The organism is Rhizobium sp. C4 (assembly GCF_021026315.1).
In the GTDB taxonomy this organism is placed as follows: Bacteria; Pseudomonadota; Alphaproteobacteria; order Rhizobiales; family Rhizobiaceae; genus Ensifer_A.
Window position 1 is genome coordinate 169719 of the sequence record NZ_JAJNCX010000008.1, and the last position, 54293, is coordinate 224011.

Below are 54293 nucleotides of genomic sequence, written 5' to 3' on the forward strand. Positions count from 1 at the left end.
TTGCCGTCGTGCTGCCGGAAATTCTCCAGACATTTCAGGGCCGTCTGCGCGGCGGCGTGGTTCGGCGCGGACATGAGGACAAGCTGAAGGCGCGTTTCCATGTCGTCATCATGCCAAGCCTCGTCGTCACCCGCCGCAGCGATATCATGGGCATCATGCCGAAGGTGCGGGACTGGTCCGAATATATGGACAATATCGGCGGCTGGCTGGAGCCGGGTGCCGAACCGATGAAGACGCCCGCGCCGCAGCGCGTGGAAATTACCCATGCAGGCGTGAGGATTGACGCATGAAGGCCGGATTCTGGGTCGCCCCCGAAGGCGAAGATAGCGCAATGACCGTCATGCCGATCGGCACCGAGGTTCCGGTTGCCGCGCGCAAGCTGAGTTTTCTGGCCACCGCCACGGCGGAAGAAATGATCCATCGCTGTCGTGACACGGCAGCTATCCTGCCGAAGATCGCCGATGCGCTTGAGCGGCAGAAGGAAGGCGCGCCGGGGCAGCTATACGATATCACCGATTACTCGGAAGATGACCGCCTGCTGATCACCGAGACGCTGGGCGAAGGCGAGGTGTCGGGTGTAGCGGTGCTGGCCAATGGTATTACAGCGCAGATCCAGGAAGCGCTGATGGCTGGCGTCTGGCGCATCCGCTTTACCGACGCCGCCGACCGGCTGGTGGCGGATTATGTCGAGGTGGCCTCCATTCCGGCCGTTGTCGGCGAGGCCTGCGCAGCGCTTCCGTCAGAACTTGCTTACGGTCAACCGCCGGCGGGCGCCATGAATGTCATGCCGGTTCTGCATGAGATTTCCGGCAAGATGGCGTCGCATAAGCCCGGCGACGAGGCGCATACGATCACCTTCTCGCTGCTGCCGATGAGCCCGGAAGACATGGATTTCCTGCAGGAGACGCTGGGGGCAGGCCCGGTGCAGCTGACCTCGCGCGGCTATGGCACCTGTCGTGTGCTGGCGACCGGCGCGCGCAATGTCTGGTCCGTGCAGTTCTATAACGCCATGGACACGATCATTCTCGACACGCTGGAAATCTGCACCATTCCCGCCGTGGCGATTGCGGCGGAAGAAGACTTCAAGGACAGCGCCGTGCGCATCCGCGAAATCGAGGAGGCCTATTTCAAATGAGCGGCGGTTTCGAAAATTTCGGCAAGCGCGAAGAGGCCGGCATCGACGGCAAGATGGAATGCGGCATCTGCTGGCATGTCTATGATCCGGCGGAAGGCGATCCCATCTGGCAGATCGAGCCGGGCACGGCCTTTGCCGACCTGCCGGAAGACTGGCGCTGTCCGAACTGCGATGCGCTCCAGTCGAAATTCATGGCGCTGGGTGCGGAGAACGCGTGATGTCAGCGGTTCCGGCAACGCAGGACGATATGGCGGCGAATATCGCCGCAGCGCTTGAAGAGCGCTATCGGCACATCGCGGCAACCGCGATGGCCGACGTGCCGATCTGCAATCCGGCGCTGAGCGTTGCCGCCACCGGCTTTCGCCCATGGGGCGGCCGCGCGGTCGGCGTGGTGACGACGCCCTGGTTCATGAACCTCATCGCGATGCCGCTTCCCGGCACCGAGATGGAACCGGTTGCTGCCGGCAAGAGCGTCAGGCTGAACCTACCGGCGGGCGAAGTCGAATTCATTGTCGGCGAGCTGGATGGCGTCGGCCGCGTCGATTCCTGCTCGCTCTTCTCGCCCGTCTTCGAATTTGCCAGCATGGAAGAGGCAAACGAGGTCGCGGCCGAGATTGTCCGCACCTTCTTCGACGTCAAGGCACTGGAACCACCGCCACCACCGCCCGCAAGGCCCAGCCGTCGCGATCTCTTGCGCGGCAAGCTCGCCGCCCGACCCGAGGCGGTGGAGCCATGAACGCGCCGCTTGCCGCAGGTTCGGTCGCCATTTCCGTCAGCCTCGCGCGCGATGCCGTCTGCGCCGTCGAGGTGAAAAGCGCCCGCCCGCCAGCGCTGGCGCGTCTGTTCGAGGGGCGGGCCCCCTCGGAAGCGCCGCGACTGGCCGGGCAGATCTTCTCGCTCTGCGGCTTTGCCCAGACGACGGCCTCGCGGCTCGCGCTGGCGCAGGCGGAAGGCAAAAGCATGAGCCGTCAGGATCGCACCTTTGCTGCGGCGGGCTTGCTGGCGGAACGCATATTCGAGACGCTGCGCTCGCTGGTCATGCAATGGCCGGGCAAGCTCCCCGCCGCCGCCCAAGCCGCCGCCGGCACGCATCTGCGGGAAGCCTTGAAGGCCTCGCGCGCCATCGTCAGCATCGCTGAAAGCGGATGGGAGAGCCCCCGCGCGCTGGCCGATGCACGCGACGCCCTGCGTCAGGCTGCGTCGGCGATTGGTGTGCCGCCAACGGGTGCGGAGCCGGCAAAGGGCAGCCTGCTGGAGGCGATTGCCCTTGATCTGCCGCGCGACGATGTGTTTCCGCGCCGCGCGGGCGAAGCGCTTGAGGCGGAAGACGATGTCGACGTTGTCGACCTGCTTGTGAAAACCGAGACTTACGCCCAGCGCCCGTCGCTGCCCGGCCGGGTCGTGGAAACAGGGGCTTACAGCCGCTTTCATGACAGGCTGGCCGGCGACACCGCCAAGGCGCTGCTTGCGCGCTTCAAGGCACGCCTTGCCGACATGTCCGTCTCGCTCCTTGATCTCGACGCCATCACAGAAGGCCGCGCCGTTGCGCTTGAGGCGCTGATGCGCGACGGTGTTGCCAGTGGCAACGGTTATGGGGCGGTCGAATGCGCGCGCGGACGGCTCTATCATGCAGCAAGCCTCGACGCGGACGGGCGGATCGCGCAATATCGCATCCTTGCGCCGACCGAATGGAATTTTCACCCCGCCGGGCCTTTCGTCGAAACGCTGCTTTCGTCCAGAATAGGCGCGGGAGACATGGCCCGCCTGCGCATTGCCAAGCTGGCCGCGCTCTTCGACCCCTGCGTCGCATTCGACATCACGTTGAAGGAGATCGCCCATGCATGAAATGTCGCTGATGGAAAGCGTCGTGGAGATCGCCTGCGAAACCGCCGTGAGCCACGGCGCGAAGGGCATTCGCGTGATCCGGCTTGATGTCGGCCGTTTGAGCCATGTCGATCCGGACGCGCTGCTCTTCTGCTACGATGCGATCCGGCGCGGGAGCCTCGCCGAAGAGGCAGAGCTGGAAATCAACCGAATCGCCGGCGAGGGCTGGTGCCTCGATTGCGAAAAGACGGTGCCTTTGGAGGAGCGTTTCGGGGCCTGTCCCGAATGCGGTCGCTCGCGCGTCCAGATGACGGCGGGCGATGAATTGAAGATCAGGGATTTGGAGGTGATCTGATGTGTACGGTATGCGGATGCGGGACCAATCCCGTGATTGACGACGGAACGGAAAAGGGTGAGATCGGTCATTCGCATGACCATGACCACCATCATTACGACCATGATCATGACCACGCGCATGGCCATTCCCACAGCCACGCGCACGGGCACAGCCATTCCCATTCGCACGGGCATGGGGCGCATGATCACCATCACGACCATGGGCACGATCATGACCATCATCATGATCACCACGACCACGATCATGTTCAACACGAGGATGGCACATCTCACTATGGCAATGGCATTGCCGGCGTGCATGTGCCGGGCATGAGCCAGGAAAAGATCATCCAGGTCGAGCGCGACATTCTCTCCAAGAACGACCGGCTGGCCGCCGCCAATCGGTCTGTGCTGGAAGGGCGCGGCATTTTCACTCTCAATTTCGTCTCCAGTCCCGGTTCCGGCAAGACGACGCTGCTTGCCCGCATGATCCGCGAGCTGAAGGACCGCATCGAGATCACCGTGATCGAGGGCGACCAGCAGACCTCCAATGATGCCATGCGCATCCGCGAGGCCGGCGCGCGCGCCGTGCAGATCAATACCGGCAAGGGCTGTCACCTCGACGCCCATATGGTCGGCCACGCCATCGAAACGCTCGATCCGGCCGCAAATTCGGTGCTCTTCATAGAAAATGTCGGCAATCTCGTCTGTCCCGCCGCCTTCGATCTTGGCGAGGCGCACAAGATCGCGGTGCTCTCCGTCACCGAAGGTGAGGACAAGCCGCTGAAATATCCGGACATGTTCGCCGCCGCCGATATCATGGTGCTGAACAAGTCGGACCTCTTGCCGCATCTCGATTTCAACACCGGGCTCTGCATTGCCAATGCGATGCGGGTCAATCCGAGGCTGCAGACCTTCATCGTTTCGGCCCGCACGGGCGAGGGGATGGAAGCGCTCTACGCCTGGCTCGAAGCCTCCGCCGCACGGCGCGCGACAGCCGCAAAGGTAGCGTAAGCGATGCCGAACCGGGCCACCATTGCCGATGACACGGACGACCAGCGCCTGATCCGGCGCTTTCGTCTGCGTGTCAGGGGCGTGGTGCAGGGCGTGGGCTTCAGGCCGTTTGCCTTTGCGCTCGCCCGGCAGATGGGGCTTTCCGGCTTCGTGCTGAATGACAATGCCGGCGTGCTGATCGAGGTCGAGGGCAGGGGCGCGGATGGGTTCGCGCGCATGGTCGAGACCGCGCCGCCGCCGCTGGCACGCATCGATCTGATCGAGACGCAAGAGATCAATCCAAGCGGCATGGCCGGTTTCGAAATCCGCGAAAGCGTCGCCGGCAAGAGCGCCACCCGCATCGGTGCGGATGCCGCGACCTGCCGGCAGTGTCTTGACGAGCTTTTCGATCCGGAAAGCCGCTTCTTTCACTATCCCTTCGTCAATTGCACCCATTGCGGTCCGCGCCTCACCATCACGCGGAGCCTGCCTTATGATCGCGCACAGACCTCCATGGCGGGTTTCGCCCTGTGTGCTGCCTGTCGCGCCGACTATGAAAACCCGCTGAACCGCCGCTTTCATGCGGAGCCGGTTGCCTGTCCCGCCTGCGGACCGAAGCTCAGCCACGAGATCGATGACGTCGCGCGGGCGATCCGCGCCGGGAAAATTGTGGCGCTGAAGGGCATTGGCGGCTTTCATCTTCTCTGCGATGCGGAAAACCAGAGCGCGATTGCAAGGCTGAGGCAAAGCAAGGGGCGGGACGAAAAGCCATTCGCCGTCATGCTGCGGGATATTGCTGCGGCGCAGGTCTTTGCCGATCTGACCGAGGCCGAAATCGCCCTTCTGGAGAGCCCGGCCCATCCGATCGTGTTGGCGACAAGTCGTGATCGCCTACCCGAGGCTATTGCGCCGGGCCTGAAACGGCTTGGTGTCATGCTCGCCTACGCGCCCGTGCACCACCTGTTGCTGGCCGCGCTGGAGACGGCGGGCCGCGTCCCGGTTCTTGTCGCCACCAGCGCCAATCCCGGCGGCGAGCCGCTGGTTGCTTCCAACGAGGATGCGCTTCGCCGACTTGAGAAGATCGCCGATCTCATCGTCACGCATGATCGCGATATCGTGGTCCGCGCCGATGACAGCGTCATGCAGATGATCGACGGTGCGCCGGCCTATCTCCGCCGCGCCCGCGGCTTCGTGCCGGACCCAGTCGATCTCGGTTCGGACGGACCGTCGATCATCGCGCTTGGCAGCGATCTGAAGAACACCGTCTGCGTGACGCGCGGGCGCGAGGCCTTTCTCTCGCAGCATATCGGCGGGCTCGACAATGTCGAGGCGATCCGGTTCCAACGCGAGACGGTCGCCCATCTCTGTTCCATCCTCGATATCGCGCCGGACACTGCGGCCTGTGACCTGCATCCGGATTTCCGCTCTGTCCGGCTTGCCGAAACGCTCGGCCTGCCGCTGATCCGCGTGCAGCATCATGTCGCCCATATCGCCGCTGTGGTGGCCGAACATCGCTTAAACGGTCCGGTTCTGGGTCTGGCGCTCGACGGTCATGGCTATGGACCCGGCGGGGCGATCTGGGGCGGTGAGCGGATCGCGCTTGACGGCTGCGACTGGACCCATACCGGAGGCCTAAAGCCTCTGCCGCTAGCCGGCGGCGACAAGGCCGCGCGCGAGCCTTGGCGCATGGGTGTCGGCGCGCTGCATCAGGCGGGCCGGGACGATCTGGCGCGCGCGGTTTTTTCCGGAGACCCGATGGCTGAAAAGCTCGTCTCCCTGTTTGGCCTCGGCATGCGCGTCGGCCTCACCTCCAGCATGGGCAGGCTCTTCGACGCGGCGGCTGCGATTGCGGGCGTGCGCCGTGTTCAGCGTTACGAGGGGCAGGCGGCGATGGAATTTGAAGCGCTGGTGACCGCGCCGGAGGTGCTGGAAGGCGGTTACAGGCTTGACGGCGGCCAGCTCGATTTCACGCCGCTTCTGGTCCATCTGGCCGAGCAGCGTGTGGCGGGATCGGCTGCTGCGAATCTCTTTCACGGCACCCTCATTGCCGGCCTTGCAGCATGGATTGCTCAGGCGCGGGCGGCTGGTGGTGTCACCCGCGTGGCACTCTCCGGCGGCTGCATCATGAACCGCGTGCTGGCCGAAGGGCTTAGCGCGAGACTTCGCGCCGAGCAGTGCGAGGTCTTCCTGCCCCGTCAGGCGCCCGCCAATGATGGCGGCATCGCACTGGGACAAGTCGCCTTTGCCCGCCACGTCCTAGAAAACAACAAACAGCAGTCGGAGGAGATCGAGACATGTGCCTAGCCATTCCCGTCCAGGTGAAGGAAGTGCTGCCCGACAATATGGCGAAGGTGACGCTCGATGGTGTGTCGAAGATCGTCTCCACCGCGCTCGTCGATGACGTGCAGGTGGGCGACTATCTGGTGCTGCATGTCGGCTATGCGCTTGCCAAGATCGACCCGGAGGAGGCCGAGCGCACGCTGGAACTGATCCGTGAAGCCGCATTGGGAGAGGTGGCATGAAATATATCGACGAATATCGCGACGGTCGGCTCGCCAAGGACATCGCCCGGCAGATTGCGGCCGAAGTCCGCCCCGATCTGACCTATCATTTCATGGAATTCTGCGGCGGCCACACGCATGCCATTTCCCGTTACGGGCTGGAGGACCTGTTGCCGGCAAATGTGCGGATGATCCACGGGCCGGGCTGTCCCGTCTGCGTGCTGCCGATCGGCCGGCTGGATGCGGCGATTGCGCTCTCCATGCGCCCGGAAGTGACGCTCTGCACCTATGGCGACCTGATGCGCGTTCCGGGTTCCAACGGCTCGAGCCTGCTGAAGGCGAAGGCGGCAGGGGCCGATATCCGCATGGTCTATTCGACGCTCGATGCGCTGCGCATTGCCGAAGCCGAGCCGGAGCGCGAAGTGGTGTTCTTCGCCATCGGCTTCGAGACGACCACGCCGCCAACGGCGCTGGCGCTTCGCGCGGCGATCGACAAGGGCCTCCAGAACTTTTCCATCTATTGCAACCATGTGCTGACGCCGGCGGCGATCCAGACCATTCTGGCAAGCCCGGAAGTGGCGAAGCTCGGCACGGTGAAGGTGGACGGTTTTGTCGGCCCCGCCCATGTTTCGACCGTCATCGGCACGGAGCCTTATGACGAATTCGCCGAGAATTTCCGCAAGCCCGTCGTCGTCGCCGGTTTCGAACCGCTGGATGTCATCCAGGCGATCCTCATGCTGGTGCGCCAGATCAACGACGGCCGTTATGTGGTGGAGAACCAGTATATCCGCGCTGTGAAGCCGGGCGGGAACCAGAAGGCGCAGGCGGAAGTCGCTGAGTTCTTCGAACAATGCGAAAGCTTCGAGTGGCGCGGGCTGGGCGAAGTGCCGCAAGGCGCGCTTAGGCTTCGCGAAGAATATAGCCGGTTTGACGCCGAAAAGCGCTTCGGCATGGTGACGCCGGCGGCCAAGGACAATCCGGCCTGCGATTGCGGCGCGATCCTGCGCGGCGTCAAGCGGCCGACCGATTGCAAGCTCTTCGGCACGGCCTGCACGCCGGATACGCCCATGGGCTCCTGCATGGTGTCGTCGGAAGGGGCTTGCGCTGCGCACTGGACCTATGGCCGCTTCCGCGAGCACGCGAAAACCAAGGAAACCGAGAGGAGCGTGGCATGAATGTCGCCGTTCTGAAGCCGACACGACGCAAGCTCGATCTCCGCAACGGCCGCGTCGATCTCTCCCATGGCGCGGGCGGCCGGGCCATGGGCCAGCTGATCGAGGATATATTCCACACGGCCTTCGACAATGACTGGCTGCGCGCCGGCAATGACCAGTCGGCCTTTGCCGTGCCGGCGGGGCGCATGGTGATGACGACGGATGGCTATGTCGTCTCGCCGCTCTTCTTCCCCGGCGGCAATATCGGCTCGCTCGCCGTTCACGGCACGATCAACGATGTCGCCATGTCCGGTGCCAGGCCGCTCTATCTCTCGGCAAGCTTCATCATCGAAGAAGGCTTTCCGCTGGGCGATTTGGCGAAGATCGCCGACACGATGGGCGCGGCCTCGCGCGAGGCGGGCGTGCCAATCATCACCGGCGACACGAAGGTGGTCGAACGGGGCAAGGCCGATGGCGTCTTCATCTCGATGGCCGGGGTCGGCATCCTGCCTGATGGCATCGACATGCGCTCCAACGCCGCGCGGCCGGGCGATTGCGTCATCGTTTCGGGCTCGATCGGCGACCATGGCGTTGCCGTCATGTCGAAACGTGAGAACCTGGAGTTCGACACTGATATTCTCTCCGATTCCGCAGCGCTGCACACGCTGACGGCGGCGATGGTGGCCGTGGGCGGCGCATCGATCCGCCTGATGCGCGATCCAACGCGCGGCGGCATTGCCGCGACGCTGAACGAAATCGCCCATCAATCCTCCGTCGGCTTCCGGATCGACGAGGAAAAAATTCCTCTGAAGCCGGAAGTGGCGGCGGCCTGCGAGTTTCTGGGCCTCGATCCGCTCAATGTGGCCAACGAAGGCAAGCTTGTGGCGATCGTTTCGCCGGAGGCAGCCGACGCCGTGCTTACGGCAATGCTGGCCCATCCGCTGGGGCGGGAGGCGGCATTGATCGGTCATGTGGTCGAGGATCCCCATTGCTTCGTGCAGATGGAAACCTCCTTCGGTGGCGGGCGGATTGTCGATTGGCTGTCCGGCGAGCAATTGCCGCGCATATGCTGAAAGGCTTAAGGAAGCGCTTGCCGGAAGGGTCAAGAGTTTCTACGGTTTCGATCAGGGGATGAGGCCGGACGAGCGAGATCCGGCGGGGAGCAGAATGACGTGAGCAATGCCAGCACGACCGTTCTCGTGGTCGACGACGAGCCGCGTTCGCTCGAAGCGATCCGGCGCGTGCTTTCCGACGAGTTCGAGGTGATCTGTGCCAAGAATGCGGCGGAAGCCGAAGCCGTGCTGGAGGGCGAGCTGGTGCAGATCCTGCTCTGCGACCAGCGCATGCCGGGCGAATCCGGCGTGACGTTCCTGAAGCGCGCGCGTGAACGCTGGCCGGAAACCATCCGCCTGATCATCTCAGGCTATACCGACAGCGACGACATTATCGACGGCGTCAACAAGGCCGGCATCTACCGCTACATCACCAAGCCCTGGAACCCGGACGAGCTTGTCGCCTGTATGCATGAATGCGCTAGCCTCTGGCGGTTGCAGCATCAGGCCGGCGAGGTGAGTGTCGAGGCAAAGCCCGCGCGTGACCTGTTGCAGAAGGCCGTGTCCGACAAGCGGCGGGTCGAGCGCAGCAAATACGGCTTCGACCGCATCATCCATGTCGAGGGAAGCCCGGTTGCCGATGCGATTGCGCTGGCAAAACGCGCCGCCGATTATGACGTCTCGGTGCTGATCACCGGGGCTTCGGGCACGGGCAAGGAATTGCTCGCCCGCGCCATACACCACCAGTCCGCTCGCGCCGACAAGCCTTTCGTCATCGAGAATTGCGGCGCGCTGCCGGATGATCTTCTGGAAAGCGAGCTTTTCGGCTGCAAGAAGGGTGCGTTTACCGGCGCTTACCAGGATCGCATCGGCCTGTTCGAGCTGGCCGATAGCGGCACGATCTTCCTCGATGAAATCGGCGAGACGTCGCCGGCGTTTCAGGTAAAGTTGCTGCGCGTATTGCAGGAGGGCGAGATCCGGCCGCTCGGCGCGCAGCGCACCCGCAAGGTCAATGTCCGGGTGATTGCCGCGACCAACCGCGATCTTCTGGCCGAAGTGGCCGCCGGCCGTTTCCGCCGCGACCTCTATTATCGCGTCGCCGCGTTCCCCATCCACATGCCGGCGCTGAAGGATCGCTCACGCGACATCATGGCAATTGCCGGTCATACGCTGACCCAGATCAACCAGGCCTTTGGCCGGGAAATTTCCGGCTTCCATCCGCGCACGCTGGAACTGATGTCGGCCTATGGCTGGCCCGGCAATGTGCGCGAGCTGCATAATGAGATCCAGCGCATGGTCGTGCTGTCGCCGGATAACCAGCCGCTGCCGGACAGGTTGCTTTCGGCGGCGATCCGCAATGGCGCGCAGGCAGGCAGCTCCGGGGAGCCGGCGCAGGCTGGCCAGCAGTTGAAAGATATCGTTGCTGCCGTCGAAAAGGCCGCCATCGAGGCAAGTCTGGCCCGCAATGCCGGCAATATCAGCCATACGGCGGACGAATTGGGCTTGTCTCGTGTTGGGCTCAGGGCCAAGATGGATCGATACGATCTGCGGCGCGACACGGATGACGAGACTGATTGAAGGACATCCCGAGGACTTGGCGCTGATCAGCAAGATCAGTGTGCCGTCCATTCCGTCGCTGGATGATGCGGGGGAATCGCTATGGGTGGATGTCATCCACCGCATGGACGAGGTCTATGCCGAACTCCTGCGCAACGAAGCCGATCTCGAGCGGAAGAATGCCGACCTCGAAGAGGCGCAATCCTTCATTTCCAGCGTCTTCGCGTCCGTTTCGGATATTCTCATCGTCTGCTCCAGCAGCGGCATCATCAAGAAGGTGAACCCGGCTTTCCTGAGTCTCGTCGGGCTGCCCGAAAGCGCTGTCATCGGCTCCAGCGTCTTCGATTATGTGAAGGCGGACGACCGGCCGGAAGCAACCCGCATGGTAGGTGCCGGGCAGGGCGGGCGGCTTGTCGAGGCCGATATCTGCTTTTTGAGGCCGGACGGCAGCGAGGAATGCCTGGCGCTGCGCTGCACGAAACTCGCCGACGGCTCGTCCCGGCAATTCGGCGCCGTGTTGACAGGCCGGCCGATCAGCGAACTTCGGCGCGCCTATGAGGCGCTGCATGAGGCCCATCGCGAATTGCAGACGGCGCAACGCCGGCTGATCGAGCAGGAGAAGATGGCGAGCCTCGGCCGCCTCGTTGCCGGCGTCGCCCACGAGTTGAACAATCCGATCAGCTTCGTCTATGCCAATATCTACACGCTCGACCGCTACCGCAAAAACCTTGTGCGCTATCTCGATGCGCTGCATGGCGGCGCGGATGAGAGCGAGACGGGCAAGCTGCGGCGGGAGCTGAAGATCGACGCCATTCTCGCCGATATCGACCCGCTTCTCGACGGGACGATCGAAGGCGCCAGCCGCGTCAGCGATATCGTCAAGAACTTGCGGCGGCTTTCCTTCACCCGTGCCGGCGAGCGCCAGCCGGTCGATCTCGACCGCCTGCTGCGCAACTCGGTGCAGCTGGCAGCGAAAGCCAAGAACTCTTCCGCGGAAATCACCTTCGACACGGTTCCGGTCGTCCTCTCAAACGCAGACGAAGGGCAGTTGCACCAGGTCTTCGTCAACCTGATCGACAATGCGCTCGATGCGGTGTCCGGCCGTCCCGCGCCGCTGATCGAGATTGCACTGAAGAAGGACAAGGCCGGCGCGCATGTCACGATCCGCGATAACGGCCCGGGTATCGCGAAGGAAAATCTCGGCAAGATTTTCGAGCCCTTCTTCACCACCAAGACTATCGGAGAAGGGACCGGGCTCGGTCTCTGGATCAGCTTCACCATCATCGAGGACCATGGCGGGCGCATCGAGGCGGCGAACCGGCCCGAGGGTGGCGCGGAGCTGAGCGTCTTCGTTCCCGGCTGATCCGGCCGCTATTTCAGCAATTGCGGCAGTCTTTCCAGGACCAGGTTCAGGAACAGCCTTGCGGCGTTCGAGAGTGCGCGCGAGCTCGGATAGACCGCATAAAGCGTCACCGGATCGGGCGCCCAATCCTCCAGCAGCGGGATCAGTCGACCCTCCTCGAACGGGCGGCGGCAGAGCATCATCGGCAGGGATGCAGCCCCCAGGCCCTGGAGTGCCGCCTGCAGAAGCGCGCTTGGCAGCGTCGTCGTGAAGACCGGCGCGAAGCGGTGCGTCTGCACCTGACGTCCCTTGCGGAACCGCCACTTCCAGTCCGTCCCCCGGCTGCCGAGGCCGATACAGCGAATGTCGCGAAGCTCCTCCGGCGTCTGCGGAATGGGTCTGCCCTCCAGCACATCTGGCCGCGCGGCAAGCACATAAGGCGCCGACATGATTTTGCGGGCGACAAGCGTCGTGTCGGGCAGCGGCGTGAAGCTCGGATAGAGGGCGAAGTCGGCCAGCGTTTCGCGCGGATCGAAAATGCCCATCGTCTCTTCAAGATGCAGACGGACATCGGGCACCGAGGCCGCAAACTCCGCGGCCAGCGCATCAACGATCGCCGCCCCGATGACGGGCGGGCAGACGACATGGAGCACGCCCGTCGGATAGGCGCGGGCGCGTTCGGCCAGCGCCAGAACCTTATCCGCCTCGTTGGCGAGCCGAACGCAGTGCTGGTAGCATTCCGAACCGAAATTGGTCAGCCCGAAACGCCGGCTGTCTCGGTGATAGAGCGGCAGGCCGAGCCGCGTTTCCAGCTCGCCGACACGGCGGGCCAGTGTAGACTTGGCAATCCCCAAACGGCGTGCGGCTGCCGAAATCCCGCCGGATTCGACAACCTTTCGAAACAGATACATGTCGTCGAGGCCGTGCATGCATATCTCCTGATTGGGACGATAACGTCCCGAATATAGAACGCCATCTTGAAAATTCGCAGCTATTATTTTTCCAACGCTGTAACGAATGGACCACGGCCATGCTGATGACGAACGAAATCATTGTCGAAACGCCTTTTGGAGCGCTCAAGGGCGTGAAGCGTGAAGGAGTGTCCGCATTCCACCGGGTTCCCTATGCCCGGCCCGTCGCCGGAGAGCGCCGCTATCAGATGCCCGGCGAGCCGTTGCACTGGAGCGGCCTGCTGGAGGCAACCGAGACAGGCCATGTGGCTCCCCAACTGCCCTCGCGGCTCGATGCGGTCATGGGCGTCTACCCGATGACCCTGGACGAGGATTGCCTGCATCTCGACATCTGGTCGCCGGTGGCAGCTGGTGCCTCGGCACCGGTTCTCGTCTTCCTGCATGGCGGTGCCTTCATGACGGGTGGCGGCTCGCTGCCCTGCTATGATGGCGCGCTTCTGGCGAAGAACAGCGGCTGTGTCGTCGTCAACGTCACCTATCGCCTCGGGCCGTTCGGCTTCCTGTCGCAGCCGGGCTTTGCTCCCACCAATCTCGGCATTCACGACCAGATTGCAGCACTTCGCTGGATTGGCGAAGCCATCAGCGCCTTTGGCGGCGATCCCAAGGCCATCACAGTGTCCGGCCAGTCGGCAGGTTCCTACAGCATCGCCGTCATGCTCGCCAATCCGGCCTGCAAGGGCCTGTTCCAGCGGGCAATCCTGATGAGCGCGCCGCTTGGCCTCAGACTGCGCAAGGCGGAAGATGCGCCGCCCGTTGGACGCGGCATGCTGCAGGCCCTCGGTTTCGATCCGGCCGATCTCGAGCCGCTGCGCACGCTGGAGCCGGAACGCTTCCTCGAAGCGCTTCGCCTGCTCCAGCAGAAGATCCCGCCTTCACCGGTTCCCGGCGATGTGGCCCCGCCGTTCATGCCGGTGATCGATGGCGATCTCATCGTCCGCGACCCGATTGACGCGATCCTCGACGGCGAAGGCGCCTGGTGCGACACGATCATCGGCATCACCCGCGAGGAATTCGGCGCGTTTTCGCTCGGCAATCCGGTTTTTGCGAATTTCACGGAAGAACAGCTGAAGGCGGAATTCATGCGGATCTTCGGCGAAGGCGCGGACAAGGCGCTGGCTGAGGCAAAGAGCCGGCGTGCGCCTGCCCATCCCGGCGCCATCCTTGCCGACCTTCGCGCTGATGAAGCCTTCAATCATCTCAGCGCCGAATTTGCTGCGGCCCAGTCACGGCATGGCGCGCAGTCCTACATGTACCAGTTCGACTGGCAGTCGCCGCGCGCGGGTCTGGGGGCCTGCCATTGCCTCGACCTGCCCTTCCTGTTCGGCAATTTGGAGACCTGGATCGACGCCGGTGCGGCTTCGGTTGTGGGCGCGGACCTCGCCGAACTGCAGGACCTTTCGCGGAGCTTCCAGATGAGCCTGGCGCGCTTTGCACATACGGGCTCGCCTGAGGGCGAAGGCCTGCCGGCCTGGCCTCGCTACGGCGAAAACGGCACGAGACTTCATTTTGACCGGAGGGTGCAAGCCTACGCAAGCATCTGACGTCATTCAATAAAACATAAGAGGGGAATGACATGCAGAATAGTGACAGTTCAACATCCAGCGGCAGCGGCAGTGTCTTTATGACGATGCTGCTCTGCTTCCTGATCGTGACACTCGACGGGTTCGACACGATCGCGATCACCTTCGTTGCGCCGATCCTTGCCAAGGATTGGGGCATTTCGCCCGCCGCCATGGTGCCGACATTTCTGGCAACCAGCGTCGGTGCGGTCGTGGGCTACATGGCCTGCGGGCCGCTGGCGCTGCGTTTCGGCGCGCGCACCATGGCGCTGGCCAGCGTCGTCGTCTTCGGGCTTGGATCGCTGGCGACCATCTTTGCCGGTGATATCACCAGCCTGACGGTGCTGCGCTTCGTCACCGCACTCGGCCTCGGCGGCGCCTTGCCGATCGCCATTGCCAAGGCGGCTGACCTGATGCCAGGCCCGAAAAGCGCGACAGCGGCCATGATCATTGCCACCGGCATCTCGGCCGGCGGCGTGCTTGCCGGCATTGCCGGCGGTCCCCTGATGGCGCATTTCGGCTGGAAGGGTGTCTTCATCGTCGGCGGTATCCTGCCGCTTCTGCTTCTGCCGTGGATTGCCAGTGCAATGCGCGATGGCGAGGTAAAGTCGCGTCAGACCGACAATGGCAACGCGGTCTCCGCACTCTTCGGCAACGGGATGGGAAGTGCCACGGTCACGCTCTGGCTGTTCGCATTCCTCGTCTTCGTGATCGCCTATGCGCTGATTTCGTGGATGCCGACGCTGGCACTGCAAATGGGCCTTCCCCCGGAAAAGGCTCCGGCCGTTGCCGCGGCATTCTCCATGGGCGGACTGATCGGCAATCTGTTGCTGATTGCCCTGTCGGCGCGGGTGCGCACGGCCATGACCCTTCTGGTCGCGGCTGTCATCGGACTTGCCGGCATTGCCGTCTTCGGTCTCGCCGGTATTCCGGCAGGCGCCATCATGCCGGTCGTTATCGTGATCGGCATGGGCTTCATTCCGTGCTGCGTGGCGCAGAGCGCGCTGGCCGTGACCATCTATCCGGCAGCACTGCGCACGACCGGCATCGGCTGGGCCGCCGCCATGGGCCGCATCGGCTCGATTGCCGGTCCCGGTGTTGGCGGTCTCGTTCTGGCGCTCGGCTGGCCGCCGCAGCAGATCGTGCTCGTTGCCGCAGTACCCGCGGTTGCCGCCATCCTGCTGCTTCTGGTGTTCCTGAAGACACCACGAGTCCCGGTCGCGGCCTGATCTGCCACCGAGACCGGGGCGGCGGCTTTAGCGAGCCGCCGCCACCGGACAAGGCATCTCAATATTTCAAGCTTGAAATGAAGAGCGGAGGCGAGCACTATTTTGTCAGGACAGGTGTGCCAATCGGGCGCTGTTGAAGCGCGTTTCAGGCCCGGCGCCTTCTTCGCCCCGGCGTCTCTGACGGTGGCGAGGAGAACGCGACCGGCTGAGGGAAGGGGCTTGCGGATGAGGATCAGCGGGATTGAGAATATCGTATCCGAGGTTTCCCGGGTCTTTTGCGACCATTCCATCCGGATACACTCTTCGGAGACCACCTTCCGGTCGGACTTCAGGCCACGCGGGAATGCACGGCAGGCCATCGTAGACCTGCGGTATGGCGCACCGGTCAGCGTGGACGCCGGCAATTTCGACGGTCTCTATCTCATTTGTCGTGCCAACCATGGCGTGGCGCGCATCGAACAGAACGGGCAGGTCGTCCATATGGCGCCCGGCCAGACAGTCGTCCTGCGGGATATCCGGCTCGATCTGGCGCATGACATGCTGACGCGGACACCCGATGTCGCGGTTGCGGATGTTGCGCTGAGCGCTGGCTTCAGCCATCTCGGCCGGTTCAGCGAGAGCTACCGCAAGAAGTTCAGAGAGACGCCGAGTGCCACAGTCAGGCGGGGGCGGGTCTTTCGTCCTCACTGAACCGGGCTTTGTCCAACAGCGTCCGGCTGTTTCACCGTGCGATATTTCTGCGCTTCCTGCGCAGGGCGAATGGGGCTGGCATCCGCGCATGTCCTCGCGTCTCGGCGCATTCCGCCTCGTGCAGATGCCTGGGAGCCACGAAAGCATGTTTTCCAATCCGAGCGGCCTTGCCACCAAGATTATCGAGGCTGGACGGGACTGAGTTCTGCCTTATGGCTCTATCGCCGGGGCAGGTCGCCTGCCCCGGCAATCATCGGAAAAGCCGCCAAGAGGGACTTGCGAGATAATATTTTAAGCCTAAACTATATTGCTGTCGCTCCAGCAGATTTCTGCGGTTCGATCCGCAGCCAAGCATGACAAGAAACCAAAAACCGAAAACGGAGAGTGGAACAATGACTGCACTGGGACCCACCGGCCTTGCCGACACATTCGCGCGTGACAACCTGCCGCCTGCCGATCTCTGGCCCGAGATCAATCTTGCCGGCTTCGAATACCCCGAATGGCTGAATGCTGCCGAAGAGCTGACCGACCGCATGGTCGAGCGCGGCTTCGGCGATCGCATGGCGTTGATCGGCAATGGTCGCCGCCGCACCTACAAGGAACTGACCGACTGGACCAACCGGCTTGCCAATGCGCTGGTCGAGGATTTCGGTCTGAAGCCGGGCATGCGCGTGCTGATCCGCTCGGCCAACAATCCCGCCATGGTCGCCTGCTGGCTCGCCGTCACCAAGGCCGGCGGCATTGTCGTCAACACGATGCCGATGCTGCGCGCCGCAGAACTCGCCAAGATCGTCGACAAGGCGGAAATCGAAATGGCGCTCTGCGACACGCGGCTCATGGAAGACATGATCGCCTGCGCCAAGGAAAATGCCTTCCTCACCAAGGTCATCGGCTTTGATGGCACGGCCAATCACGATGCCGAACTGGACCGCGCAGCTCTTGAAAAGCCGGTGCAGTTTCAGGCGGTCAAGACCGGCCGCGACGACGTTGCCCTGCTCGGCTTCACCTCCGGCTCCACCGGCATTCCGAAGGCGACGATGCATTTCCATCGCGACCTTCTCATCATCGCCGACGCCTATGCGCGCGAAGTGCTTGATGTGCAGCCGGACGACATCTTCGTCGGCTCGCCGCCGCTCGCCTTCACCTTCGGGCTTGGCGGCCTTGCCATCTTCCCGCTGCGCTTCGGCGCCTGCGCGGCACTTATTGAAAACGCCACGCCGCCGAACCTCATCGAGATCATCCGCAAATACAAGGCGACGATCTCCTTCACGGCGCCGACCGCCTATCGCGCCATGCTGTCTGCGATGAACGAGGGTGTCGATCTTTCGTCGCTGCGCATTGCCGTCTCTGCCGGCGAGACGCTGCCAGCACCTGTCTTTGAAGAATGGGTGAAGCGTACCGGCAAGCCGATCCTCGATGGCATTGGCGCCACCGAAATGCTGCACATCTTCATCTCCAACCGGCTCGAGGACTACAAGCCCGGCTGCACCGGCAAGCCGCTGACCGGCTACGAGGCGAAGGTGGTCGACGAGAACATGAACGAGCTGCCGCGGGGAACGGTCGGACGCCTTGCGGTGCGCGGCCCGGTCGGCTGCCGCTATCTCGCCGACTATCGCCAGACCGACTATGTCTGCGACGGCTGGAACGTGACGGGCGATGCCTTCATTCAGGACGAAGACGGCTATTTCCACTTCGCCGCCCGCAACGACGACATGATCGTGTCTGCCGGCTACAACATCGCCGGACCGGAAGTGGAGGCAGCGCTTCTGGCGCATCCTTATGTCCGGGAATGTGCCGTGATCGGCGTTGCCGACGAGGCGCGCGGGCAGATCGTCAAGGCCTATGTGGTTCTGGCCGAACAGGCGATCCCTGCAGACCCGACGGTCGAACTGCTGCAGCTTCACGTCAAGTCAACGATCGCGCCCTACAAATACCCGCGCGCCATCGAATTCGTGAAGGAACTGCCCAAGACCGAATCCGGCAAGATACAGAGATTCCGGCTCAAGCAGCCGGCGCACTGACCACCGAAAGACCATCGTCAAAAGAGCCGGGCGGTCCTCCGCCCGGCTCTTTTTGTAACATGATCGTCCTGGATGTTTACTTGGTCAGGTCAGTCAGCCGCGCCCAGCCGGCGGCGAAGCCGTTGAGCGAGACTTTTGCCGGGAAGGGTTTGTTCTCCTGGGCGGCGACGGCGCTGATGTTGAGCGTTTTGGCGGTCTGCAGCGCCTGCATCGTCGGCTGGTCGATGCTGACAGGGGCCAGGCACCCGTTCGGGAGGCAGGTGGAGAACTCGGCCTTCACCATCTGCCGGGCTTCATCGATCTGCAGCGTGACGCCGTTCTTCAGCGCAAGGCCGAAAGGCATGAGAAGTGTCGCGGCCATCGTGCCGTCGCCATTGCGGCGGACTTCCATGGCCATGAACAGTTGCTGCGTCTTCGGCTCCGTCTGCGTCTGCGACATCTGGCAGCGGGGGGCGTTGTTCTGCATCTGGCAGGCGACGACCCAGTCGCCATAGGTCTCGCTGAGCGAGGTCATGCCATTGGGCAGCGGGGCTGCGGAGGCGGCAGCGGCAAGCGAAAGCGCTGCGGCGAGCGCAGAAAGGACAGATTGAAGGACGCGCATCAGAACCTCATGTCAAAGCGGGCGTTGACCGAATGGTCGGAGACGCCGGAACCGATCTGACCGGAATAGCGCAGGGAGAGACGGGCCGCGGGCGCGACGGCAATCCCGATTTCGGCATCAATGACCGCCGTATCGCGGCCGACCGGGACGCCGCCGACGGTGAAGGCAGCGCCGTTGGCGAAGTTGAGCGCCCGGTCCATGCCGACATTGCCGCCGGCATGACGTCAGCCGACCTTGCCGGCAATCTCGACCGGCAGCGTGCCGGTCTCGATCGTGGTACGGCCGCTGACGCCAATCGTCGAGAAGAGCGTGTTTGCCTGATCCTTGCCGGAGGAAAGTGCTGCCGCGCCACCGGTTTCGGTGAAGCCGCGCGCATCGAGACGGACGTAGGCGAGATTGGCGAACGGTGTGATCGTCGCGCCATTGGCGAGCTTGAAGTCGTAGGACATTTCGCCGAAAAGCTGGCCTGTACCGGCCTGATAGCGGCTGGAAAGCGTGTTGTTCAGCCCGGTAAAGACGACGCTGCGCGACGTGCCGATATCGTGGAAGCTGTAGGCACCCCCGAAGCGGATGGCGAGATCGCCGAGGCTCGTGCCGCCATAGGCGCCGAGCTGAAAGGTGTCGATGCATGCGCTGGAGCTGCGCGCCGAGGCGTCGATGCCGGTTCGGCTGTAACCAGCAAAGACACCGGCGCTGACATTGTCGAACGCCTCGCCGTCCGAGCCGATGAAGAAGCCGCCGGTGGAGCGGGAGGCCGCTGCCGCATTGCCGTCGCTCGCCCATGTACCATAGGCGCCGAAGCCCTGTATCCAGACATGGCCGGACGCATTCGCCGCACCGCGACGCAGGGCGACCAAACGACTGTTGACCGCATCACGGGCAAAGCGGCTGTCTTCGACAATCGCGGTCTCGACCGAGGCGTGGATCTCGCCCGACAGCAGATCGAAGGCGGCGCGCGCATCCGGAGCGGAGAGGCCGAGGATTGCCCCATAGATCGTGTTCCCGGCACCGAGCGAATTGACCCCGGCTGCTGCCGCGCGCTGGTTCGGCGTATTGGCGACGCTGGCAAAGCTGGTGTCGTTGCGCTTCAGGGTCAGGACGACATTGTTCGCACCGTAGGCGACGGTCGCGTCCAGGAATGCGAACGTGTCGGTGACATTGGAGAAGGTTCCGGTCAGGGCACCGGTCGACGTCATGATCGTGTAGTTGGTCGTCGTGCCGTAGGTGACGCCGGTTTCGCCGACATTGAAAGGCTTCACGGCAAGCGTCGCGCCCGGATTGATGGTGATCGTGCCATTGACGACGAGCTTGTCGGCGGCGCCTGCGCTGTTCACCTCGACGGAATAGGTCGAGCCGTTGTTGAAGGTCACATTGCCGTTGACGGTGAGCGTTCCGATGGAATTGCCGGGCGCGATCGTGCCGCCATTGTTGACGACTGTCGTCGAGACCGTGCCATTGCCGCCGAGTGTGCCGCCATTGTTGACGGTGACGCCTGCGGACGCGGCGATCGAGCCGTTGACGCTCAGGATGCCGCCATTGACATTCGTGTTGCCCGTATAGCTGTTGGTCCCGGTGAACTTCAGGTCGCCGGTGCCCTGCTTGGTAAAGCCGCCCGTGCCGCTCATGACGCCGGAATAGGTGGTGGAGCGGTTGTTGCCGCCCGCCTGCAGCGTGTTGGCCCCGAGCCCGATATCGCCATTGCCCTCGATGGAGCCGGCAACGACATTGCCCGCATTATGCGTGGAAATGTTGAGTGTGCCTGCATTGAGGATCACGCGTGCTGTGCCCAGCGAGGCATCGTTGCCGACGGAAAGCGAACTGCCCGCGCCAACCGTGAAGGTCGCGCCGCCGCCTGTCGAGGTTCCGCGCAGCTGCCCGACGCCGCCGCCGGTCAGATTGATCGTGGAATTGGCGGCCGTTGCGGTATCGGCGAAATCGACCACGCCCGTGGCGTTGATCGTTGCCGTGCCGGCGCTGCTCGCATTCTGGAAGGTGATGGTGCCGTCGTCGGTGATCGTCGCAGAGCCCGCTGTCGCCGTCAGACCTCCGACAGAGCCCACAATGACGGACCGACCGTTTGCCACCGTGATCGTGCCGCTGCCGAGCGAGCCGTTGGCGACCGCCAGATTGCCGCCCGTGACCGAGGCATTGCCGGGAAGTGTCACAGCGTTATTGGCGTCGCCCAGAATGATCGAACCGCCGCTGACGGTCGTGGTTCCCGTGTAGGTCAGCGCGCCGGTCAGGGTCAGCGTATCGGTCCCGCTCTGCGTCAGTGAGCCGGTGCCCGAGATAGCATTGGCGATCGTGATCGCGTCGGAGCGGTTGAAGACGAGTGCCGCGTTATCCACAATGTTGCCGTTGCCGAGCGCACCCGTCGTTCCGCCGTTGCCGACCTGCAGGGTTCCCGCCGAGACGGTGGTCGCTCCCGTGTAGGTATTCGTCGCGGTCAGCGTGAGTTTCCCTGTGCCGGCCTTGGCGATCGCGCCTGCGCCAGTGATGGCCTGGTTCAGCACCGTATCGACCGTCTGGTTGAATGTCAGGGTGGTCGTGTTGGTGGAAAGACCGATCGCACCGGTCAGGCCCGATGTCGCATTGGAAAAGGTGATGGTATTGCTGCCGGCGGTGAATGTGATGGAATTGGCGCGCGTCACGCCGTTGCCCGAAAGTCCGCCAGCAATCGTCCCGCTGTTGATGATGGTCAGCCCGCTGCCGGAAATGCCGACGCCGCCGACACCCGCTCCGGCCGCACTTGCGCCGCCCGCGCCACCGGTAACCGAGCCTGAATTGTTCAGACTTGCCCCTGTCACGGTGAACATGATGCCGATGCCGCCATCACCGCCTTTGCCATCACCGCCCGCGACGAAACCCGCTCCGCCGAGCCCTCCCGCGCCACCGGCCCCGGCGGTGATTGTTCCCGAATTGGTGTTTGCTCCTGCGCCGGTCACAATGGCGCCATAGCCGCCTGCACCGCCACCGCCGCCCGAGCCGCCATACAACGCTGCGGCCCCGGAGGTATCACCATTGCCACCCGCGCCGCCCGCGCCGCCCGTCACGTTGCCCGCGTTGGAAATGGTGTTGGCCCCGGCGCCATTGCCATTCAGGCCGCCTCCGCCGCCTCCGCCTGCGCCGCCATTCGTGTTTGCATTGATAGCGCTGGTCCCATTGGTCCCCGCGGCACCTGCCGTGCCGCCCGCTCCGCCTGCATTGCTCCCGTTATTGTTGATACCCGCGTCGCCGTTGCCACCGTTACCGCCCCCGGCACCACCACCGCCGCCGCCGCCGGGCTGCATCCAGAGAAGTTCCCGCCCCCGTTAGTGCCTGCGGCCCCCAAAAATCCCGCTCCGCCAACGCCAGGATTGGTAAGCGCGCAATTGACCGATTGCCCGCCTCTGCCGCCATCGGCTAGGGCGGGTGTCGCTTCGACAAGCGCGAGAACGAGCAGCGATCGGGCCAGCATGGATGCCATGCGCCGCGAACGGCGGCGCATACGCATCGGGAAGATCCGGCGGAGATCCAGATATTTGAAAGGCTGTGAGAGCATTACTTAAATATATTGTTTCTGTCAGAAATTTCTATTTTCCCAACTATAAGGGCCGAGAATTGATTCAATTTCTTGCCAGCTAAGCGGACTTATAGTCAATGGGCAGCTGTCGCTGGTTTGGATCTATTTTGACCCAGTCTTTTCGTACGGATTAGCATGGAAGTTGATGACTTTTATGTTCGCACCTGAACCGGCGGACATGGTGCCAAACGGCAAGCCTTTGAAAATGGACACAACGTCACCAGCTTCTGAGAAATAGTCATTCGTTTATATAGTGTGAACCATCGCTACCGTTTGGTACGGTATGCTGTCAATTGCTTTCTCGGAATTGGCCCCGAGATCCGCAGGTTCGGTTCGAAGCCGCAGAACAGGATCCTGGTCAGGCGACGGCTTCGGTCCCGGATCTGAGCGGCCCTCCGGTCCGCAGATTATTTCCCGGACTCGATTGCGGAAACCTTCGCCATCTCCGTGTTTGGCGAGCCTTCCAAACTCAGCGTTTCGGCATTCCCGCTGGCCGCGCCAGCCGCCTTTGCGCGGCAATCCGGAATGGGGCGTTCATGGCGCCATAGCCGGCATAGCCGCCGCGCCGCTCGATGATTTCGAAGAAGAAGCCTTCCCCGAACGTGCGGCTGTAGATCTGGAAATATTCGCCCTTCTCGTCGCGGTCGTAGAGGATGCTGGAGGCGCGCAGCGTATCGGCAAAATCGGGATCAAGGCCGAAGCGGGCTTCGAGATCGTCGTAATAGTTTCGCGGGATCGGGAGCGCCTGGAAGCCGAGTTCGGCAAGCCGCGCGGCTGTTGCGAAAATATCGTCGGTTGCAAAGGCGATATGCTGGATGCTGGTGCCGAAGCCTTCGGCCAGAAACTTGCCGGCAAAGGTCTTGCGGTTGTCGGCTCCGTTCATGGTGACGCGGAAAAGCGGCTCGGGATCGCCCTCGATCGCCTGGCTGCGCACCAGCCCGCCCGGATCGACGACATCGACCATGGGCGTGCGGCGGACCGAGAAGATCGAGTGATAGAAGAGCAGCCAGGTCAGCATTTCCTGATACTGGGTCGTTTGCGCCAGATGGTCGATCCGCGTCAGGTGCGCGCCGCTGGTTTCGGCGACAGAGGCGAGGGGGCGGAATTCCCGCTCCCAGATGCCGGAAAGCTCGGGCGTATCGTCGAGGAAATAGATGACGCCATTGCCCACACCCTGCACGGCCGGAACGGCGACCTCGCCGGATTTGCGCTCCTCCGAAAATGTCGGCGCACCCAGCGCCGTGGCACGCGCGAGCGCATCGCGGGCGTTATCCACCTTGAGGCCGAAGGCATAGGCATTGGTGCCGTGCACGGCATAGGAGGCGTCCGCGAAGGTGTCGCCCGTCTTGTCGGTGTTGATGACGATACGGATATCGCCCTGCGTATAGAGCTCGACGGCGCGGTTGCGGTGCTCGGCGGATTTCGCAAAGCCGAGCGTCGAAAGCAGGGCGGCCAGATTGTCCTTCTCATCGTCGGATGTGGCGAATTCGACGAATTCGACACCCTGCGCCACCACCCGATCCGGCATGACCGGTACATCGATGGCGATATCTGGCTCCAGCCGGCGAACGCGGTCCATCAGGTTGACCAGCGAGCGATGACCGTCTTCGGCGAGCGCCTTGGCTGAGCCGCCGCGGAACTGGTCGTTGAAGATTTCGAGCGACAGCGGGCCGCTATAGCCGGTCGCGGCGACCGCGCGCATGAAGTCCACCACCGGCAGATCGCCTTCGCCCGGCATGTTGCGGAAATGGCGGCTCCAGTAGAGCAGATCCATGTCGAAGAGCGGCGCATCGGCAAGCTGGACGATGAAGATCTTGTCGCCGGGGATCGAGCGGATGGAATTCGGATCGATCTTGCGCGACAGCGTGTGGAAGCTGTCGAGGATCAGGCCGATATTCTGGTGATCGGCCCGGCGCACGATTTCCCAGGCGTCGCGATGGTCGTTGATGTGGCGGCCCCAGGCGAGCGCCTCATAGCCGACGCGCACGCCATGACGGGCGGCGAGTTCGCCCAATTCGTGGAAATCGCCGGCCGCGCGGTCGATGCCGCCGAGCGAAATCGGCGAGACATTCGAACAGATGAGCATCAGGTCGGTGCCGAGTTCACCCATGATTTCGAACTTGCGCTCGGCCCGCTCGAAGGTCCGCTTGCGCTGCGGCTCGGGCATGCCCTCGAAGTCGCGGAAGGGCTGGAAGAGGGTGATGGAAAGCCCGTGGTCCTTCACCATCTCCGCCACTTCGCGCGGCGAGGCGTCATAGGTCAGGAAGTCGTTTTCGAAGATCTCGACGCCGGTGAAGCCGGCCTTGGCGATGGCTGCCAGCTTTTCGGGAAACTCGCCGCTGATGGAGACGGTGGCAATCGAGGTCTGCATCTGGACCGGCTGCCGACGGGTATCGCGATATGCCATATTGCCATCCTTTCCTGTGATATGTACTAATTGGTTAATTAGGAGGGGAAGCCGGCTTTTGCATGGCTTCGAGGGGAGATGAGATGAGGGAGGCGACCGAATTGGCGAAGTCGAAGGAGACGAAGCCTGCCGTCCGCGATCCGGAAGGCGTGCGTCGCGACATTCTGACGGTCGCGATGGAGGAGTTTTCGCAGAACGGCCTGTCGGGAGCCCGCATCGACGAGATCGCGGCGCGCACGAAAACCTCCAAGCGTATGATCTATTACTATTTCGGCGACAAGGAAGGCCTTTACCAGCGCGTGCTGGAGGAAGCCTATGGCAAGGTGCGCGGCGGCGAGCATGATCTGGAGCTGGATGGGCTCGACCCTATCGCGGCGCTCGACAAGCTCTGCCGGTTCACCTTCGACCACCATCGCGCCAACCCGGCCTTCATCCGCATGGTGATGGTGGAGAACATTCACCACGGCCGCCACATGCAGATGTCGAAGACGATTCGCGACCTGAACCAGCCGGCGATCGAGGAGCTGGAAAAGGTGCTGCGGCGCGGGCAGGCGTCCGGCCTTTTCCGTGAAGGCGTCACGTCGCTGGAGCTTCACTGGCAGATCAGCGCGCTCTCCTTCTTCAATGTGTCCAACAGCGCAACCTTCTCGCTGATTTTCGGTGGCGACCTGTTCACGGACGAAGGCCAGCACAGGCTTTCGCGCCATGTGGCCGAAATGGTGCTGCGCTATGTGCTTCGCCCTGATCATCTTGGCTCTATCCCGACTGGAATGCAGTAGATCCCGTGGTCCTTCGTGCCGGTGGATGCCTCAACCCTTGTTGTCGACGGCGTACATCTGCATGAAGTCCCTGCTCATGCGCGCTGCGTCCGGCTCGCGCCCGCAGAATAGCCGGAACGCGCCGACGGCCTGATAGACGGTCATGCCGCCGCCCGGCAGAACGCGGCAGTGTTTCGCCTTGGCGGTTGCGAGAAGCTCTGTTTCCAGCGGAACGTAGACAATGTCGGCAACCCAGTGCCTGGCTTCGAGAAGCGCGGGGTCGATCGGGATCCCGGGATGGGCGAGCATGCCGACGGGCGTCGCGTTGACGAAGCCGTCGGCGACCGGAAGCGACTGCGCCGCATCGGAAACGGCAAAGGCGCGGCCTGTCCCGAAGCGCCCATTGAGATCGTCGGCGAGACGCTGCGCACGGGCGGGGTCCTGATCCAGAATATCGAGACGCTCTACATTGAGCTTCAGCAGCGCATGAGCGACAGCCACACCCGCGCCGCCCGCGCCGGCCAGAAGCGCGCGTGAGCGGCGGACATCCGGCAGGCCCTGGGCAAAATTCTCGTAGAAACCGTACCAGTCGGTATTGTGCCCGATACGCTTGCCATCGCGGAAAACGACGGTGTTGACCGCGCCCAGCATCCGCGCATCGTCGGAAAGCTCGTCGAGCAGCGGGATCACCGCCTGCTTGAACGGATGCGTGATATTGGTCCCGGCAAAGCCGCGGGTCTCAAGCTCGGAAACCAGCTCGGGCAGGGCGCTTTCCGGCAGGTTCCGCGCCGTGATGTCGACCAGTTCATAGGTATAGTCGAGCCCATGCGCGGCTCCCTCATGCATGTGGAGCGCCGGCGATTTGGATAGCTGAATCCCTGCGCCGATCAGGCCGACGCGATAAGTCGTTTGCAATGTCATGGTCCGATACCGTTTGGCGGTTTGGAATTACAGGTGTCTGGCTCGCGCTCAGTGATGGGCGAGGATTTCGCCGAGGAAGGCGCGCGTGCGCTGATGCTGCGGATTGCGGAAGAATTCTTCCGGCGTTCCTTCCTCGATGATTTCGCCCGAGGCCATGAAGACGACGCGGTCGGCGACCTGCCGGGCAAAGCCCATTTCATGGGTCACGCAGATCATCGTCATGCCGTCGCGGGCAAGGCCGATCATCGTGTCGAGCACTTCCTTGACCATTTCCGGATCGAGCGCCGATGTCGGCTCGTCAAACAGCATCGCCTTCGGCTCCATGCAAAGGGCGCGGGCAATCGCCGCGCGCTGCTGCTGGCCGCCGGACAGTTGGGCCGGGAATTTGTCCGCCTGGTCGACGATGCGCACGCGCTCGAGATACTTGCGCGCGGTCGCCTCGGCTTCCGCCTTGGAAAGCTTCTTCACCCGCATCGGCGCGAGCGTGCAGTTTTCCAGGATGGTCATGTGCGGAAACAGATTGAAGCTCTGGAACACCATGCCCACTTCGCGGCGCACAGCGTCAACCGCGCTGGTGGAGCCGGTCAGCACCGTACCCTCGACCGTGATCTTGCCTTCCTGGATTTCCTCCAGATGGTTGATGCAGCGGATGAGCGTGGATTTGCCCGAGCCGGAGGGGCCGCAAAGGACGATCTTCTCGCCCTTTGCAACCGAGATGTTGACGTTCCTCAGTGCGTGGTAGGCTCCATACCACTTGCCAACGCCTTCCATGGCGATCAGTGGCGTCTGGTTTGCGGTGGTCTGCGGCATGGAAGCCTCTCCCTTACTTCACGGTGAACGGGATATCGGGCAGCGATTCCGGGAAGGCCGGAACGTCGCGCTTCATCCACTTGGCGTAGATCTTGGCCAGCGTGCCATCCATCTTGATCTTGTCGATGAAGGTGTTGATGGCCTCGTTCCAGTCCTTCTCGCCCGGGCGCATGCCGGCGCCGTTGTAGAGCGTGATGAGGTCGAACTTCGCTTCATACTTGCCAGCGGCTGCGGCGTTCAGGCGGTCACCGTAGAACTGGTTGCCGCCGATGACTTCAACCTGGCCGGCGAGAAGCGCCTGGATGTTGGCAGCGTCGTCATCGAAGCGCAGGATGTTGGCGGTCTTGGCGCCGGCGGTGATGGCCGTGTCCATGGCGCTCGACTTCGGAACGCCGACGGAGATGCCCTTCAGGTCATCGTAGCCGGCGTACTTCTTGTCCTTCGGGCCGTAGACCGAGAGAACGTTGCCGGCATAGGGCTTGGAATACTGAATGGTCTTGGCGCGTTCGGCGGTCATGCCCATGGTGGCGAACAGAACGTCGACCTTGCCGGTCAGCAGTGCGGGGATGCGGTTGGCGACGGCGAGCGGAACAAACTCGACCTTCACGCCGAGAGACTCGGCAAACGCCTTGCCGATATCGGCATCGAGACCGTCCTGAACGCCGCTCGAATTGACGAAGCCCCATGGAGAATTGTCGCCCTGAATGCCGATGACGACCTTGCCGGCCTTCTTGGCGTCGGCAAGGCTGCCGGCGAAGGCATCGCTGGCGTGGAGTGCCGGAAATACGGCGATTGCGGCGGCAAGGGCCAGAAGGCTCCGGCGCTTGATGGATTTCAGTTGGTTCATCTTTTTGCTCCTCCTTAAAAAGCTGATGAAAGTGGCATGTTTGGTCTTAGCGGGTTGCCGTCTGCAGGCGTCGTTCGGTGCGTGCACCCCAGAGCGACAGCGGCCAGCAGATCAGGAAATAGATGAGGCCGATGATGGCGAAGACGGTGAGAGGTCGGAACGTCTGGTTGGAGACGATCTGGCCGGCGCGCGACAGCTCGACAAAGCCGACGATGGCGGCAAGCGAGGTACCCTTGATCAGCTGCACCAGGAAGCCGATCGTGGCCGGCAGCGAAATCTTCAGCGCCTGCGGCAGGATCACGTCCTTGACGCGCGAAGTGTAGTGCAGGCCAAGCGCCTTGGCGGCTTCCGTCTGGCCCTTCGGCACCGCCTGGATGCCGCCGCGCCAGATCTCCCCGAGATAGGCGCTGGCATGCAGCGTGAAGGCAATCGCCACCGCAATCCACGCATCCACATTCAGGCCGATCAGCGCCACGCCGTAATAGACGACGAAGAGCTGCATCAGGAGCGGCGTGCCCTGGAAGATCGCGATATAGCCGGTCGTCACCTTCTGCAGCAACTTGCTTTCAGCCGTGCGGGCAAGCGCCACGAGCAGGCCGAAGATGCCGCCGCCGATGAAGCCGATGATGGTGAGTGCCACGGTCCATTTCAGGCCCTGCAGCAGGAAGAACAGTTCGTTGAAGCCAATCGATGCCATTTCGCGCGCCTCACTTGACCGGGTAGCTGAAGGAAATGCGGGAAATGAGGGCGAAGACGCCCATCATCAGCGACGAAATGATGAGGTAGAGGATCGTGATCGAGAAATAGACCTCGAAGGAACGGAACGTATCCGCCTCGATCTTCTGGGCAACGGAGGTCAGTTCGTAAGCCGCAATCGACGTGCAGACCGAGGTCGTCAGCGTCAGCATGATGAACTGGCTGGTCAGCGACGGATAGACGGCGCGCAAGGCGGGCTTGAGCACGATGAAACGGAAGATCTGCGCCTTGTGCAGGCCCAGCGCCAGTCCGGCCTCGACCTGACCCTTCGGGATCGCATCGACCCCGCCGCGGATGATCTCGATCGCATAGGCGCCGCCGTTCAGCGCCAGCGCGATGATCGCCGTCACGGTCGGGTTCAGGCGGACGCCGAGCTGCGGCAGCGCAAAGAAGATGAAGAAGATCTGCACGAGGAACGGCGTGTTGCGGATTACTTCAACAAAGCCGATGGTGAGTGCGCGCAGCCAGGCAAAGCGCGAACGGCGGGCAATCACGCCCAGCACACCGATGACGGTCGCGAGCGTCATCCCGGCCAGTGCAAGACCGATTGTCGCGAGGCACGCCAGCAAAAGCTCGGGCAGGCGCTCGATGACGGCTGAGAAATCCAGGCTGTATGACATTCATCCTCCCCGGGCATTGTTGCCGCGTCATCAGCACCGCGTGTTCTTGGCCGCGGATTATTGGACGCAACAACCTCCCCTTGCCCTGGCAGGTATCCTCCTCGCCTCGGCATGAATGTTTGTACCAGTTAGTTCATAAATCCGTCAAGAGCTGATTTCCAACGATCCAGAGGCGAGGGAGGTCCCCATCACCGATGCGCAATTGCTGGACATTCCGGCGCCCGCACTGGCGTCGGCCGCCGGCGAAGTCGAGGCGGCGCGGTCCGTCCGGGCGCAGGTCAAGCCGTGGGTGAAACGACGTTTCCCCCGAAGGCGGAGGAGCTCTGAGCCCGGCGAGATAAAGCTTGGCGCGCCCGGTCACGTCGTCTTCTCGTCCTGCAGACCGTGTTCAGCCATCATGGCGTCGCGCATCAGGAACTTCCGCGGTTTGCCGGTGACCGTCATTGGCCGGCAGGACACATTCTTGTCATCCTATGCGAGATGACGCATAAATTGGCGCGGGAGCAATGGGAGAGGGAGGCGGCACCATGCCTTCGATGACGTGGACGGCCGAGGACGTCGATGATTTTCGACGTTTCGACTATTACCGCGATGCGCTTTGCACATCCTTCGTGCGGCTGACCCCGGATCGCCCGTCCGACGATCGACGGTTCAACTCCCATGTGCGTCTTTCGCAGACGAACGACCACGCCTTCACCTATCTGTCGGTCCCCGATCATCTCATCCTGCGCACGCAGCGCGACATCTCGCTGGCCGATGACGACAACCTCTATCTCAACTTCATCCTGCGCGGTCAGATGCGGTTTTCGCAGGACAACGCGTGCTTCCTCACCGATGTCGGGCACGTTGTTCTCGTCGACAATGCGCGCCCCTTTACCGCCCAGCTTGGCACCGGGCGGGGCACGGAGTTTCTGGTCTGCAAGATGCCGCGCAGCATGGCGGCGAAGGCAAGGCGGCCGGAACTGCTGACCGACAGCCTCAATCGCCATCCGCTCTTTGCCTCCGTTGCCAACCTGCTTCAATTCGTTCACCGCCGGCAGACCGACTGGGACGACAGCGAGATCGATGGGCTGGGGACGGCGCTGCAGGCGCTCATGAGCTCGATCTTCTGCTCCGATGTTTCGGCGGCGCAGCCCTCCTCTTGGAACGAGACGCTGAGGCGGACGCGGGCGGTCGTCTCCGCGGAAATGGTCGATCCGGGTCTTTCCATCGATACCGTGGCGGCGCTCCTGAAGATGCGCCCGCGAACGCTGCAATTGCATCTCGCCCAATGCGGAACGACCTTCACCGAGGTGCTGAACGACGAACGCTGCGGCGCCGTCGATCGCCTGCTGACGCAACGCCCCGACCTGCCCATATCGGAGGCCGCCTATCGGGTCGGCTATAACGACCTCTCGACCTTCTATCGCGCCTACAACCGAAAGAACGGCAGGCCGCCGCGCCGATCCTGATCTGCAGCGAGTGTGCCTCAAGGATCAGGGATGGCCTATTCCGCTGCGAGTATCGGGCTCGTCAGAACCTTGCCCGTTGCCACGTCGCAAATGCCCACATCCGTCTGGTGTGGGCCGGCATTGCAGGCAAGCGTTGCCCCGACCACGGCCTTGAACACGAGATAGGGCGGGTTCCAGTCGACGATCCGGCCAGCCGCCTCGCGCAGGTTCGCGAAACCGGCCGCGACCTCTTCCAGTGACGCATCCGCGACAAGACCGGCAAGCGGCAGCGGCAGAAGCGCGTCCACCTTGCCGCCGGAGACGACCGCCATGCCGCCCCCTGCCGCGATCAGGGCATTGGCGGCCACGGCCATGTCTTCCGGATTGCCGCCGAAGACGGTGAGGTTGTGGCTGTCATGCGAGACGGTGGTTGCCAGCGCGCCGCGCCAATGGCCCCAGCCGGTCAGGATGCCGACTTTGGGTCGGCTGTCGGCCTTGCCATGCCGGTGCGCAACGGCAATCAACGTGCCGCCCTCCGGCAGGACGACATGGCCATCGCGGATCTCGGCCTCCATCTCGCCCCAGCGGGTGAAACGCGGCTGGTCGATGGTCGCGACCCGCACGCGGCGGCCTTCGGCCCTGATGCGGAAATCGTCAGCCGTCAGGGCCGGCAGCTTCATTGAGCCTGCGAGTGCGCCGGCGGCCGTGTCCTCGATCTCGACCCGCAGCTTGCCATGGCTGCAGACGAGGGTGCCATTGGCAATGACATGCCGCGCCCGCAGGCTTTCCAGATCATCGAAGACGACGATATCGGCGCGTCTGCCGGCTGCAATCAGCCCGAGATCGTCGCGCTTGAGGCGCATGGCCGCGTTCAGCGTTGCCGCGCGCAGCGCCCAATCCGGGCTCAGCCCATAGCGGATCAGGCGGCGCAGGACATCGTCGAGCCCACCAGCCTGCAACAGGTCGTCGGGAAAGACATCGTCCGTGCAGAGCGTCAGCGTTTGCGGCAGATGCGGCAACCCATTCAAGGCTGTGACGAATTCCGGCAGGAGATGATCGTGCGAGCCCCGCAGCTCGATCGTCAGCCCGGCCCGGAGCTTGGACATGAGGTCTTCGGCCGATGTCAGTTCGTGGTCGGAGGCAACGCCGGCTGCCATGGAGGCTGCAAGATCGGCGTCCTTCAGCCCGCGGGCATGGCCGCAGACCAGCTTGCCCGATTGCAGGCCCGCATTGACGATGCCAGCCATGCGCGGATCGCCATCGATGACGCCGCGCATGTTCATGACTTCGGCAAGACCGGCTATGCCCGGCCAGCTGAGCATTTCAGCAATCTTGTCAGCGTCGAAATCAGCCCCTGCCACCTCGATGCCCGGGGCGGAGGGAACGCAGGACGGGGCCAGCACCAGGAGCCTCAGCGGAAGCTTTTCCGCCGCCTCGACAGCCCAGCGGACACCGTCAAGCCCGACGACATTGCCGAATTCATGCGGGTCCCAGCAGACCGTCGTCACGCCGCGCGGCAGCACGGCGCGCGCATATTCTGCGGGCGTCACCATTGAGCTTTCAACATGCATATGCGTGTCGATCAGTCCGGGCGAAAGGAAGGTGCCGGCGGCATCGATGACAGTCTTGGCGTCTGTCCGCGCACCTTGCGCATGGACGCTCGCGATCAGCGGACCGACAAGGCCGATATCGGCGGCGCGGCGTTCGCCGGTGACAACGTCTACCAGCGTGCCGCCGGAAATCAGGATATCGAGCGGCCTGTCGCCGCGCGCGGCTGCAACGGCCTCACGCCGTAGCGCCGGCGCATTGAGATCATCGGGTTCTCGCACAGCCGGGCGGCTCATTGGGCGGCCTCCCTGGTGAGCGCTTCGAAGATGATGGCGCGGGCGCGGGTGCTGTCGATATCGCTGGCAAAATGGGCGTTGAATGCGCGCCGGCCCGGGCGGGTCTCGACCACGGTGCGACCGCGTGTCAACTGGCCGGCGAGTTCCATGTCGATCCGGGCATGGGTGAAGGTTGCAATCTCCTCCGCCACGAAGGCGGCGGCCGCCGCCGGATCGTAGAAGGCCATGGCGGTTCGACCGCGCTTGCGGCCGATATCGAGAAAGCCGGTGAGGAAATCGGCGAGCATTTCGGCATTGCGCCCGCCGGCAGCGCGGACAGGGGCGATGTCGGCTTCTTCCAGCAGCACCTTGCGGCAAAGATCGAGATCGACCATGCGCAACGGCAGTCGGTGGGCAAGCACGATGGCGACGGCTTCGGGGTCTGCCAGCGCGTTGAACTCGGCGGAAGCCGTATGATTGCCGCTGGTCACGCCGCCGCCCATCCAGACAAGATCGTCGATCCGGGCGGCAAGGTCCGGTCGGGCCAGCGCCAGCGCTGCGATATTGGTGAGCGGGCCAAGCGCCAGGATGCGGCGCGGTGCGGCGCTTGTTTCCAGCCATGCGCAGAGCGCGTCGAAAGCCGGGCTGGTATGGGGCAGAGTTCCGTCAGGCAATGTCCGTCCGGCGGTCGGAATGCCGGTCTCGCCGAGGATCGACTGCGCGGTTTCGAGCGGCGCCAGAACGGGCAGGGCGCGGCCGATATGGATCGGGAAATCCCAGCCGAAAGCCGCCCGCGCGCCGCCCGCATTGCGGATCACCTGGTCGAGCGGGCTGTTGCCGAAGACCAGCGAAACACCATCGATGGCAAGCGTGGAATGGCGCACCACGAGAATGGCGGCAATGTCGTCAAAGCCCACGTCCGTATCGATCCACACACCCATGGCGAGCTCTCAGTCTTTCACATCGGCAAGGGCGGCAAGAATGCGGATCCACGACCGGATACCCTTCCGATAGCTCGAGAGATCATATTTTTCGTTCGGGCTATGGATGCGATTGTCGAAGCGGCCGAAGCCGATGAGAAGCGCATCCGCGCCGAGCCGGCGCTGGAATTCACCGATGATCGGGATCGACCCGCCTGTGCCGGCCACCGCGGCTTCTGTTTCCCATTCCTCGGTGAGCGCTTTCAGCGACGCCTGCAGGGGTGCGCTGTCGATCGGCATGCCGACGGCGGGCGACAGGCCGTGATCCTTGAAGGTGACAGTGCAATCGGTCGGGATTTGCGCCCGGACATGGGCCTGGAAGGCCTCGCGAATACGCAGCGGGTCCTGTCCGGCGACGAGGCGGAAGGAGATCTTGGCATGGGCCTTGGCGGGGATGACGGTCTTGAAGCCTGGCTCCATATAGCCACCCCAGAGCCCGTTGATCTCGCAGCTCGGTCGCGCCCAGACCTGTTCCAGCACCGAATAGCCGCTCTCGCCAGCGGGGATGGTCAGTCCGATATCCGAGAGGAAGGCCTTTTCGTCAAAGGGCAGGCGCTGCCACTGCGCCTTCACATCTTCGGGCAGCGGCGTCACGCCATCGTAAAAGCCGGGAACAGCACAAGAGCCGTCCGGATTGCGCAGACTGGCAATGACATCGCCCATGACCTGAAGTGCATTGCGCGCCGCATTGCCGAACATGCCGGAATGCAGATCGCGATCGGCGCAGGAAATTTCGATTTCCTGCCCGACGAGGCCGCGCAGCATGGTGGTGATGGCCGGCGTATCGTGGTCCCACATGTCGGTGTCGCAGACGAGGACGACATCGGTCTTCAGCTCTTCGGCGCTGGCATCAAGGAAGGGGCCGAGGCTGGCGCTGCCGCTTTCCTCTTCGCCTTCGAAGAGGATGCTGACATCGACAGGAAGCTCGCCCGCAACCGCCATCCAGGCACGGCAGGCCTCGACAAAGGTCATCAGCTGACCCTTGTCGTCGGACGCACCGCGCGCCACGATCGCCGTGTCGCCATTGGCAAGCGGCTTCAGGACGGGCTCGAAGGGATCGCTTTCCCAGAGCGCCAGCGGGTCGACCGGCTGGACATCATAGTGGCCGTAGAAGAGGACATGCGGGCGCTCGCCCACCTTGCGGTGGCCGACGACCATGGGATGACCGATCGTGTCGCGTACGGAGGCGTCGAAGCCGATGGAGGAGAGATCGGCCGCCAGCCACTCGGCGGCGCGGCGGCAATCGGCCTTGTAGGCCGGATCGGTCGAGACGCTGGGGATGCGGATCAGCTGGAAAAGCCGTTCGAGATTGTCGTCGAGCGCCTTGTCAGCATGGGCCAGCGCTCTCTCCAGCATGTCGCGGGGCGTCGTCATTGCGGTTTCCTCATGCTTCCGGCTTCAGGATGCAGCATTGTTCCGGCTTCGGGACAAGCACGGCGTGGTCGCCGGTCGAAAAAGGCTCTGCGAGGCTGCCATTGGCAATCAGGCTGCCGGCACTGCTTCTGGTTTCGTATTGATAGGCGCGGCCGAGATAGGTTCTAAGCCCCAGCTCGACGGGAATGCCCGCCCCTTCGCGCTGCACCGACAGGCCATCGGCGCGGGTGGCGAGCACGAAGCGATCCGGGATCGGTCCGAGTTCCGCCTCAGACAGCGCGACCACCGCGCCGCCCGGTGCTTCAGCCGACACGCTTGCGCCGTCGCGCGCCTTCACCGTCATCGGGATCAGGTTCTCGAAGCCGACGAAACGGGCGACGAAGGCGTTTGCCGGGCGCTGATAGAGCACTTCCGGCGTGTCGAGCTGCATGATCCGGCCGGCATTCATGATGGCGACTCGGTCGGAGATCGAGAAGGCTTCTTCCTGGTCATGCGTGACATAAAGCGAGGTCGTGCCATTGGCGCGCTGCAGCTTGCGGATTTCGACGCGCATGTCGACGCGCAGCTTCGCATCAAGGTTGGAAAGCGGCTCGTCGAACATCAAAAGCGGTGGCTCGATGACGAGCGCGCGGGCCAGCGCCACGCGCTGCTTCTGCCCGCCGGAAAGCGCGCCGGGCAGGCGTTCGGCAAAATCGGCAAGGCCGACGCGATCCAGCATGGCCTTCGCACGGCGCGTCCGTTCGCCGGATTCGATCTTGCGCTGCTTGAGGCCGAAGGCGACGTTGTCGAGCACGCTTAAGTGCGGAAACAGCGCATAGTTCTGGAAGACGAGGCCGATGTCACGCTGATGGGCCGGCAGGCGGGTGAGGTCGCGGTCGCCGAGCCGGATCGTGCCGCTTGTCGGCGACAGAAAGCCCGCGACAAGGCGCAGTGTCGTCGTCTTGCCGCAGCCGGAAGAGCCGAGAAGCGAAACGAGTTCGCCGGCTTTAACCGAAAGCGACAGGTCTTTCAGCACCTGGGTCGAGCCGTAATGGGCGGCGATGTTTTCAATGTCGAGCGATACGGTCACGGTCTACCTATTTCGTAAGGAAGGTGAGGCCCAGCGTCGCCTCGACAATGGCCATCACGCCGACGGTGAGCAGCATGAGAAGCACGGAGACAGCGGCCATGGTGGGATCGAAGAACTGTTCCATATAGGCCAGGATCTGGATGGGCAGCGTCGAGATGCCGGGGCCTGTCAGGAACAGCGATACGGACACATCGTTGATCGAGGTGATGAAGGCCAGGATGAAGGCCGCAATCACGCCGGCGCGGATATTCGGCAGCACGATGGTGAAGAAGGTCTTCAGCGGCGGCGAGCCAAGGCTGATGGCCGCCTCCTCGATGGAGAAGTCGAACGCGGCAAGGCTCGCGCTGACGACGCGCACGCTATAGGGCAGCACGAGCAGCGCGTGGCCGATCAGCAGCGTCAGGCCGACGGGAAAGCCGCTGTCGATCGTCACGGATTTCATCAGCGAGAAGCCGAAGACGATTTCCGGGATCAGGATCGGCAGGACGTAGACGGTGGAAAGCCAGGCGGGCAGCTCGACACGGAAGCGGTTGAGCGCATAAGCCGCCGGGATGCCCAGGACGAGCGACAGCAACGTGCCGGCAAAGGCCAGCTCGAAACTGGTGATCGCCGTCGTCTTGAAGGCCGTGACCGCGAAGATATTGGTGAACCAGTGCAGCGTCAGTCCGCGCGGCGGGAAGGTCAGGAAGTTCGTGTCCGACAGCGACGCGCCGATGATGATGATCAGCGGGCCGACGAGGAAAACGAAAACCAGAGCGGCGAAGATGCCGAGAAGCGGGTGAATACGGTCGGTCATCGGTCACACCGCCATCGGGTTGAGCTTGCGGGCTATCCTGCCCATGACGAGAACGATGGCGATCGTTACCACCACCATGATGGCCGCAACCGTCGAGGCGCCGACCCAGTCGAAGGTCACCATGGCGCGCTGGTAGAGGAATGTCCCCATCATCATCTGCCGCTCGCCGCCGAGAAGCTGCGGCGTGGCATAGGAGGTGAAGCTGCCGGTGAAGACCAGAACCGCGCCCACGATGAGGCCCGGAACCGAAAGCGGCAGAATGACCTGCCGGAAGGTCGAGGCGGGCGAGGCGCCGAGCGAAATCGAGGCTTCGATGACATCCTTCGGAATGTTGTCCAGGACGCCGACGAGCGTCAGGATCATCAGCGGCACGAAGAGATAGACCATGGCGACGATGACCGCGCCCTCGGTGTAGAGCATGGAAAGCGGCGCGCTGATGATGCCCGTCCAGAGGAGGAAATCGTTGAGAATGCCGTTCTTGCCGAGGATGATCATCCAGGCGAAGGAGCGCACCACGACGCCCGTCAGCAGCGGGAAGACGGCGGCCACGATCATCACGCTTTTCGCCCGGCCCGGAACCTTGGAAATCACATAGGCCGTCAGAAAGCCGATGACGAGCGACAGCACTGTCGTGATCACCGCAACCTCGACCGTCCGCCACAGAACCGTGCGCCGGAAGCCGCTGTTGAAGAAGGCGAGATAGGGTGCAAATGCGCCCTGCGGCTGGGTGAATGTCGTCGTGAATGTCGCGACAACCGGCACGACCAGAAGCAGTCCGACGGCAAGCGCCGCCGGCAGCGACAGGTTCCATTTTCGCAATGTATTCATGAGACGCGGTCCACAAACAAGAATGCGCCGGGACAGGTGAGTGCCCCGATGCGAAAGGTCGCGCCCCTGTAGGCTAGGGCCGCGACCGTCAAACCGGCGTGAAAGATCACATGCCGAAGATTTCGTTCCAGCGGTCGATCCAGTCGGTCTTGACCGCGTTCAGCTTGTCATAGGCGACGCGGTTGAGCTTGCCGATGGCTTCCGGACCATAGGTCCAGATCTTTGCCTGTTCCGGTGTCAGGGTCACGCCCTTGTTGACCGGCGCATCGACCGCCTGCTCGGCTTCGATCTGCTGGATATCCTTGGAAATCAGGAAGTTGATGAACTTCTGCGCCAGTTCGGCATGTTCCGAGCCGGTCGGGATATTGACCGTATTGAGCGTCGCGATATCGCCATCGGACAGCGAGGCCCAGGTCATGGTCGGCACGGCCTTCTTGATCGAGCCGAGCGTAAAATCCTGTGCAATCGAAACGGTCACTTCGCCGGTCGAGATCAGGTTCACCAGTTCCGAGCCGGTATTGTAGTTCTTCACCACATTCGGCTTCAGCGCCTTGACGGCCTCGAATGCCTTGTCGGTATCCTTGTAGGCATCGACGCCGGCATGGGAGCCTGCACGCAGAACGACCAGCGGTCCGGCTGTGGTGGTGATGCCCGGAAGCGAGACGGTGCTCTTCAGGTCTTCGCGCCACAGGTCGTTCCACGAGGTGATCGGCGTCTTCACCTTTGCCGAATCATAGACGATGCCGATGCGGCCGACCGTGTAGGCCGGGCCATAGCCGCCCTGCGGGTCCTGTGCCAGATCGTAGAGTTCCTTGACGTTCGGGATCGTCTTTGGGTCGATCTTCTGGAAGAGCCCTTCCTGGATGCCGATCTGCGAATAGCTGTCGGTCAGGAAGATGACGTCCACGCCCTTGCCGCCACGCGCTTTCAGCTTGTTGAGACGGTCGGCATTGTTGCCGGTCTCGAAGGCGATTTCGCAGCCGCAGATCTTCTTGAAGGGCTCGATGATGTTGGCGTTGAGCTTGTCGCCGTTATAGCCCCACCAGGAAATCGTCAGAGTGTCGGCCGCAAAGGCCGGCGCGGTGAGACCGGCGAGCATAAGCGTTGCTGCAGAAAGCCGGCGAACGGTAGATTTGAACATGGAGCTGTTCCCTTTTGTTTCTTTGATGGTCGTTTTGTGGGCCAGACTAGGACCGCAAGTGTCATTTCGCAACTGCAAAAGAATGGTGGATTGCGGACCCAGCGTACTCATTTTTGCATTGGCAATAATCATCTCGAATTCCAGCCTTGCAGCAAATACCGTGGTTTTACGGTGTCAGTTCCCGCTCCACGAGTGTTGCCCAAAATCGAACACCCGTCGGAATGGCCGCATCGTTGAAATCATAGCCGCCATTGTGATGGAGCGCGCCTTCGACAGCCGGGCCGTTGCCGAGCCAGACATAGGATCCGGGAACGGTTTGCGAGAAGAAGGCGAAGTCGTCGCCGGCGGTGGAGGGCGGAAAATCGGTCCGCACCTTCGCTCCGCAGACGGCGGTTGCTGCACCGAGCGCTCGGCGCGTCGCATCCGCGTCGTTCACCACAGGCGGAATGCGCCGCAGGAACTTGTAATCTGCCGCAATGCCGAACATGGCGGAGACACCTTCGGCCAGCCGGCCGATCTCCGTCTCAAGCTGATCGCGAACGGCCGCCGAATAGGCGCGCGCCGTGCCGCCGATTTCCACCGTGTCGGGAATAACGTTCAGTGCTTCCGGATTGCCGGCCTGGACCGAGCAGGCGCTGACCACGGCCGGCTGCAGCGGATCGACGACGCGGCCGACAATGGTCTGCAGGGCGGTGAGAAAATGGCCTGCTGCCGTCACCGGATCCTTGCCGAGATGCGGCTTGGCGCCATGGGTGCCGATGCCCCTGAACACGACGGTCCAGCTGTCGGAGGAGGCAAGCTGCGGCCCCGCCACGACGGCCATTTCATCGGGGGCGAGGCCCGGCATGTTGTGCAGGCCGTAGACGGCATCGCAGGGGAAGAGATCGAAAAAGCCCTCGTCAACCATGCGCTTCGCCCCGCCGCGCCCTTCTTCCGCCGGCTGGAAGATGAAGTGGACAGTGCCTGAGAAATTTCGGGTGCGGGCGAGATGCTGCGCGGCGCCCAGCAAGAGCACCGTGTGCCCGTCATGGCCGCAGGCATGCATCTTGCCGGGAAAACGGGATTTGTAAGGCCGTTCGACCCGCTCGGGCATGGCCAGCGCATCCATGTCGGCACGAAGCCCGATCGAGCGCGGACCGTTGCCAACCCGCAGCGTTCCGACGACACCGGTTCCGCCAAGGCCGCGATGAACCTCGATGCCGGCTTGATTGAGCAGGCGGGCGACGATGCCGCTGGTGCGTTCCTCTTCGAACCCGAGTTCCGGGTAGCTGTGGAGGTCGTGCCGGAGATCGGTCAGATCGCGCAGGTCTTGTTCGGAAATGTCCATGGGAATGCCGCTGGTTCTGATGGGGAGCCGTGTTGCACGGAGCGGGGAAGCTTGGCATGAATGCCGACTGATGGTGAGCGTATCGGCAAGCCTTTTCAGTTTCAACCCTGCGAGGCCCGATGGACCATTCATCCCAAGACCTTCAGCCACATGAATTCTGGCAGGAGATTGTGCCTGCCGGGACCCATGATCTTGAGCCGGCGAAGGGCTTCAGCAATTTCTATCCGGCACGACTGCCGGACGGCAGCCAATTGCGCCTCCCGATCAGGCCGCTTGCCGATGGCGAACATGCGCTGGCGTCGCTCATCATCAATCAGGCGAGTTTTACGGTTGTCGACAGGCTCGCGACGCTGCTGGCCGCCCGCGTGGAGGACATGAAGCCGGAGATCGTCGTCGGCCTTCCGACACTCGGCCTGACGCTCGCCGCTGCCACCGCTGCCAAGCTCGGGCACGCGCGCTATGTGCCGCTCGGGACATCGCGCAAGTTCTGGTATCGCGACGAGCTTTCCATTCCGCTCTCCTCGATCACCAGTCCCGGCCACGAAAAACGGCTGTTCATCGATCCCCGCATGCTGCCGCTGATCGAAGGAAAGCGCGTCCTGCTGATCGACGACGTCCTGAGCAGCGGCGCATCCATCCTCGCCGCCCTCCGCCTCCTGCAAATCGTCAACGTCAAACCCGTCGCCATCGGCGCTGCCATGCTCCAGACGCGGCGGTGGGAAGCTGCGCTTGGCGCCGAGATGCCGGATATGGTCGATCGCGTAAGAGGCGTTTTCGAAACCCCGATGCTACGGCAGGGGGAAGCCGGCAGGTGGTTCTGAAATCAGCCTGGAGTGTAGGCCTTGTCCCGCATGGGTGGGCCAGGTGTTCGGCATTCTGTTGCTGCGCTCTGTTTGGGCGGCGGTTCCATAAGCTATATTATCAGTTCAGACGCTATAACCGCAAAATCGGAATGTCACTCTCCCGGAGCCATCGAGTACCCTCCTGTACGCGAAAGCTTCGATCGTCGTGAATTGGAGCTTTTCCGCTCTGGACCGTGCCGACGAAATAGGCCAGAACCGCAGCCGGCTGGCTCAGCTCCGGCCGGGTATCTCGCGCGATGATACCGGGGGAAACACGCTCCTTCTTGAGGGCACCTAAAAGGGGAATTTACCGATGACCTGGCGCATGCCGTCTGAAACCGCTCGTCACGACCGCACCTGGATGGCGTTTCCGCGTGAGGGAACGACCCTCGGTGACGGCGACAACTGGAAGCAGACCGGCTACGAGGCCTGGACCACCGTTGCGCACGCGGTCGCCGAGTTCGAGCCTGTGACCATGGTCGTCGACCCCTCCGAACGGGAGCGTGCACGGCGGATGCTGGGCAGCCATGTCGAACAGGTGGAAATGCCGCTCGACGAGTTCTGGATGCGCGACTTCGGCCCGACCTTCGTTGTGGATGACCAGCGGCCCGGCGTCCTTGGTGCCGTCGACTGGATCTTCAACGGCTGGGGTGACCACGGCTGGGCGCAGTGGAAGAAATCGGCGGAGATCGCTCGCCAGATCGCCGTCCATTGCGGGGCCGAACTGGTTTCGAGCATGCTCGTCAACGAGGGCGGCGGCATCCATGTCGACGGCGAAGGCACCGTGCTCGTCACCGACACGGTCCAGCTCGACCCGCGCCGCAACCCCTATGCCGACAAGGCGCGTGTGGAGGCAGAGCTTGCCCGCACGCTGGGGACGTCCAAGGCCATCTGGCTGCCGCGGGGTCTCAGCCGCGACTATGAAGACTTCGGCACATCGGGTCATGTCGACATCGTCGCCACCATTGCATCGCCGGGCGTGCTGCTTCTTCATCGCCAGCCCAATCCCGAACACCCCGATCATGCCGTGATGCGCGACCTGCGCGCCTATCTTGCCGGCACGACGGATGCCGCCGGACGGGCATGGAAGATCCTCGATCTCGACGCCCCGGAAGAGATCCGCGACGAGGACGGTTTCGTCGACTACAGCTATGTCAATCATCTCGTCGTCAACGGCGGCGTGGTCGCCTGCGGTTTTGGCGACGCGAAGGCGGATGCAGCTGCCCGCGAGGTCCTGGAAGAGGCCTATCCCGGCCGCCGCGTGATGACGATCGATTCCCGCGCCATCTTCGCGCGCGGCGGCGGCATCCACTGCATCACCCAGCAGCAGCCGTCTCTGAAACGGGAAGGTTGATCATGGCCCATTTCGATGTCGTCGAGAAATCGATCGCGGAGCTGCGGGCAGCGCTCGCCTCGGGCGAAGTGAGCAGCGTCGAACTCGTGCAGGCCTATCTGGCCCGGATCGCCGCCTATGATGCGCCCGGCACGCAGACGGCGCTCAATGCCGTCGTGGTGATGAACCCGGCGGCGCTGGCCGAGGCCCAAGCCTCCGACGACCGGCGTAAATCCGGCACCCTGCTTTCGCCGCTCGACGGCATTCCCTATACCGCCAAGGACAGCTATCTCGTCAAGGGCCTGACGGCGGCGGCGGGCAGCCCGGCCTTCGAACATCTGGTCGCCCAGCGCGATGCCTTCACCATCGAGCGGCTGCGCGGCGCAGGCGCCATCTGCCTGGGGTTGACCAACATGCCGCCCATGGCCAATGGCGGCATGCAGCGCGGGGTCTATGGCAGGGCGGAAAGTCCTTACAATGCAGACTGGCTGACCAGTGCGTTCGGCTCCGGCTCGTCCAACGGTTCGGGCACCGCGACTGCCGCCTCCTTCGGCGCCTTCGGGCTCGGCGAGGAGACCTGGTCGAGTGGACGAGCGCCAGCCTCCAGCAATGCGCTCTGCGCCTATACGCCGTCGCGCGGCGTCATCTCCGTTCGCGGCAACTGGCCGCTTGTGCCGACCATGGATGTCGTGGTGCCGCATACGCGCAGCATGGCCGACATGCTCGAACTGCTCGACGTGATCGTCGCCGACGATCCGGAAACCCGCGGTGACTTCTGGCGGGCCCAGCCATGGGTCACGCTTCCGGCCGCCGCCTCGCTTCGTCCCCTCTCCTATCCGTCCCTTGCCCCGACAGGCGCATCGGGCGCGCAGCAGACGCTCGCGGGAAAACGCTTCGGCGTGCCGCGCATGTATATCAATGCCGACCCGGATCAGGGCTCAAACCCGGCAGGCGGCATCGGCGGCTCGACCGGCAAACCCATCGAGACCCGCGCCTCGATCATCGCCCTCTGGCAGCAGGCGCGGCGCGATCTTGAAGCCGCTGGCGCCACCGTCGTGGAGGTCGATTTTCCGGTCGTCACCAATTATGAGGCCGACCGTCCCGGTGCGCCATCTATCCTCACCAGAGGCCTCATCAGCCCGGAATTCCTGCATCGCGAGATTCTCGATCTTTCGGCCTGGGCCTGGGACGATTTCCTCGCCGCCAATGGCGATCCGGCGCTGTCGACTCTCGCGACAGTCGATGGCAAGCGGATCTTTCCGCATCCGCAAGGTGCCCTTCCTGATCGCTACACGGGCTTTGACGACTACCTGCCGGATTATCCGACGCAGGTGCGCGACCATCCGCATGCGTCCTTCACCGACATTCCCCATATGGAAGAGGGCGTGCGGGGTCTTGAGGAGACGCGCCGCATCGACCTCGAACAGTGGATGGATGGGCTCGGCCTCGATGCGGTGATCTTCCCTGCCATGGCCGATGTCGGTCCGGCCGATATGGATATCAATCCCGCAAGCGCCGATCTCGGCTGGCGCAACGGCGTGTGGGTCGCCAACGGCAATCTCACGATCCGCCATCTCGGCATTCCGACCGTCACGGTTCCGATGGGCACCATGAGCGATATCGGCATGCCCATCGGCCTCACCTTTGCCGGCCGTGCCTATGATGACGTGGCCCTGCTCACGCTGGCAGCCGCCTTCGAGGCGACGGGCAAGCGTCGCACCCAACCGCCGCGGACGCCGCCCCTGCCTTAAGAATCGAGACGGGCGAGGGGAACACGATCCCCTCGCCCGGTCCGGTTTTCGCCGCAGCCATCATTTTCCGTCTGGCGTGGGACCCGGTTCGCCGCCCAGCGCCCGATAAAGCGTCGCCTCCGCCAGAAGGCGGGCCAGTCTCGTATCGACGAGCGAGACTTCCACCGAACGACGGCGCTCCTGCGCATCAAGCCAGGTGCGCAGCGGAACGGCGCCTGCGCGATAGCGTGCTTCGCTGAGACTTTCGACCGTTCGGGCAGCCTCCAGTGCCCTTGTCAGGCGCGCCATGCGCTCGCTGGCTGCGCGCCGCGCACCCAGCGCATTGGCAACCTCGGAAAGCGCCGTCAGCACATTGCCCCGGAACGACACAGCCGCCTCTTCGAACTGCGCTTTCGAAACCGCAATGCTGAACTTCATCTCGTTGAGGTTCAGGAAGGCGAGCGCCATGTTGCCGCCCAGCGTTGCCACCGGGTTTGAGAGGAAGGAGAGAAGCTGCGTGCTGCTGGTTCCCAGCGACCCGGTCAGCGAGATTGCCGGATAGAAACGCGCCTTCGAAAGGTCGGTGCCGCGCAGGCTCGCCCGAAGCCGCAATTCGGCTGCGCGCAGATCCGGCCGCCGCGCGATCAGATTCGCCGGCAGGCCGGGCGATATCTGCGGCAAGCCCCTGCCCGGCAGGCGCTGCGGCTCGGCCACCGGGCTCTGCTTGCCGTTCAGCAGAACGATCAGGGCGTTGCGCAGGACGAGGCGCTGCTGAACGAGATCGGGAATGCGGGCGGCCTGCATCTCGACATTCTGCCGTCCCTCGTTCTTCTCCAGATCGGAGACGGCCCCTTGAGCCGCCTGCGCCCCAATGATCGTCTCGACGCGTCTTGCGCTCTGAAGACTTGCCTCGGCTAGCGCAAGGCTCTCGTTCGCATGGGCAAGGCGGAAATAGAGTTCGATCGTCTGGCCGATCGTGGCAAGCCGCGCGGCCTGATAATCCTCGGCCGTGGCATGCGCTTCAAAGCTCGCGATGTCGCGTTGCGCGGCAAGCTTGCCCCAGAGGTCCAGCTCATAGGAAAGCCCGATGCTTGCCGTGGACTGGGCGCGGTTGTCGCGTGCCGAATCAAGCGGAGAGGTCCGGGATGTCGAGACGCTACCCTCGAGTCTCGGCAGCGTCCCGACCTCGACCAGACCGGCCTGCAACCGCGCGCGATGGGCACGCAGGGCTGCCAGAAGAATGTCGTTGTTGTCGCGGGCCGCGACCATTATCAGGCTGTCGAGATCGCGACTGCCGAGGGCCCGCCACCACGGGTCCGCCGCCACGGCCTTGGCGTTGCGCTCCGACGACCAGCCGGGGCCCGCCGGCATCTCTGCCCGCTGATACGGCGTCGAAAGGGCCGTGCAGCCGGCAAGGGTCGCGGCCAGCGCTGCGACGGTCAACACTCTGAACATGGTCACTCTCTCGAAAGGGCATCGACCGGCGCAAGGCGCGAGGCGTTGCGGGCGGGAAGGAAGCCGAATGTCAGCCCGATCGCCACGGCAACGGCGCAGGCGGCCAGAATGGAATTGGGCGAAATCACCATGGGGAAGGCGCTTTCCGCGCCGCCCAGGGACAGCCCCATGCCAAGCGCTAGCCCGACGCCCACCACAGAACCGGCAAGGCAGATCACCACCGCCTCGATGAGGAACTGCAGCATGATGTCGAGACGTCGCGCACCGACCGCCATGCGCAGGCCGATTTCGCGCGTTCGCTCCGTCACCGAAACGAGCATGATGTTCATGACCCCGATGCCGCCGACGACCAGCGAAATGACGGCAACGGATGAAATCAGCAGCGTCATCGTCTGCGAGGTGCTTTCAAGCGCCTTGCGCATCTGGTCGCTGTTGAAGACGAAGAAGTCCTTCGTGCCATGCCGCCGCGTCATCAGGCTGACGATTGCGCGCTCGGCAAAGCCCGTATCGACGCCGTCGGCCACGCGCACCGTGAGACCGGAAAGACTGGTCGCCTCGCCGAACAACCGACCCGATGCACTCGAATAGGGCACATAGACCTGAAGCGTCTTGTCCCCGGCGGCCGAGCGCGGCCGGCTGACAATGCCGATCACCACGGCCGGCATGCGCTCGATCATGATCGTCCGGCCAAGCGCCGGTTCGCCATTGGGAAACAGGGTTTCCGCCGTCCGGTCGTCAAGCAGCGCAACCTGCCTGCGCCCGGATACACTGTCTGCCGAGAAACCATGACCTTTGAGGATTTTCATGCCGTTGACGCTGAAAAAGGCTGGCCCGACGCCATTGACGTTGGCATTCGAGGTGGCGCGATCGGAGCGGACACGGGTGATCGCGCTGATGAAGGGCGTGACGCCGCCGACATAGGACTGCGCGGCCAGCGCATCGGCATCGCGGGCGACCAGCGTGGTGATCGCCGCAGCGCGCTCGTCATTCCATCCCTTGCCGGGATAAAGCGAAAGCGTGCTGGCGCCCAGCTCGTTGATCTGGGAGAGCACCTTGCGGCGCGCGCCCTCGCCAAGTCCGACGACCGAGACGACAGCGGCAATGCCGATGATGATGCCTAGCATGGTGAGGAATGTCCTGACCCGATGCGCCGCCATCGAGCGCAGGGCCATCGGCACGGCATCCGAAAGCCGGCGGCGGAATGCATCCAGAAAGCCGGCGCGGCCACCGGGCTTCCCCGTCGATGAAGGGGGTGCGGAACCTTTTTCAGCGCTGCGCCTGTCGGAAAGGACATGGCCGTCACGGATTTCGATGATGCGGTCGGCATTGGCTGCGACCTGCATGTCATGCGTGACGATGATGACCGTGTGGCCGGCGCGGTGAAGCTCCTTCAGGATCTCCAGCACGACCTCGCCGCTGCGGCTGTCGAGCGCCCCGGTCGGTTCGTCTGCCAGAATGATCTCGCCGCCATTCATCAGCGCACGCGCAATCGAGACACGCTGCTGCTGGCCGCCAGACAACTGGTTCGGGCGATGATCCATGCGGTCGGCAAGACCCAGCCGCTCCAGCAGGGCCCTGGCGCGGTCGGCGCGGCTTTGCGGATCAAGGCCTGCATAGATTGCCGGCATGGCAACGTTTTCGAGCGCCGTCAGCGTGCCCAGAAGATGATAGCGCTGGAAGATGAAGCCGAAATGCTCGCGCCGCAGAGCCGCAAGTTCATCGGGCGACAGGCCGAGCACGCTCTTGCCGGCAACGCGGTAATCGCCCCCACTCGGCTGGTCGAGGCAGCCGAGAATATTCATCAAGGTGGACTTGCCCGAACCGCTGGAGCCCACGATGGCGACAAGATCGCCCGTCTCGATGGTGAGGTCGATACCCTTCAACGCGGTGACCGTCTCCTCGCCGGCCTGGAAGGTCCGCGATACATTCCGGATTTCGAGAAGCGCGGTCATAGTCCCAGCATCTCCATCGGATTGGAGGTTTCGCCGTCAGCCGGCACGATCACCCGGTCGCCCACGGAAAGTCCCTTGAGCACCTGCGCGTGGATGCGGTCGGTGAGACCAATCCTGACCACGCGTTCCGTGGGTTCACCCGAGGGGGTCAGAACCTTGACGTGATAGCGCCCGGCCTTGTCGCGGCGCGTCAGCACCGACCACGCCACCAGCGGCACGTTTTCGGCATGGCCGACGACGATGGTGGTCGACACGGTCATCATCGGCCGCAGGCGGCCATAGGGGTTCGGCGTGGTGAAGCGGCCGGTATAGTAGACGGCCTGATTATTGACCTGGCCGGCCGTGAGCGTCGTGTCATTGGCTATTGCAATCGGCGCCGGATCGATCGCATCGAGGCTCGCCTTGATCACCGCATCGGGACGACCCATCACCGTGAAGCGGATATCCTGCCCCTGGCGCACCCGGTCGATATCGGCCTCCGATATCTGCACCTTGACGCGCATCGTATCGAGTTCTGCCAGCACGACGATGGTCGGGACGGCCTGCACCGAGTTGAGCGTCTGCCCGGCCTTGGCGACGACGGAAACAACGGTTCCGCTGATCGGCGCGCGAACCTTGGTGTAGCCGAGGTTAGCCTCGGCATTCTCGACTTCGACGGTGGCCTGGGCGATACGCGCCTCCAGGGCCTCGATGTCCGCCTCAAGGCTTTTGTAGGTCGCCTCGCCCGCCTCCAGCTCAGCCGTGGACGCAGCCTTCTGCCCGGCCAGCAAACGCTGCCGCTGATAGGCCTTTTCGGCCTGCTGGAACTGGATTGTCCGGGAGCGATGCTGCGCTCTCGCATTGTCAAGTCCGGCCTGTGCGATGCGCAGCGCGTTGACCTGCGGTACGGAATCGATCTCCGCGATCAGATCGCCGGCCTTCACCGTCTGGCCGAAGGAGACGTGGAGAACCTTCAGCTGGCCGGAGACCTGCGCCCCGACATTGATGAGCTGCACCGGCTCCAGTACGCCATTGGCCAACACGGTCTCCTCGACCGAACCGAGCTTCACCTGCTCGGTCAGGGGCGCCTCTTCCGCCGCGCCGAACGAGCCGAAGGAGACGACACCGATCAAACCGAGGCCAAGGCCGGCCGACACGAGCGCAAGGCCGAGACGCGTCCTTCCAATCTTCATGATGACGATCCTTTCAAGGTCTCAAGGCACAGGGCACGACGGGCACGCGAACGGATCAGCGGCTCGCGGACGGATACTCGGCAGCCAGCGCGGGGCGATGGGTTTCAAGCCGGACGATCGTCTTGACGGTCAGAACGGCGAACAGGAAAATGAGAAAGAGAATGACGATCGAATGCCTGTCTTCCACGGGTGCGGTCTCCTTGCATGAAGCCCGCTTCCGGGCTCGAGACCTCTTTCCTCGCGCGGCATTCAGATTTCGCGCAGCTTCCATGGAGATTTCGTGGAGGCGCCAAGAATGCGTTGACCTTTGTGGTCCGGATGCTTCTTTTGGGGCAACTTTTGAAGGTGCATCAAGGATAGCAGGCCATGGAGAACGCACTCATTCTCGTGATCGAAGACGAGCCCGAGATTGCGGACATCATCGAAACCTATTTCATTCGCGAAGGGTTTCGCACGATCAGCGCGGGCGACGGCGTCGTTGGCCTTGCCCATCACGCCATGCTGAAGCCCGATCTCGTCATCCTCGATGTCAAGCTTCCCGGTCAGGACGGCTACGAGGTTCTGGCCGCCATCCGCCGGCGCGGCGACACGCCGGTGATCATGGTCACCGCGCTGGCCGAAGATCTCGACAAGCTGCAGGCGCTGAGGATCGGCGCGGACGATTATGTGGTGAAACCCTTCAACCCGATGGAAGTCGTGGCGCGTGCCAAGGCCGTGCTGCGCAGAACCTTCGGACGGCTTTCGGGAAGCATGCTCCGCGTCGGCCCGCTGACGATCGACCCGCAAGCCCATTCCGCCCGGATCGATACGGCGGATGGCTCGGTTGCGCTGGAGCTCACCAAGACGGAGTTCCGGCTTCTCCGCCATCTGGCAGGATCGCCCAACCGGGTGTTCGAACGCTCCGAACTCGTCGACGCCTGCCTGCCGGAAGGCGATGCGCTCAACCGCACGGTGGACAGCCATCTGTCGAACCTGCGGCGCAAGCTCGCTTCCGCCGGTGCGGACGGCCTGCTGACCAGCGTCAGGGGCGTCGGCTACAAACTGGCTGCCCCGCATGGCTAAGCCGCTCAACACCCATATCCTCATCAGCACGATCGGGCTGACGCTGCTGGCTTTCGCCGTCATGTATGGCGGGATGACGATGTTCTATTTCATCCTCTATCCCTGGCTCTATCCCGAGATCGGCTATGACGAGAAATGGCAGCTCATCGATTTCGTCGTCCTCGGCACGATCCTCGCCACCGGGATCCTCGCGGCCTCCTTCGTCGGCTGGCGGCTGGCGCAGAACATTGCAAGGCCGCTCCATTCCGTCGCCGTCGCCGCCCGCACCATTGCCGCCGGGGATTTCACCGCCCGCGCACAGAAGGTGCGCTGGAGCTTCGGCGAGGCGAGCAGCCTTCTGGCCGACTTCAACACCATGGCGGAGCGTCTGGAAAAGACGGAAGCCGAGCTCAAATATGCCAACTCCTCCATCGCCCATGAATTGCGCACGCCGCTGACGATCCTGCGGGGACGCCTGCAGGGCCTGCATGACGGGGCTTTCGAAGCGACCCCGGAGCTCTACCTGCGCCTGATCGAACACGTTGACGACCTTTCAGGCATCGTCGAAGAACTGCGCACGCTTGCCATGGCCAATGCCGGCAGGCTCGAACTCGATCTTCGGCCCGTGGACGTCACCCGCGAGATCGAGGCCGTCCTGTCCCTCGTCGAACAGGAACTCTCTGTCGCCGGAATTTCCGTTCGGGTGAAACTCACGCCGGTCGAGACCCGCGCCGACGGCGCCAAGCTTCGGCAGGCGCTGCACGCCCTTTTGCAAAACTGCATCCGCTATGCGCCGGCAAGCATCGTGACGATCGAAACCGGACGGGCAGCGGAATTTGCCTTCATCCGCATTTCCGACAATGGCCCCGGCCTTTCGCCCGAAGGTCGGGAACGGGCGTTCGAACGCTTCTGGCGCGCCGACGAGTCGCGCACCCGCGCGCGCGGCGGCTCAGGTCTCGGCTTGTCGATCGTGCGCGGCATCGCGCGGGCGCATGGCGGAGAGGCAGAGCTTGTCGACCGGGATGGCCCGGGTCTGACCGTCGAAATCCGCCTTCCCTTGAGCCGCTAGGCTGCCCGCGACCGCTCCTCAAACAGGCTGGACGCGTGCGACATAGTTCTCGAAGAAGTCGGAGAACTTTGCGACGCGCATCGGGAGCCTGTCGTAAGGGGGGTAGTAGAGTGTGAGCCAGAGCGTCGTCGGCTCCCATTCCGGCAGAACCGGAACGAGGTTGCCGCTGGCAAGTGCATCCTCCACAATGAAGTGAGGCAGAAGCGCAATGCCTTCCCCGTTTTCCGCAAGCCGGGCGGAAACCTCGCCATTGTTGGTCGCAAGCACCCTTCCCGCATGCACCTTCCGCGTCCGGCCGGCGCTCGACAATTCCCAATCCTCCGACCGCGCCTCCTCGTCGAAGGCGATGCACTGGGCGTCCGTCAGGTCCTCCGGTTCGCGGGGTGTTCCGTTGATCGCAAGGTATCCCGGTGACGCCACGAGGAGACGCCGCACGGGACGTATCTTCCGCCAGATCGTCGACTTGTCCTGCGGGGCACGGGATATGCGGATCGCGAGATCGAACTCGCCGGAGACGATATCGATGAAATGGTCGGTCAGCGACAGCGACACCGTGATGTCCGGGTTCTCGACGCGCAGGCCCGAGACGACCCCCGGCAGGATGCGCTGGCCGAGGGAAAGCGGCGCATTGATCCGGATATGGCCGGAAACCTGATCGCGCTGCGCCCGCACCTCGTCGACGACAGCCTCGAACTGGTCGAGCAGTGGCGAAATGCGGGCGGCGTAAACCGCGCCCGCCGAGGTCAGCGACACCTGCCGCGTCGTCCGCAGCAGCAGCTGGACGCCGAGCTCGCCCTCCAGCGCGCTGACGGCGCGCGTCACCGACGGCGCCGTCATGGACAATTGCCGCGCCGCCGCAACGAAGCTGCGGTGGGCTGCAACCGCCAGAAAAATGCGGATCGTAGTCAAATCGCTCATGTCGATAATTTCATATTTTGCAATAATATTGTCAACTTTATTTCTATTCACAAAGTGCTGAACCGGGGCCATCTTCTGCCCATCGACGGACGCAAACGGCGTCCTGGCAGAAAGGACCAAGGCAATGCTGACACAAATCAAAGGATTGCATCATGTGACCTCGATGGCCGCGGATGCGCAGGTCAATAGCGACTTCTTCACCAAGACGCTCGGTCTGCGCCGCGTCAAGAAGACCGTCAACTTCGACGCGCCGGAGGTCTATCACCTCTATTATGGCGACGAAGTCGGCACGCCGGGCTCGGTCATGACCTACTTCCCCTTCCCCCATATCGCCGCCGGCAAGGCTGGCGTCGGCGAAGTTGGAGAAACCTATTTCGCCGTTCCCAAGGGCTCGCTCGGCTACTGGCGCGAACGTCTTGGCAAGCTTGGGGTCCAGGGCCTTTCGGAAACGGAAGCCTTCGGCGAAAAGCGCCTGAGATTTGCCGGCCCCGACAATGACGGGTTCTCCCTGATCGAGGTCGACAATGACGATCGCACGGGCTGGCTGCACGACGAGATCGGTGCTGCCGAGGCCATCAAGGGCTTTCACGGCGCCAGCATGCGTCTGAAGGATTCCGGGGCAACGCGCGAACTTCTCGGCTTCATGGGCTATCAGAAGGTCGATGAGAAGAATGAATGGTCGCGCTATGCCATTCCGGGCGGAAACGGTGCCGATTTCATCGATATCGAAACGCTTCCCGGCGGCCAGTTTGCGCACCAGGGCGCCGGCTCGGTTCACCACATCGCCTTCGCTGTCGAAGACAGGGCGGCCCAGCTGGAGGTCCGCAAGGCACTTCTCGACACCGGCTATCAGGTGACCCCGGTCATCGACCGCGATTACTTCTGGGCGATCTATTTCCGCACGCCGGGCGGCGTTCTCTTCGAGATCGCCACCAACGAACCGGGTTTCGATCGTGACGAAGACACGGCCCATCTCGGCCAGGCTCTGAAGCTGCCCACGCGTTACGAGCCGCATCGCGCACAGATCGAGGACCTGCTGAAGCCGATCACCGACTGACGCAGACGTTCAACAGAAAGACAGCGGAACCGCAATGCGGGTCCGCCTGTCGGAGATGATGACATGGCACACGCTTATCATGCATTCACCAAAGCGCCGTCGCCCGGCGCTCCGCTGATCTTTGCCTTTCACGGCACGGGCGGCAACGAGTTCCAGTTCAACGAACTGATCGAGCAGATCCGGCCCGATGCCGGGATCGTCGCACCGCGCGGCGATGTCAGCGAGCACGGCGCGTTGCGCTTCTTCCGCCGGACCGGCGAAGGCGTCTATGACATGGACGATCTGGAGATGCGGACCACGCGGATGGCGGCCTTCATTGCCGAATGCAAGGCTGAAAATCCGGGGCATCCCGTCTTTGCGCTCGGCTATTCGAACGGAGCCAACATTCTGGCCTCGGTCCTGTTCCGACAGCCCGACCTGTTCGACAAGGTCGCACTTCTGCATCCACTCATTCCGTGGAAGCCGGATGCGCAGGAGGGGTTGAAAGACAAGGAGATCCTGATCACGGCTGGTGAACGGGACCCGATCTGCCCGCTTCCGCTGACCGAACAGCTGGTTTCGTATTTCGACCGTCAAGGAAGCCGCGTTGAAACCGCCTATCATCCCGGCGGTCACGAAATCCGGCAGGGCGAATTGCAGGCGCTTGCGCAGTTCCTCGCGGCCTCAGCGTAGGCCGCGTTCCGCGTGGATTGCCTTGAAAAGGCGTCATCAGGGGCGAGGAGGCGTAAGCTGCCTCCTCGCCCTTGTTTTTCAATCAGTTACCAACAGTGTCGCTGACGCACTTCTTGGTGTAGGCCGTCTTTGCAGCGCCGGCCAGTGCCTTGCCGTTCTTGTCTTTTGCCGAAGCGTCGCAGGAGGCTTCTGCGTCCTTGGTGCACTTCGTCAGAAATGACGTCAGCGCAGCGCCTGCCAGCGGCTTGCCGTTCTTGTCGATGGCCTTGGACTTGCAGGTATCGGCAGCCTGTGCGGTTGCAGCTGCCAGAACCAGTACTGCCGTGAGCAGGAATTTCTTCATGCGGGATTCCTCCGGTCGGTTCATCAATGTGCTTCGTCAGCAAGGCCATCTGGATGGCCGAGCGTTTGTGTCCGCAGCCTTCGCGAATCGATTGTCGCCCGCGGGAGCCTGCGGCTTGGAAGTCTAGTTTGTTGCAGCCTCTTCAGAAAGGGGGCCTGCACAACTCGTCCCTTAGAGTATCCGTGTTGATCAAGCGGTTTTTTGTGTCCATTTGCGGTTGCTTTTGAGCAGTGCGTTTGCGAGGACGACGAGCTTTCGCATGATGGCGGTGATGGCGACCTTTGGTGCTTTTCCG

Annotated in this window: 50 protein-coding genes and 1 pseudogene (1 of these 51 only partly in view); 26 read left to right on the forward strand and 25 right to left on the reverse strand. The window is 63.3% G+C overall.

Annotation, left to right across the window (positions count from 1 at the left end; translation table 11 throughout):
* The 13 genes from LQK84_RS15490 to LQK84_RS15550 form a co-directional block, all read left to right on the forward strand.
* A protein-coding gene (locus LQK84_RS15490; protein WP_230829630.1) for a hydrogenase accessory protein crosses the window boundary here: on the forward strand, nt 1–290 show its 3' portion. It extends 160 nt beyond the left edge of the window; the window shows 290 of its 450 coding nt (coding positions 161–450); the start codon falls outside the window, past its left edge; the stop codon is at nt 288–290.
* Nucleotides 287–1135 (forward strand): hydrogenase expression/formation protein, encoded by an 849-nt coding sequence (locus LQK84_RS15495; RefSeq protein ID WP_230829631.1) that lies wholly within the window; start codon nt 287–289, stop codon nt 1133–1135. Before LQK84_RS15490 ends, LQK84_RS15495 begins: the two co-directional genes overlap by 4 nt.
* A complete protein-coding gene (locus LQK84_RS15500; protein WP_230829632.1) occupies nt 1132–1353 on the forward strand; it encodes a rubredoxin in 222 nt (73 codons plus the stop codon). Before LQK84_RS15495 ends, LQK84_RS15500 begins: the two co-directional genes overlap by 4 nt.
* Nucleotides 1353–1871 (forward strand): [NiFe]-hydrogenase assembly chaperone HybE, encoded by a 519-nt coding sequence (gene hybE, locus LQK84_RS15505; protein ID WP_230829633.1) that lies wholly within the window; start codon nt 1353–1355, stop codon nt 1869–1871. Before LQK84_RS15500 ends, hybE begins: the two co-directional genes overlap by 1 nt.
* Nucleotides 1868–2980 carry a nickel-dependent hydrogenase large subunit gene (locus LQK84_RS15510; RefSeq protein ID WP_230829634.1) on the forward strand — a complete coding sequence of 371 codons (1113 nt, stop codon included), beginning with the start codon at nt 1868–1870 and terminating at the stop codon, nt 2978–2980. The genes hybE and LQK84_RS15510 overlap by 4 nt, the downstream gene beginning before the upstream one ends.
* Complete coding sequence (gene hypA, locus LQK84_RS15515) at nt 2973–3314, forward strand: hydrogenase maturation nickel metallochaperone HypA (protein ID WP_230829635.1); 342 nt, start codon at nt 2973–2975, stop codon at nt 3312–3314. Before LQK84_RS15510 ends, hypA begins: the two co-directional genes overlap by 8 nt.
* The gene (gene hypB, locus LQK84_RS15520; protein ID WP_230829636.1) at nt 3314–4309 is read left to right on the forward strand and encodes a hydrogenase nickel incorporation protein HypB; all 996 of its coding nucleotides are present in this window, start codon (nt 3314–3316) and stop codon (nt 4307–4309) included. Before hypA ends, hypB begins: the two co-directional genes overlap by 1 nt.
* A 3-nt stretch (nt 4310–4312) precedes the next feature.
* On the forward strand, nt 4313–6592 hold the full coding sequence (gene hypF / locus LQK84_RS15525; RefSeq protein ID WP_230829637.1) for a carbamoyltransferase HypF: 2280 nt from the start codon (nt 4313–4315) through the stop codon (nt 6590–6592).
* Nucleotides 6583–6810, forward strand: coding sequence for a HypC/HybG/HupF family hydrogenase formation chaperone (locus LQK84_RS15530; RefSeq protein ID WP_109854796.1), 228 nt, complete (start codon nt 6583–6585; stop codon nt 6808–6810). Before hypF ends, LQK84_RS15530 begins: the two co-directional genes overlap by 10 nt.
* Nucleotides 6807–7964, forward strand: coding sequence for a hydrogenase formation protein HypD (gene hypD, locus LQK84_RS15535; RefSeq protein WP_230829638.1), 1158 nt, complete (start codon nt 6807–6809; stop codon nt 7962–7964). Before LQK84_RS15530 ends, hypD begins: the two co-directional genes overlap by 4 nt.
* Nucleotides 7961–9016, forward strand: coding sequence for a hydrogenase expression/formation protein HypE (gene hypE / locus LQK84_RS15540; RefSeq protein ID WP_230829639.1), 1056 nt, complete (start codon nt 7961–7963; stop codon nt 9014–9016). Before hypD ends, hypE begins: the two co-directional genes overlap by 4 nt.
* A 99-nt stretch (nt 9017–9115) precedes the next feature.
* On the forward strand, nt 9116–10573 hold the full coding sequence (locus tag LQK84_RS15545) for a sigma-54-dependent transcriptional regulator (protein WP_230829640.1): 1458 nt from the start codon (nt 9116–9118) through the stop codon (nt 10571–10573).
* Nucleotides 10557–11915 carry an ATP-binding protein gene (locus LQK84_RS15550; protein WP_230829641.1) on the forward strand — a complete coding sequence of 453 codons (1359 nt, stop codon included), beginning with the start codon at nt 10557–10559 and terminating at the stop codon, nt 11913–11915. Before LQK84_RS15545 ends, LQK84_RS15550 begins: the two co-directional genes overlap by 17 nt.
* An 8-nt stretch (nt 11916–11923) precedes the next feature.
* Here LQK84_RS15550 and LQK84_RS15555 read toward each other — a convergent pair whose 3' ends face one another.
* Nucleotides 11924–12823, reverse strand: a complete 900-nt coding sequence (locus LQK84_RS15555) for a LysR family transcriptional regulator (protein WP_230829642.1) — start codon at nt 12821–12823, stop codon at nt 11924–11926.
* Between the two features lie 101 nt (nt 12824–12924).
* Between LQK84_RS15555 and LQK84_RS15560 the strand changes: the two genes are divergently transcribed.
* The 4 genes from LQK84_RS15560 to LQK84_RS15580 all read left to right on the forward strand — a co-directional run bounded on the left by LQK84_RS15560 (nt 12925) and on the right by LQK84_RS15580 (nt 18364).
* Entirely contained in the window at nt 12925–14406 is a 1482-nt protein-coding gene (locus tag LQK84_RS15560; protein WP_230829643.1) for a carboxylesterase/lipase family protein, read from the forward strand.
* Between the two features lie 32 nt (nt 14407–14438).
* Complete coding sequence (locus LQK84_RS15565; RefSeq protein ID WP_230829644.1) at nt 14439–15653, forward strand: MFS transporter; 1215 nt, start codon at nt 14439–14441, stop codon at nt 15651–15653.
* Between the two features lie 225 nt (nt 15654–15878).
* A complete protein-coding gene (locus LQK84_RS25245) occupies nt 15879–16343 on the forward strand; it encodes an AraC family transcriptional regulator (protein WP_330166415.1) in 465 nt (154 codons plus the stop codon).
* A gap of 392 nt (nt 16344–16735) precedes the next feature.
* Nucleotides 16736–18364: an AMP-binding protein gene (locus tag LQK84_RS15580; RefSeq protein WP_230829645.1), complete on the forward strand. Its 1629-nt coding sequence runs from the start codon at nt 16736–16738 to the stop codon at nt 18362–18364.
* A 76-nt stretch (nt 18365–18440) separates the two neighbouring features.
* Here the strand turns inward: LQK84_RS15580 and LQK84_RS15585 are convergent, their stop codons facing one another.
* The 4 genes from LQK84_RS15585 to LQK84_RS15605 form a co-directional block, all read right to left on the reverse strand.
* The gene (locus LQK84_RS15585) at nt 18441–18965 is read right to left on the reverse strand and encodes an invasion associated locus B family protein (RefSeq protein WP_230829646.1); all 525 of its coding nucleotides are present in this window, start codon (nt 18963–18965) and stop codon (nt 18441–18443) included.
* Nucleotides 18965–19165, reverse strand: a complete 201-nt coding sequence (locus LQK84_RS15590; RefSeq protein ID WP_230829647.1) for a hypothetical protein — start codon at nt 19163–19165, stop codon at nt 18965–18967. The genes LQK84_RS15585 and LQK84_RS15590 overlap by 1 nt, the downstream gene beginning before the upstream one ends.
* A 24-nt stretch (nt 19166–19189) precedes the next feature.
* The gene (locus tag LQK84_RS15595) at nt 19190–22255 is read right to left on the reverse strand and encodes an autotransporter outer membrane beta-barrel domain-containing protein (protein ID WP_269072121.1); all 3066 of its coding nucleotides are present in this window, start codon (nt 22253–22255) and stop codon (nt 19190–19192) included.
* Between the two features lie 741 nt (nt 22256–22996).
* On the reverse strand, nt 22997–24898 hold the full coding sequence (locus LQK84_RS15605) for a bifunctional sugar phosphate isomerase/epimerase/4-hydroxyphenylpyruvate dioxygenase family protein (RefSeq protein ID WP_230829681.1): 1902 nt from the start codon (nt 24896–24898) through the stop codon (nt 22997–22999).
* 119 nt (nt 24899–25017) lie between these two features.
* On the opposite strand from LQK84_RS15605, the gene LQK84_RS15610 reads away from it, so the two are divergent.
* Nucleotides 25018–25713: a TetR/AcrR family transcriptional regulator gene (locus LQK84_RS15610; protein WP_230829648.1), complete on the forward strand. Its 696-nt coding sequence runs from the start codon at nt 25018–25020 to the stop codon at nt 25711–25713.
* A gap of 30 nt (nt 25714–25743) precedes the next feature.
* Here LQK84_RS15610 and LQK84_RS15615 read toward each other — a convergent pair whose 3' ends face one another.
* The 5 genes from LQK84_RS15615 to LQK84_RS15635 are packed head-to-tail and all read right to left on the reverse strand — an operon-like array spanning nt 25744 to nt 29646.
* A complete protein-coding gene (locus tag LQK84_RS15615) occupies nt 25744–26613 on the reverse strand; it encodes a shikimate dehydrogenase (protein ID WP_230829649.1) in 870 nt (289 codons plus the stop codon).
* 48 nt (nt 26614–26661) lie between these two features.
* A complete protein-coding gene (locus tag LQK84_RS15620; protein ID WP_330166416.1) occupies nt 26662–27423 on the reverse strand; it encodes an amino acid ABC transporter ATP-binding protein in 762 nt (253 codons plus the stop codon).
* A 13-nt stretch (nt 27424–27436) separates the two neighbouring features.
* Nucleotides 27437–28270 carry a transporter substrate-binding domain-containing protein gene (locus tag LQK84_RS15625; protein WP_230829650.1) on the reverse strand — a complete coding sequence of 278 codons (834 nt, stop codon included), beginning with the start codon at nt 28268–28270 and terminating at the stop codon, nt 27437–27439.
* Between the two features lie 46 nt (nt 28271–28316).
* A complete protein-coding gene (locus LQK84_RS15630) occupies nt 28317–28967 on the reverse strand; it encodes an amino acid ABC transporter permease (RefSeq protein WP_230829651.1) in 651 nt (216 codons plus the stop codon).
* 10 nt (nt 28968–28977) lie between these two features.
* Nucleotides 28978–29646 carry an amino acid ABC transporter permease gene (locus LQK84_RS15635; RefSeq protein WP_230829652.1) on the reverse strand — a complete coding sequence of 223 codons (669 nt, stop codon included), beginning with the start codon at nt 29644–29646 and terminating at the stop codon, nt 28978–28980.
* 527 nt (nt 29647–30173) lie between these two features.
* On the opposite strand from LQK84_RS15635, the gene LQK84_RS15640 reads away from it, so the two are divergent.
* Entirely contained in the window at nt 30174–31097 is a 924-nt protein-coding gene (locus LQK84_RS15640; RefSeq protein WP_230829653.1) for an AraC family transcriptional regulator, read from the forward strand.
* Nucleotides 31098–31132: 35 nt separating this feature from the next.
* Here LQK84_RS15640 and LQK84_RS15645 read toward each other — a convergent pair whose 3' ends face one another.
* The 8 genes from LQK84_RS15645 to LQK84_RS15680 all read right to left on the reverse strand — a co-directional run bounded on the left by LQK84_RS15645 (nt 31133) and on the right by LQK84_RS15680 (nt 40414).
* The gene (locus tag LQK84_RS15645; RefSeq protein WP_230829654.1) at nt 31133–32920 is read right to left on the reverse strand and encodes an adenine deaminase; all 1788 of its coding nucleotides are present in this window, start codon (nt 32918–32920) and stop codon (nt 31133–31135) included.
* Nucleotides 32917–33840 (reverse strand): nucleoside hydrolase, encoded by a 924-nt coding sequence (locus LQK84_RS15650; protein WP_230829655.1) that lies wholly within the window; start codon nt 33838–33840, stop codon nt 32917–32919. Before LQK84_RS15650 ends, LQK84_RS15645 begins: the two co-directional genes overlap by 4 nt.
* Nucleotides 33841–33849: 9 nt before the next feature.
* Nucleotides 33850–35253 carry a dipeptidase gene (locus LQK84_RS15655; protein ID WP_230829656.1) on the reverse strand — a complete coding sequence of 468 codons (1404 nt, stop codon included), beginning with the start codon at nt 35251–35253 and terminating at the stop codon, nt 33850–33852.
* A 10-nt stretch (nt 35254–35263) separates the two neighbouring features.
* A complete protein-coding gene (locus LQK84_RS15660) occupies nt 35264–36322 on the reverse strand; it encodes an ABC transporter ATP-binding protein (RefSeq protein ID WP_230829657.1) in 1059 nt (352 codons plus the stop codon).
* Between the two features lie 7 nt (nt 36323–36329).
* On the reverse strand, nt 36330–37118 hold the full coding sequence (locus LQK84_RS15665; protein ID WP_230829658.1) for an ABC transporter permease: 789 nt from the start codon (nt 37116–37118) through the stop codon (nt 36330–36332).
* A gap of 3 nt (nt 37119–37121) precedes the next feature.
* A complete protein-coding gene (locus tag LQK84_RS15670; protein ID WP_230829659.1) occupies nt 37122–37946 on the reverse strand; it encodes an ABC transporter permease in 825 nt (274 codons plus the stop codon).
* Nucleotides 37947–38052: 106 nt separating this feature from the next.
* A complete protein-coding gene (locus LQK84_RS15675; protein ID WP_442966969.1) occupies nt 38053–39087 on the reverse strand; it encodes an ABC transporter substrate-binding protein in 1035 nt (344 codons plus the stop codon).
* A gap of 166 nt (nt 39088–39253) precedes the next feature.
* A complete protein-coding gene (locus LQK84_RS15680) occupies nt 39254–40414 on the reverse strand; it encodes a M20 aminoacylase family protein (protein ID WP_230829660.1) in 1161 nt (386 codons plus the stop codon).
* 119 nt (nt 40415–40533) lie between these two features.
* Here LQK84_RS15680 and LQK84_RS15685 point away from each other — a divergent pair, with 119 nt between their 5' ends.
* From LQK84_RS15685 to LQK84_RS15695, 3 genes are all read left to right on the forward strand, one after another.
* Nucleotides 40534–41235 carry a phosphoribosyltransferase gene (locus LQK84_RS15685; protein ID WP_230829661.1) on the forward strand — a complete coding sequence of 234 codons (702 nt, stop codon included), beginning with the start codon at nt 40534–40536 and terminating at the stop codon, nt 41233–41235.
* Between the two features lie 334 nt (nt 41236–41569).
* A complete protein-coding gene (locus LQK84_RS15690) occupies nt 41570–42610 on the forward strand; it encodes an agmatine deiminase family protein (RefSeq protein ID WP_230829662.1) in 1041 nt (346 codons plus the stop codon).
* Nucleotides 42611–42612: 2 nt separating this feature from the next.
* The gene (locus LQK84_RS15695; protein WP_230829663.1) at nt 42613–44340 is read left to right on the forward strand and encodes an amidase; all 1728 of its coding nucleotides are present in this window, start codon (nt 42613–42615) and stop codon (nt 44338–44340) included.
* Nucleotides 44341–44400: 60 nt separating this feature from the next.
* On the opposite strand, the gene LQK84_RS15700 is transcribed toward LQK84_RS15695, so the two are convergent.
* Genes LQK84_RS15700 through LQK84_RS25140 form a run of 4 tightly spaced genes read right to left on the reverse strand, consistent with a single transcriptional unit; the run spans nt 44401 to nt 49085 of the window.
* Complete coding sequence (locus LQK84_RS15700) at nt 44401–45774, reverse strand: efflux transporter outer membrane subunit (RefSeq protein WP_230829664.1); 1374 nt, start codon at nt 45772–45774, stop codon at nt 44401–44403.
* Nucleotides 45775–45776: 2 nt separating this feature from the next.
* Nucleotides 45777–47726, reverse strand: a complete 1950-nt coding sequence (locus LQK84_RS15705) for a MacB family efflux pump subunit (RefSeq protein WP_230829665.1) — start codon at nt 47724–47726, stop codon at nt 45777–45779.
* Nucleotides 47723–48898, reverse strand: coding sequence for an efflux RND transporter periplasmic adaptor subunit (locus LQK84_RS15710; protein ID WP_230829666.1), 1176 nt, complete (start codon nt 48896–48898; stop codon nt 47723–47725). Before LQK84_RS15710 ends, LQK84_RS15705 begins: the two co-directional genes overlap by 4 nt.
* Before the next feature lie 55 nt (nt 48899–48953).
* Nucleotides 48954–49085: a hypothetical protein gene (locus LQK84_RS25140; protein ID WP_269072122.1), complete on the reverse strand. Its 132-nt coding sequence runs from the start codon at nt 49083–49085 to the stop codon at nt 48954–48956.
* A 179-nt stretch (nt 49086–49264) separates the two neighbouring features.
* Between LQK84_RS25140 and LQK84_RS15715 the strand changes: the two genes are divergently transcribed.
* Together LQK84_RS15715 and LQK84_RS15720 are read left to right on the forward strand one after the other, a co-directional pair.
* Nucleotides 49265–49960, forward strand: a complete 696-nt coding sequence (locus LQK84_RS15715) for a response regulator (protein WP_230829667.1) — start codon at nt 49265–49267, stop codon at nt 49958–49960.
* Entirely contained in the window at nt 49953–51008 is a 1056-nt protein-coding gene (locus LQK84_RS15720) for a sensor histidine kinase (protein WP_230829668.1), read from the forward strand. Before LQK84_RS15715 ends, LQK84_RS15720 begins: the two co-directional genes overlap by 8 nt.
* Before the next feature lie 18 nt (nt 51009–51026).
* Here the strand turns inward: LQK84_RS15720 and LQK84_RS15725 are convergent, their stop codons facing one another.
* The gene (locus tag LQK84_RS15725) at nt 51027–51926 is read right to left on the reverse strand and encodes a LysR family transcriptional regulator (protein ID WP_230829669.1); all 900 of its coding nucleotides are present in this window, start codon (nt 51924–51926) and stop codon (nt 51027–51029) included.
* A 124-nt stretch (nt 51927–52050) separates the two neighbouring features.
* Here LQK84_RS15725 and LQK84_RS15730 point away from each other — a divergent pair, with 124 nt between their 5' ends.
* Both LQK84_RS15730 and LQK84_RS15735 read left to right on the forward strand, forming a co-directional pair.
* Nucleotides 52051–52983 (forward strand): VOC family protein, encoded by a 933-nt coding sequence (locus LQK84_RS15730; RefSeq protein ID WP_230829670.1) that lies wholly within the window; start codon nt 52051–52053, stop codon nt 52981–52983.
* Between the two features lie 63 nt (nt 52984–53046).
* A complete protein-coding gene (locus LQK84_RS15735) occupies nt 53047–53655 on the forward strand; it encodes an alpha/beta hydrolase (protein ID WP_230829671.1) in 609 nt (202 codons plus the stop codon).
* A gap of 82 nt (nt 53656–53737) precedes the next feature.
* On the opposite strand, the gene LQK84_RS15740 is transcribed toward LQK84_RS15735, so the two are convergent.
* On the reverse strand, nt 53738–53998 hold the full coding sequence (locus LQK84_RS15740; protein WP_230829672.1) for a hypothetical protein: 261 nt from the start codon (nt 53996–53998) through the stop codon (nt 53738–53740).
* 189 nt (nt 53999–54187) lie between these two features.
* A pseudogene (locus LQK84_RS15745) lies at nt 54188–54293 on the reverse strand (IS110 family transposase); the annotation flags it as partial.

What these genes read in the sequence shown, in the direction of transcription:
- LQK84_RS15590 (WP_230829647.1), bottom strand. Translation starts at nt 19,165, where the DNA reads ATGGACCGGGCGCTCAACTTCGCCAACGGCGCTGCCTTCACCGTCGGC.
- LQK84_RS15495 (WP_230829631.1), top strand. Translation starts at nt 287, where the DNA reads ATGAAGGCCGGATTCTGGGTCGCCCCCGAAGGCGAAGATAGCGCAATG.
- LQK84_RS15530 (WP_109854796.1), top strand. Translation starts at nt 6,583, where the DNA reads ATGTGCCTAGCCATTCCCGTCCAGGTGAAGGAAGTGCTGCCCGACAAT.
- LQK84_RS15680 (WP_230829660.1), bottom strand. Translation starts at nt 40,414, where the DNA reads ATGGACATTTCCGAACAAGACCTGCGCGATCTGACCGATCTCCGGCAC.
- LQK84_RS15740 (WP_230829672.1), bottom strand. Translation starts at nt 53,998, where the DNA reads ATGAAGAAATTCCTGCTCACGGCAGTACTGGTTCTGGCAGCTGCAACC.
- LQK84_RS15650 (WP_230829655.1), bottom strand. Translation starts at nt 33,840, where the DNA reads ATGGGTGTGTGGATCGATACGGACGTGGGCTTTGACGACATTGCCGCC.
- LQK84_RS15715 (WP_230829667.1), top strand. Translation starts at nt 49,265, where the DNA reads ATGGAGAACGCACTCATTCTCGTGATCGAAGACGAGCCCGAGATTGCG.
- LQK84_RS15685 (WP_230829661.1), top strand. Translation starts at nt 40,534, where the DNA reads ATGGACCATTCATCCCAAGACCTTCAGCCACATGAATTCTGGCAGGAG.
- hypD (WP_230829638.1), top strand. Translation starts at nt 6,807, where the DNA reads ATGAAATATATCGACGAATATCGCGACGGTCGGCTCGCCAAGGACATC.
- LQK84_RS15555 (WP_230829642.1), bottom strand. Translation starts at nt 12,823, where the DNA reads ATGCACGGCCTCGACGACATGTATCTGTTTCGAAAGGTTGTCGAATCC.
- LQK84_RS15645 (WP_230829654.1), bottom strand. Translation starts at nt 32,920, where the DNA reads ATGAGCCGCCCGGCTGTGCGAGAACCCGATGATCTCAATGCGCCGGCG.
- LQK84_RS15720 (WP_230829668.1), top strand. Translation starts at nt 49,953, where the DNA reads ATGGCTAAGCCGCTCAACACCCATATCCTCATCAGCACGATCGGGCTG.
- LQK84_RS15585 (WP_230829646.1), bottom strand. Translation starts at nt 18,965, where the DNA reads ATGCGCGTCCTTCAATCTGTCCTTTCTGCGCTCGCCGCAGCGCTTTCG.
- LQK84_RS15625 (WP_230829650.1), bottom strand. Translation starts at nt 28,270, where the DNA reads ATGAACCAACTGAAATCCATCAAGCGCCGGAGCCTTCTGGCCCTTGCC.
- LQK84_RS15500 (WP_230829632.1), top strand. Translation starts at nt 1,132, where the DNA reads ATGAGCGGCGGTTTCGAAAATTTCGGCAAGCGCGAAGAGGCCGGCATC.
- LQK84_RS25245 (WP_330166415.1), top strand. Translation starts at nt 15,879, where the DNA reads ATGAGGATCAGCGGGATTGAGAATATCGTATCCGAGGTTTCCCGGGTC.
- LQK84_RS15605 (WP_230829681.1), bottom strand. Translation starts at nt 24,898, where the DNA reads ATGCAGACCTCGATTGCCACCGTCTCCATCAGCGGCGAGTTTCCCGAA.
- LQK84_RS15695 (WP_230829663.1), top strand. Translation starts at nt 42,613, where the DNA reads ATGGCCCATTTCGATGTCGTCGAGAAATCGATCGCGGAGCTGCGGGCA.
- LQK84_RS15735 (WP_230829671.1), top strand. Translation starts at nt 53,047, where the DNA reads ATGGCACACGCTTATCATGCATTCACCAAAGCGCCGTCGCCCGGCGCT.
- LQK84_RS15550 (WP_230829641.1), top strand. Translation starts at nt 10,557, where the DNA reads ATGACGAGACTGATTGAAGGACATCCCGAGGACTTGGCGCTGATCAGC.
- LQK84_RS15710 (WP_230829666.1), bottom strand. Translation starts at nt 48,898, where the DNA reads ATGAAGATTGGAAGGACGCGTCTCGGCCTTGCGCTCGTGTCGGCCGGC.
- LQK84_RS15640 (WP_230829653.1), top strand. Translation starts at nt 30,174, where the DNA reads ATGCCTTCGATGACGTGGACGGCCGAGGACGTCGATGATTTTCGACGT.
- LQK84_RS15615 (WP_230829649.1), bottom strand. Translation starts at nt 26,613, where the DNA reads ATGACATTGCAAACGACTTATCGCGTCGGCCTGATCGGCGCAGGGATT.
- LQK84_RS15655 (WP_230829656.1), bottom strand. Translation starts at nt 35,253, where the DNA reads ATGACGACGCCCCGCGACATGCTGGAGAGAGCGCTGGCCCATGCTGAC.
- hypA (WP_230829635.1), top strand. Translation starts at nt 2,973, where the DNA reads ATGCATGAAATGTCGCTGATGGAAAGCGTCGTGGAGATCGCCTGCGAA.
- LQK84_RS15675 (WP_442966969.1), bottom strand. Translation starts at nt 39,087, where the DNA reads ATGTTCAAATCTACCGTTCGCCGGCTTTCTGCAGCAACGCTTATGCTC.
- LQK84_RS15610 (WP_230829648.1), top strand. Translation starts at nt 25,018, where the DNA reads ATGAGGGAGGCGACCGAATTGGCGAAGTCGAAGGAGACGAAGCCTGCC.
- LQK84_RS15635 (WP_230829652.1), bottom strand. Translation starts at nt 29,646, where the DNA reads ATGTCATACAGCCTGGATTTCTCAGCCGTCATCGAGCGCCTGCCCGAG.
- hypF (WP_230829637.1), top strand. Translation starts at nt 4,313, where the DNA reads ATGCCGAACCGGGCCACCATTGCCGATGACACGGACGACCAGCGCCTG.
- LQK84_RS15690 (WP_230829662.1), top strand. Translation starts at nt 41,570, where the DNA reads ATGACCTGGCGCATGCCGTCTGAAACCGCTCGTCACGACCGCACCTGG.
- LQK84_RS15580 (WP_230829645.1), top strand. Translation starts at nt 16,736, where the DNA reads ATGACTGCACTGGGACCCACCGGCCTTGCCGACACATTCGCGCGTGAC.
- LQK84_RS15510 (WP_230829634.1), top strand. Translation starts at nt 1,868, where the DNA reads ATGAACGCGCCGCTTGCCGCAGGTTCGGTCGCCATTTCCGTCAGCCTC.
- hypB (WP_230829636.1), top strand. Translation starts at nt 3,314, where the DNA reads ATGTGTACGGTATGCGGATGCGGGACCAATCCCGTGATTGACGACGGA.
- LQK84_RS15665 (WP_230829658.1), bottom strand. Translation starts at nt 37,118, where the DNA reads ATGACCGACCGTATTCACCCGCTTCTCGGCATCTTCGCCGCTCTGGTT.
- LQK84_RS15595 (WP_269072121.1), bottom strand. Translation starts at nt 22,255, where the DNA reads ATGCAGCCCGGCGGCGGCGGCGGTGGTGGTGCCGGGGGCGGTAACGGT.
- LQK84_RS15560 (WP_230829643.1), top strand. Translation starts at nt 12,925, where the DNA reads ATGCTGATGACGAACGAAATCATTGTCGAAACGCCTTTTGGAGCGCTC.
- LQK84_RS15630 (WP_230829651.1), bottom strand. Translation starts at nt 28,967, where the DNA reads ATGGCATCGATTGGCTTCAACGAACTGTTCTTCCTGCTGCAGGGCCTG.
- LQK84_RS15670 (WP_230829659.1), bottom strand. Translation starts at nt 37,946, where the DNA reads ATGAATACATTGCGAAAATGGAACCTGTCGCTGCCGGCGGCGCTTGCC.
- LQK84_RS15725 (WP_230829669.1), bottom strand. Translation starts at nt 51,926, where the DNA reads ATGAGCGATTTGACTACGATCCGCATTTTTCTGGCGGTTGCAGCCCAC.
- hybE (WP_230829633.1), top strand. Translation starts at nt 1,353, where the DNA reads ATGTCAGCGGTTCCGGCAACGCAGGACGATATGGCGGCGAATATCGCC.
- LQK84_RS15565 (WP_230829644.1), top strand. Translation starts at nt 14,439, where the DNA reads ATGCAGAATAGTGACAGTTCAACATCCAGCGGCAGCGGCAGTGTCTTT.
- hypE (WP_230829639.1), top strand. Translation starts at nt 7,961, where the DNA reads ATGAATGTCGCCGTTCTGAAGCCGACACGACGCAAGCTCGATCTCCGC.
- LQK84_RS15705 (WP_230829665.1), bottom strand. Translation starts at nt 47,726, where the DNA reads ATGACCGCGCTTCTCGAAATCCGGAATGTATCGCGGACCTTCCAGGCC.
- LQK84_RS15700 (WP_230829664.1), bottom strand. Translation starts at nt 45,774, where the DNA reads ATGTTCAGAGTGTTGACCGTCGCAGCGCTGGCCGCGACCCTTGCCGGC.
- LQK84_RS15620 (WP_330166416.1), bottom strand. Translation starts at nt 27,423, where the DNA reads ATGCCGCAGACCACCGCAAACCAGACGCCACTGATCGCCATGGAAGGC.
- LQK84_RS15730 (WP_230829670.1), top strand. Translation starts at nt 52,051, where the DNA reads ATGCTGACACAAATCAAAGGATTGCATCATGTGACCTCGATGGCCGCG.